Origin of the sequence: Thalassovita sp. (assembly GCF_034670005.1) — a bacterium.
Classification (GTDB): Bacteria; Pseudomonadota; Alphaproteobacteria; order Rhodobacterales; family Rhodobacteraceae; genus Thalassobius.
On sequence record NZ_JAXMOH010000005.1, the window covers coordinates 1 to 55,478 of the forward strand.

Annotated in this window: 57 protein-coding genes; 26 read left to right on the top strand and 31 right to left on the bottom strand. The window is 60.3% G+C overall.

Features of this window, described 5'->3' with window-relative positions; translation table 11 throughout:
- Window positions 1–664: 664 nt before the first annotated feature.
- From VOI23_RS10660 to hemE, 3 genes are all read right to left on the bottom strand, one after another.
- The gene (locus VOI23_RS10660; RefSeq protein ID WP_323784773.1) at window positions 665–2,356 is read right to left on the bottom strand and encodes an ATP-binding protein; all 1,692 of its coding nucleotides are present in this window, start codon (window positions 2,354–2,356) and stop codon (window positions 665–667) included.
- A gap of 520 nt (window positions 2,357–2,876) precedes the next feature.
- Entirely contained in the window at window positions 2,877–3,194 is a 318-nt protein-coding gene (locus tag VOI23_RS10665) for an Arm DNA-binding domain-containing protein (protein WP_323784999.1), read from the bottom strand.
- Between the two features lie 686 nt (window positions 3,195–3,880).
- Window positions 3,881–4,927, bottom strand: a complete 1,047-nt coding sequence (gene hemE, locus VOI23_RS10670) for a uroporphyrinogen decarboxylase (protein WP_323784774.1) — start codon at window positions 4,925–4,927, stop codon at window positions 3,881–3,883.
- 131 nt (window positions 4,928–5,058) lie between these two features.
- On the opposite strand from hemE, the gene hemC reads away from it, so the two are divergent.
- Complete coding sequence (gene hemC, locus VOI23_RS10675; protein WP_323784775.1) at window positions 5,059–6,015, top strand: hydroxymethylbilane synthase; 957 nt, start codon at window positions 5,059–5,061, stop codon at window positions 6,013–6,015.
- Window positions 6,016–6,201: 186 nt separating this feature from the next.
- Here hemC and VOI23_RS10680 read toward each other — a convergent pair whose 3' ends face one another.
- The 8 genes from VOI23_RS10680 to VOI23_RS10715 all read right to left on the bottom strand — a co-directional run bounded on the left by VOI23_RS10680 (window position 6,202) and on the right by VOI23_RS10715 (window position 14,561).
- A complete protein-coding gene (locus VOI23_RS10680; protein ID WP_323784777.1) occupies window positions 6,202–7,494 on the bottom strand; it encodes a flavin-dependent oxidoreductase in 1,293 nt (430 codons plus the stop codon).
- A 75-nt stretch (window positions 7,495–7,569) separates the two neighbouring features.
- Window positions 7,570–8,970 (bottom strand): FAD-binding oxidoreductase, encoded by a 1,401-nt coding sequence (locus VOI23_RS10685; protein ID WP_323784778.1) that lies wholly within the window; start codon window positions 8,968–8,970, stop codon window positions 7,570–7,572.
- Window positions 8,971–9,031: 61 nt separating this feature from the next.
- Window positions 9,032–9,832: a 2-oxo-hept-4-ene-1,7-dioate hydratase gene (gene hpaH, locus VOI23_RS10690; protein WP_323784779.1), complete on the bottom strand. Its 801-nt coding sequence runs from the start codon at window positions 9,830–9,832 to the stop codon at window positions 9,032–9,034.
- Window positions 9,829–10,686 (bottom strand): fumarylacetoacetate hydrolase family protein, encoded by an 858-nt coding sequence (locus VOI23_RS10695; protein ID WP_323784780.1) that lies wholly within the window; start codon window positions 10,684–10,686, stop codon window positions 9,829–9,831. The genes hpaH and VOI23_RS10695 overlap by 4 nt, the downstream gene beginning before the upstream one ends.
- Window positions 10,687–10,754: 68 nt before the next feature.
- Window positions 10,755–11,735 (bottom strand): 3,4-dihydroxyphenylacetate 2,3-dioxygenase, encoded by a 981-nt coding sequence (gene hpaD / locus VOI23_RS10700; RefSeq protein ID WP_323784781.1) that lies wholly within the window; start codon window positions 11,733–11,735, stop codon window positions 10,755–10,757.
- Between the two features lie 22 nt (window positions 11,736–11,757).
- A complete protein-coding gene (gene hpaD / locus VOI23_RS10705) occupies window positions 11,758–12,609 on the bottom strand; it encodes a 3,4-dihydroxyphenylacetate 2,3-dioxygenase (protein ID WP_323784782.1) in 852 nt (283 codons plus the stop codon).
- A 53-nt stretch (window positions 12,610–12,662) separates the two neighbouring features.
- Window positions 12,663–14,174 (bottom strand): 5-carboxymethyl-2-hydroxymuconate semialdehyde dehydrogenase, encoded by a 1,512-nt coding sequence (gene hpaE, locus VOI23_RS10710; RefSeq protein WP_323784783.1) that lies wholly within the window; start codon window positions 14,172–14,174, stop codon window positions 12,663–12,665.
- Window positions 14,175–14,177: 3 nt separating this feature from the next.
- Window positions 14,178–14,561, bottom strand: coding sequence for a 5-carboxymethyl-2-hydroxymuconate isomerase (locus tag VOI23_RS10715; RefSeq protein ID WP_323784784.1), 384 nt, complete (start codon window positions 14,559–14,561; stop codon window positions 14,178–14,180).
- 104 nt (window positions 14,562–14,665) lie between these two features.
- Here VOI23_RS10715 and hpaR point away from each other — a divergent pair, with 104 nt between their 5' ends.
- Window positions 14,666–15,115, top strand: coding sequence for a homoprotocatechuate degradation operon regulator HpaR (hpaR, locus tag VOI23_RS10720; protein ID WP_323784786.1), 450 nt, complete (start codon window positions 14,666–14,668; stop codon window positions 15,113–15,115).
- A 54-nt stretch (window positions 15,116–15,169) separates the two neighbouring features.
- Here the strand turns inward: hpaR and VOI23_RS10725 are convergent, their stop codons facing one another.
- The 3 genes from VOI23_RS10725 to ubiA all read right to left on the bottom strand — a co-directional run bounded on the left by VOI23_RS10725 (window position 15,170) and on the right by ubiA (window position 18,532).
- Complete coding sequence (locus VOI23_RS10725; protein WP_323784787.1) at window positions 15,170–15,496, bottom strand: hypothetical protein; 327 nt, start codon at window positions 15,494–15,496, stop codon at window positions 15,170–15,172.
- Window positions 15,489–17,498 (bottom strand): OmpA family protein, encoded by a 2,010-nt coding sequence (locus tag VOI23_RS10730; RefSeq protein ID WP_323784788.1) that lies wholly within the window; start codon window positions 17,496–17,498, stop codon window positions 15,489–15,491. The genes VOI23_RS10725 and VOI23_RS10730 overlap by 8 nt, the downstream gene beginning before the upstream one ends.
- A gap of 62 nt (window positions 17,499–17,560) precedes the next feature.
- Entirely contained in the window at window positions 17,561–18,532 is a 972-nt protein-coding gene (gene ubiA, locus VOI23_RS10735; RefSeq protein WP_323784789.1) for a 4-hydroxybenzoate octaprenyltransferase, read from the bottom strand.
- Between the two features lie 12 nt (window positions 18,533–18,544).
- Here ubiA and VOI23_RS10740 point away from each other — a divergent pair, with 12 nt between their 5' ends.
- From VOI23_RS10740 to VOI23_RS10760, 5 genes are all read left to right on the top strand, one after another.
- On the top strand, window positions 18,545–19,267 hold the full coding sequence (locus VOI23_RS10740) for a 16S rRNA (uracil(1498)-N(3))-methyltransferase (protein ID WP_323784790.1): 723 nt from the start codon (window positions 18,545–18,547) through the stop codon (window positions 19,265–19,267).
- Window positions 19,264–20,124: a GNAT family N-acetyltransferase gene (locus VOI23_RS10745; protein ID WP_323784791.1), complete on the top strand. Its 861-nt coding sequence runs from the start codon at window positions 19,264–19,266 to the stop codon at window positions 20,122–20,124. Before VOI23_RS10740 ends, VOI23_RS10745 begins: the two co-directional genes overlap by 4 nt.
- Entirely contained in the window at window positions 20,121–20,636 is a 516-nt protein-coding gene (locus tag VOI23_RS10750; RefSeq protein ID WP_323784792.1) for a hypothetical protein, read from the top strand. Before VOI23_RS10745 ends, VOI23_RS10750 begins: the two co-directional genes overlap by 4 nt.
- A 60-nt stretch (window positions 20,637–20,696) precedes the next feature.
- Entirely contained in the window at window positions 20,697–22,070 is a 1,374-nt protein-coding gene (locus VOI23_RS10755; protein WP_323784793.1) for a glutamate--cysteine ligase, read from the top strand.
- Between the two features lie 116 nt (window positions 22,071–22,186).
- A complete protein-coding gene (locus VOI23_RS10760) occupies window positions 22,187–22,531 on the top strand; it encodes a hypothetical protein (RefSeq protein ID WP_323784795.1) in 345 nt (114 codons plus the stop codon).
- Between the two features lie 88 nt (window positions 22,532–22,619).
- Here the strand turns inward: VOI23_RS10760 and plsY are convergent, their stop codons facing one another.
- The 5 genes from plsY to VOI23_RS10785 all read right to left on the bottom strand — a co-directional run bounded on the left by plsY (window position 22,620) and on the right by VOI23_RS10785 (window position 26,609).
- Window positions 22,620–23,225 carry a glycerol-3-phosphate 1-O-acyltransferase PlsY gene (plsY, locus tag VOI23_RS10765; protein ID WP_323784796.1) on the bottom strand — a complete coding sequence of 202 codons (606 nt, stop codon included), beginning with the start codon at window positions 23,223–23,225 and terminating at the stop codon, window positions 22,620–22,622.
- Window positions 23,225–24,505, bottom strand: a complete 1,281-nt coding sequence (gene pyrC / locus VOI23_RS10770; protein WP_323784797.1) for a dihydroorotase — start codon at window positions 24,503–24,505, stop codon at window positions 23,225–23,227. The genes plsY and pyrC overlap by 1 nt, the downstream gene beginning before the upstream one ends.
- A 147-nt stretch (window positions 24,506–24,652) precedes the next feature.
- Window positions 24,653–25,093 carry a hypothetical protein gene (locus VOI23_RS10775; protein WP_323784798.1) on the bottom strand — a complete coding sequence of 147 codons (441 nt, stop codon included), beginning with the start codon at window positions 25,091–25,093 and terminating at the stop codon, window positions 24,653–24,655.
- A complete protein-coding gene (locus VOI23_RS10780) occupies window positions 25,090–25,656 on the bottom strand; it encodes a hypothetical protein (protein ID WP_323784801.1) in 567 nt (188 codons plus the stop codon). Before VOI23_RS10780 ends, VOI23_RS10775 begins: the two co-directional genes overlap by 4 nt.
- Window positions 25,653–26,609, bottom strand: a complete 957-nt coding sequence (locus VOI23_RS10785; protein WP_323784802.1) for an aspartate carbamoyltransferase catalytic subunit — start codon at window positions 26,607–26,609, stop codon at window positions 25,653–25,655. Before VOI23_RS10785 ends, VOI23_RS10780 begins: the two co-directional genes overlap by 4 nt.
- A 167-nt stretch (window positions 26,610–26,776) precedes the next feature.
- Here VOI23_RS10785 and VOI23_RS10790 point away from each other — a divergent pair, with 167 nt between their 5' ends.
- From VOI23_RS10790 to VOI23_RS10810, 5 genes are all read left to right on the top strand, one after another.
- A complete protein-coding gene (locus tag VOI23_RS10790) occupies window positions 26,777–27,562 on the top strand; it encodes a uracil-DNA glycosylase (protein WP_323785001.1) in 786 nt (261 codons plus the stop codon).
- Window positions 27,562–28,182: a LysE family translocator gene (locus tag VOI23_RS10795; RefSeq protein ID WP_323785003.1), complete on the top strand. Its 621-nt coding sequence runs from the start codon at window positions 27,562–27,564 to the stop codon at window positions 28,180–28,182. Before VOI23_RS10790 ends, VOI23_RS10795 begins: the two co-directional genes overlap by 1 nt.
- Before the next feature lie 5 nt (window positions 28,183–28,187).
- Complete coding sequence (moaB, locus tag VOI23_RS10800) at window positions 28,188–28,730, top strand: molybdenum cofactor biosynthesis protein B (RefSeq protein ID WP_323784803.1); 543 nt, start codon at window positions 28,188–28,190, stop codon at window positions 28,728–28,730.
- Between the two features lie 99 nt (window positions 28,731–28,829).
- On the top strand, window positions 28,830–30,287 hold the full coding sequence (locus VOI23_RS10805) for an efflux RND transporter periplasmic adaptor subunit (RefSeq protein ID WP_323784804.1): 1,458 nt from the start codon (window positions 28,830–28,832) through the stop codon (window positions 30,285–30,287).
- Between the two features lie 3 nt (window positions 30,288–30,290).
- Entirely contained in the window at window positions 30,291–33,686 is a 3,396-nt protein-coding gene (locus VOI23_RS10810) for an efflux RND transporter permease subunit (protein ID WP_323784805.1), read from the top strand.
- A 9-nt stretch (window positions 33,687–33,695) separates the two neighbouring features.
- Here VOI23_RS10810 and VOI23_RS10815 read toward each other — a convergent pair whose 3' ends face one another.
- Complete coding sequence (locus VOI23_RS10815) at window positions 33,696–34,517, bottom strand: protein-disulfide reductase DsbD domain-containing protein (protein WP_323784806.1); 822 nt, start codon at window positions 34,515–34,517, stop codon at window positions 33,696–33,698.
- A 153-nt stretch (window positions 34,518–34,670) separates the two neighbouring features.
- Between VOI23_RS10815 and VOI23_RS10820 the strand changes: the two genes are divergently transcribed.
- Window positions 34,671–35,225 (top strand): YqgE/AlgH family protein, encoded by a 555-nt coding sequence (locus VOI23_RS10820; RefSeq protein ID WP_323785004.1) that lies wholly within the window; start codon window positions 34,671–34,673, stop codon window positions 35,223–35,225.
- A gap of 214 nt (window positions 35,226–35,439) precedes the next feature.
- Here the strand turns inward: VOI23_RS10820 and VOI23_RS10825 are convergent, their stop codons facing one another.
- A complete protein-coding gene (locus tag VOI23_RS10825) occupies window positions 35,440–36,387 on the bottom strand; it encodes an L-threonylcarbamoyladenylate synthase (protein WP_323785005.1) in 948 nt (315 codons plus the stop codon).
- Window positions 36,388–36,507: 120 nt separating this feature from the next.
- Here VOI23_RS10825 and VOI23_RS10830 point away from each other — a divergent pair, with 120 nt between their 5' ends.
- The 5 genes from VOI23_RS10830 (at window position 36,508) to VOI23_RS10850 (ending at window position 40,592) form a co-directional block, all read left to right on the top strand.
- Window positions 36,508–38,202 carry an acyl-CoA dehydrogenase gene (locus tag VOI23_RS10830; protein ID WP_323784808.1) on the top strand — a complete coding sequence of 565 codons (1,695 nt, stop codon included), beginning with the start codon at window positions 36,508–36,510 and terminating at the stop codon, window positions 38,200–38,202.
- Window positions 38,199–39,242 carry an MBL fold metallo-hydrolase gene (locus VOI23_RS10835; protein ID WP_323784810.1) on the top strand — a complete coding sequence of 348 codons (1,044 nt, stop codon included), beginning with the start codon at window positions 38,199–38,201 and terminating at the stop codon, window positions 39,240–39,242. The genes VOI23_RS10830 and VOI23_RS10835 overlap by 4 nt, the downstream gene beginning before the upstream one ends.
- Before the next feature lie 3 nt (window positions 39,243–39,245).
- The gene (locus tag VOI23_RS10840; RefSeq protein ID WP_323784811.1) at window positions 39,246–39,701 is read left to right on the top strand and encodes a DUF6173 family protein; all 456 of its coding nucleotides are present in this window, start codon (window positions 39,246–39,248) and stop codon (window positions 39,699–39,701) included.
- An 89-nt stretch (window positions 39,702–39,790) separates the two neighbouring features.
- Window positions 39,791–39,925, top strand: coding sequence for an aa3-type cytochrome c oxidase subunit IV (locus VOI23_RS10845; protein ID WP_323784812.1), 135 nt, complete (start codon window positions 39,791–39,793; stop codon window positions 39,923–39,925).
- A 43-nt stretch (window positions 39,926–39,968) separates the two neighbouring features.
- Window positions 39,969–40,592, top strand: a complete 624-nt coding sequence (locus VOI23_RS10850) for a hypothetical protein (RefSeq protein WP_323784813.1) — start codon at window positions 39,969–39,971, stop codon at window positions 40,590–40,592.
- A gap of 3 nt (window positions 40,593–40,595) precedes the next feature.
- On the opposite strand, the gene VOI23_RS10855 is transcribed toward VOI23_RS10850, so the two are convergent.
- The 5 genes from VOI23_RS10855 to VOI23_RS10875 all read right to left on the bottom strand — a co-directional run bounded on the left by VOI23_RS10855 (window position 40,596) and on the right by VOI23_RS10875 (window position 43,808).
- On the bottom strand, window positions 40,596–40,928 hold the full coding sequence (locus VOI23_RS10855) for an AzlD domain-containing protein (protein WP_323784814.1): 333 nt from the start codon (window positions 40,926–40,928) through the stop codon (window positions 40,596–40,598).
- Window positions 40,928–41,644 (bottom strand): AzlC family ABC transporter permease, encoded by a 717-nt coding sequence (locus VOI23_RS10860; RefSeq protein WP_323784815.1) that lies wholly within the window; start codon window positions 41,642–41,644, stop codon window positions 40,928–40,930. Before VOI23_RS10860 ends, VOI23_RS10855 begins: the two co-directional genes overlap by 1 nt.
- Before the next feature lie 99 nt (window positions 41,645–41,743).
- Window positions 41,744–42,766, bottom strand: coding sequence for a hypothetical protein (locus VOI23_RS10865; RefSeq protein WP_323784816.1), 1,023 nt, complete (start codon window positions 42,764–42,766; stop codon window positions 41,744–41,746).
- Between the two features lie 30 nt (window positions 42,767–42,796).
- Window positions 42,797–43,267 (bottom strand): transcription elongation factor GreA, encoded by a 471-nt coding sequence (greA, locus tag VOI23_RS10870; protein ID WP_323784817.1) that lies wholly within the window; start codon window positions 43,265–43,267, stop codon window positions 42,797–42,799.
- A gap of 157 nt (window positions 43,268–43,424) precedes the next feature.
- Window positions 43,425–43,808 carry a VOC family protein gene (locus VOI23_RS10875; protein ID WP_323784818.1) on the bottom strand — a complete coding sequence of 128 codons (384 nt, stop codon included), beginning with the start codon at window positions 43,806–43,808 and terminating at the stop codon, window positions 43,425–43,427.
- 77 nt (window positions 43,809–43,885) lie between these two features.
- On the opposite strand from VOI23_RS10875, the gene soxR reads away from it, so the two are divergent.
- The 4 genes from soxR to VOI23_RS10895 all read left to right on the top strand — a co-directional run bounded on the left by soxR (window position 43,886) and on the right by VOI23_RS10895 (window position 48,942).
- The gene (gene soxR, locus VOI23_RS10880) at window positions 43,886–44,371 is read left to right on the top strand and encodes a redox-sensitive transcriptional activator SoxR (protein ID WP_416376523.1); all 486 of its coding nucleotides are present in this window, start codon (window positions 43,886–43,888) and stop codon (window positions 44,369–44,371) included.
- Window positions 44,372–44,474: 103 nt separating this feature from the next.
- Window positions 44,475–46,121 (top strand): electron transfer flavoprotein-ubiquinone oxidoreductase, encoded by a 1,647-nt coding sequence (locus tag VOI23_RS10885; protein WP_323784819.1) that lies wholly within the window; start codon window positions 44,475–44,477, stop codon window positions 46,119–46,121.
- 282 nt (window positions 46,122–46,403) lie between these two features.
- On the top strand, window positions 46,404–48,137 hold the full coding sequence (locus VOI23_RS10890) for a tetratricopeptide repeat protein (protein WP_323784820.1): 1,734 nt from the start codon (window positions 46,404–46,406) through the stop codon (window positions 48,135–48,137).
- Window positions 48,124–48,942, top strand: a complete 819-nt coding sequence (locus VOI23_RS10895) for a 4-(cytidine 5'-diphospho)-2-C-methyl-D-erythritol kinase (protein ID WP_323784821.1) — start codon at window positions 48,124–48,126, stop codon at window positions 48,940–48,942. Before VOI23_RS10890 ends, VOI23_RS10895 begins: the two co-directional genes overlap by 14 nt.
- On the opposite strand, the gene VOI23_RS10900 is transcribed toward VOI23_RS10895, so the two are convergent.
- Window positions 48,935–49,936 carry a polyprenyl synthetase family protein gene (locus VOI23_RS10900; RefSeq protein WP_323784822.1) on the bottom strand — a complete coding sequence of 334 codons (1,002 nt, stop codon included), beginning with the start codon at window positions 49,934–49,936 and terminating at the stop codon, window positions 48,935–48,937. The genes VOI23_RS10895 and VOI23_RS10900 overlap by 8 nt on opposite strands.
- 53 nt (window positions 49,937–49,989) lie before the next feature.
- Here VOI23_RS10900 and VOI23_RS10905 point away from each other — a divergent pair, with 53 nt between their 5' ends.
- The 3 genes from VOI23_RS10905 to VOI23_RS10915 all read left to right on the top strand — a co-directional run bounded on the left by VOI23_RS10905 (window position 49,990) and on the right by VOI23_RS10915 (window position 51,232).
- Complete coding sequence (locus tag VOI23_RS10905; protein WP_323784823.1) at window positions 49,990–50,205, top strand: DUF2007 domain-containing protein; 216 nt, start codon at window positions 49,990–49,992, stop codon at window positions 50,203–50,205.
- Window positions 50,198–50,950, top strand: coding sequence for a tRNA1(Val) (adenine(37)-N6)-methyltransferase (locus VOI23_RS10910; protein ID WP_323784824.1), 753 nt, complete (start codon window positions 50,198–50,200; stop codon window positions 50,948–50,950). Before VOI23_RS10905 ends, VOI23_RS10910 begins: the two co-directional genes overlap by 8 nt.
- A 108-nt stretch (window positions 50,951–51,058) precedes the next feature.
- The gene (locus tag VOI23_RS10915) at window positions 51,059–51,232 is read left to right on the top strand and encodes a YdcH family protein (RefSeq protein WP_323784825.1); all 174 of its coding nucleotides are present in this window, start codon (window positions 51,059–51,061) and stop codon (window positions 51,230–51,232) included.
- Here VOI23_RS10915 and VOI23_RS10920 read toward each other — a convergent pair whose 3' ends face one another.
- Together VOI23_RS10920 and VOI23_RS10925 are read right to left on the bottom strand one after the other, a co-directional pair.
- Complete coding sequence (locus VOI23_RS10920; RefSeq protein ID WP_323784826.1) at window positions 51,233–52,096, bottom strand: DMT family transporter; 864 nt, start codon at window positions 52,094–52,096, stop codon at window positions 51,233–51,235.
- Complete coding sequence (locus tag VOI23_RS10925) at window positions 52,093–53,040, bottom strand: transcriptional regulator GcvA (RefSeq protein WP_323784827.1); 948 nt, start codon at window positions 53,038–53,040, stop codon at window positions 52,093–52,095. The genes VOI23_RS10920 and VOI23_RS10925 overlap by 4 nt, the downstream gene beginning before the upstream one ends.
- A 108-nt stretch (window positions 53,041–53,148) precedes the next feature.
- On the opposite strand from VOI23_RS10925, the gene VOI23_RS10930 reads away from it, so the two are divergent.
- Window positions 53,149–53,301 (top strand): hypothetical protein, encoded by a 153-nt coding sequence (locus VOI23_RS10930; RefSeq protein WP_323784828.1) that lies wholly within the window; start codon window positions 53,149–53,151, stop codon window positions 53,299–53,301.
- A gap of 74 nt (window positions 53,302–53,375) precedes the next feature.
- Here VOI23_RS10930 and phbB read toward each other — a convergent pair whose 3' ends face one another.
- The gene (gene phbB, locus VOI23_RS10935; protein WP_323784829.1) at window positions 53,376–54,098 is read right to left on the bottom strand and encodes an acetoacetyl-CoA reductase; all 723 of its coding nucleotides are present in this window, start codon (window positions 54,096–54,098) and stop codon (window positions 53,376–53,378) included.
- A gap of 185 nt (window positions 54,099–54,283) precedes the next feature.
- On the bottom strand, window positions 54,284–55,459 hold the full coding sequence (locus tag VOI23_RS10940) for an acetyl-CoA C-acetyltransferase (RefSeq protein ID WP_323784830.1): 1,176 nt from the start codon (window positions 55,457–55,459) through the stop codon (window positions 54,284–54,286).
- Window positions 55,460–55,478: the final 19 nt, after the last annotated feature.

Sequence of the window (55,478 nt, forward strand, 5' to 3'; positions counted from 1 at the left end):
TCGGAAAAGAGGGCTGCAGATGCGTCAGATGCGCCTCGGTCAGCCAGAAGAGATCAGACATGTCACCGCTCGTTTTTCGAACGATGAATCACGCCACCCGGAGGAAATCAATGGGTCCTGACCCTAGGATCAGCTCCCCTTGCGCATAGCCGACATTCATGCTCCGCGCTGCATTTGACACTTCGGGCTCCTAGCGGACTTGCGGCAATGCAGCACCATGATCCTTCACCCGGGTAAGGATGATGCAGCCGCGCGTGACTGCTGCCAGCCCGAAGCGGACAAGGGTATTCTGAAGGTCGGGCGGAGAGCGGTCCTTCACCGCTACTTCTTGACCTTCCCCCAGATCGTGACGGGGGTGGAAAAGGCTAACGGTTTCATCTAGGGGATAGGCTTCCTACCACCCCAGCCATTCACTCGCAGAGCTCGTGAAGTCCTTCTTTCCTTGGGGATTGCCCTCTGGGGCAGTTGACGAATGCCCCAAGCGATGCCCCATACTGGCACCCAACGACAGGTCATTATTCACCCTGCCAACTTGCATCTTGTTGCTGCCCTCTGATCCACAACCGAGAACAGCCGCAAGCAGCTCCCAGATGAATACTGGATCACGAAGACCTCATTTTGTCGCTTACCTGCCCACAGCAACTGAGAGCCGCGCCTGCGAGGGTTACTTGTTTCCGACAGACCACCTCGTTATCTGTTCGTTAAGATCAGAAATACTGAATGGTTTGATCAGAACCCCATCCATACCGGTATCCAAACAGCGATCAATATCGGCTTGCATGGCACTGGCCGTGACGGCAACGATCGGCACTTGAGCTTTTGATCTGTCACTGAGAGACCTGACCTTCTTGGTTAGTTCATACCCGTCCAATATCGGCATTTGGCAATCGGTGAATATCATGTCGAAATCACCGTTTTCATAAAGCTTGATAGCTTCGATGCCGTCAGAAGCGATCTCGTGGTCAATCTCCAGCTTGTCCAGGCAAACTTTGAACAGCCCGCGATTGATCTGGTTGTCTTCGGCGACCAGTATCCGGATTTTCTCAGAGCTATTCCTTGTTTCTCGTTGATCCTCGGACTTTGGTTGTTGATCCACGGGGATTGTACGATCTGCCTCAGGTAGAGGTACTGCAAACCAAAAAGTTGAGCCGACTCCCTCGGCGCTGGAAACTCCAATTTCCCCACCCATGGCTTCAATGATTTTTTTGCAAATCGGCAACCCCAATCCAGTGCCACCAAACTCTACATGAACCGACGTATCCGCTTGGACAAATCGCTCAAAGATTTGATTTTTCCTATTACCGGGAATTCCCACGCCTGTATCTGATATCTCGAAACGAACAACATTCGTATCCGCTTGAACATCCGGGCGCTTCAGAAGGATGCCAACCGATCCTTCGTTGGTAAATTTGATTGCGTTGCCGAGGAGGTTCAATAAAACCTGCTGCAATCTGGGCCCATCTCCGACAGCAAATTCGGGCAAATTCGGGTCGATTTCCTTTTTAAGAGCCACGCCCTTTTGATCAGCGACAGACGCCATTATTGACAACGAGTTGTCGATGATGGTGTCGATCGAGAACGGTTCCGGCTTGATATCTAGCTTCCCAGCCTCAATTTTGGAAAAATCCAATACATCATCGACAAGAGAAGTCAGACTCTGACACGCATTCTGGATGTTATTGAGATACTCCCTTTGCGTCGCGGACAAATCAGTCTCTGATAGAAGCTCGGAGTAGCCCACAAGACCAGTGAGCGGTGTGCGCAACTCATGAGTCACTGACGAAACAAATTCGGTCTTGGCCTTGCTTTCACTTTTGGCTTTCTGATGCGCCCTGCTATGAGCGTCTGCAGTCCAACTTAGCTCAATCTCGTCATCAACGATCTTAGCGAAATTATACATAATCTCTCTGTCACGATCACTCCAATCCCGCTTGTCAGCCGAGTGTACACAGAGCGAACCTATGACCCTGCCTTTGAGGTGGATAGGAACGCCAAGATAAGATGCGATGCCGGTTTCGACAATTGCCAGATGATGTGCGAAACGCGAATCTTTGGGGCCATTACCGATGGCAAGAGGCCTTCCTCCTTTGGCCACAAGCGCGCAAAGAGAATGACTCAATGGTGTTTCGCAGGCGCCGGACGGGTCGTCCAGCAAACTGGCCGCACTTTTGAAGAACTGTCGCTCTTCATCAATTATGGTGACCGTGCACTCATCCGTATCCAAGATGTTCCGGATCATTTTTGTAAGACGATCGAAGCGCGCCTCTCGCTCTTCATCGAACAGGCCGATCCGACGAAGAGTTTCCAAGTGTCCCTCGCCGCCAATTTCATAGCTTTCTAGAGCAACTTCACCCAAAATATAGCGTTCCTTATTACATATCGACGGCCGGTCAAAGGTGGCTGCCTTAATTAAAACCCGATCCTCGTACGGTATGGATGTCGTCAACCTGGCTCAGGTGCCCGAACGGCTCATACGCCTACGGGTTTAGTGCATGACCTTCCTTTGGTCCATCTGAACGCTGATTTCTGAGGTTGAACCGCCCCGATGCCGAGCAACAGGGCATTTATTTAGTTGTCTGGTTCGGTGCCAATGAGAAGGTGGCGGGCGTAAAAAAGGCATAGCATTTCCAGCGCAGCGGAACTCAAAGACAAGTTGGAGAGCGGGCTTCCTGACGAACTAAAGGGCTTGATCGACGTCTTTATGCTGTATGTTTCCAAGAAAACCAAGGTGAACAAGCCTCCGGGGAATGTCGAACGTATACATTCTTGGCCAATTACACCAAAGTCAACTTGGGGCTGTTCGCTCCAGTTTGCAAACTCCGCTTCCTGCGCATAGCCGACCTTGATGCGCAGCGCAGCATGTGGGCTTAGGTCTGCTAGGGCTTGAATGGCCGCTTTAGCCAGTCTGGCACGGAACCTTCGCAGACGCAGCTAAGGTCCGGTTGGCGTTCTTCGACTGGATCAATACCGGAGCTGATCTTGCGTTTCATCTCCAACGCCTTCTTGCGCGCTTCGGCGAGGGATACTTCCGGGTAAGGTCCGAGGCCGATATGTCGGCGGTTGCGTCCAACCGTGCCCCGGAATATCCATGATCTGGCGCCGGTCTCGGTGATGTTTAGGCTCAGGCCCGGAGGGATTCCACCGACTGCGTGGCGGCCTGGTTCCGTCAATCTTTTAACTTGGATTGCCTTCAGCTCTTTGGCCTATTTCGGCAGTTAATGCCACCATCCTTGCCACCAATGATTTCGGCATTGATTGCATTAACCTGCAAGCGCGTGCAAGCGGGTATCTCCGTAATTTGCTAAAAAATAAGAGATAATTTCTACTTTCTGCAGGCGTCTGCACTGTGCAGCAAGTCATCAATGGCGGTTCCTCGGTCCGCCAAATTCCCCAAAAGTGACCGGAAATTTTGTCGATTGGCAGATTGTACCATCAGAAATACGCTATCTTGCACTTGCTTGGTTTCATCGGGACGCCGGTTGGATTAGGCGCTACGTCGTCTCATCGGGAGCGCCCCTGATCTCCGACCTATGAACCTTGATAGCTTTATCTTTCAGGCGGGCCGAAAAATTCGGCATTCGCTGGATTTGCACAGCGCATTTGGGCCTGTCGCGACCTGGCGCGGCGGCTGGCACTGGACATGTTGCGCCTGCCGCCGAAGAGAAGTGTGCGACGCGTAAAGCCGCTCTGGTGGCCGATCTCGCATGATCCACTTGCGTCGCTTCGTACACCGCCATCGACGGCAGCACCGCGCCGAACTGCGCCGCAAATGTAGCGCTAGAATGGGGCTGAAAACAGACCCTGGAATGTCAGCTCGCGCGGTTTTCAACGTTGGAACGACCGCCCATGCACTGTGCCACAGGAGGGGGCAGGCGGCGCTTTAGCGGCCGCGCACCGTATCGACCATCAGTTGCACATTGTCGGGATCGGCATCCGGCGTGATCCCGTGGCCCAGATTGAAGATATGCGGACCCTTCGAGAACGCCTTCACGATGCGGCGGGTCTCATTGATCAGGTCCTGCCCGCCGGAAACCATGTGGCGCGACGCCAGGTTGCCCTGCACGCAGCCATCGACCTGTACGTGTTCGGCCGCCCATTCGGCGGTCACGCTGTCGTCGACAGCGACGCAATCGGCTCCGGTCGCCTTGGCAAACCCGATATACTTATCGCCCGCTTCGCGCGGGAAGGCGATGACCGGGATACCCGGGTGGCGGGCCTTCAGTTCGGCGATGATCTTTTTCGCCGGTTCCAGCGCGTAACGGTCGAAATCCTCGCCCTTCAGCGATCCGGCCCAGCTGTCGAATAGCTTGACCACCTCGGCCCCGGCCTCGATCTGTTTCGACAGGTATTCGATCGTGCCGTCCGTCAGCAGGTCGAGGATGCCTTCGAACACGGCGCGGTTTTCCGCCTTCAGCGCATGCGCCGGGCCCTGATCCTTGGTACCGCGCCCGGCGATCATGTAGGTCGCCACGGTCCACGGTGCACCGGCGAAGCCGATCAGCGTGGTTTCCTTGGGCAACTCGCGCGACAGGATGCGGACGGTTTCATAGACCGGGTTCAGAACCTCGTGGATCGCGTCCTTGTCCTTCAGCGCGGCCAACTCGCTTTCGGTCGTGGTGGTGGACAGGCGCGGACCTTCGCCGGTGACGAACCACAGATCGGCACCCAAAGCCTGCGGCAACAGCAAGATGTCGGCAAACAGGATCGCCGCGTCGAAACCATAACGGCGGATCGGCTGCAATGTCACCTCGGCCGCCAGATCGCTATTGTAGCATAGCGATAGGAAATCCCCGGCCTGCGCCCGGGTGGCGCGGTATTCGGGCAGGTAACGGCCCGCCTGGCGCATCATCCAGATCGGCGGGGTGGGCAGGGTTTCGCCCGCAAGGGCACGCAGGATCAGTTTCTGCTCAGATTTTTGCTCGGGCATCGGGTTTCCTTTCGCTTACCCGGGTTCGTCCCCTTCCCACGCGGGGATGTCAAGCTTTCAGGCCACATATGGCCCAAAGGCCGCAGCAGAGGGGCTTGTCGCTGGCGAAAACGCCGTCTAAGCCTTGGCGCATGACATTGACTTTGCCCAGCCCCGCCTCACCGCTGAAAATCGGCACCCGTGGTTCCCCGCTTGCGCTTGCGCAGGCCCATGAAACGCGCAAGCGCCTTTCCACCGCTTTCGACCTGCCGGAACAGGCGTTCGAAATCGTGGTGATCAAGACCACCGGCGACAACCGCGCGCTGATCGCGGCGGACAAGCCGTTGAAGGAAATCGGCGGCAAGGGGTTGTTTACCAAGGAAATCGAAGAGGCGATGATCACGGGCGCCATCGATATCGCGGTGCATTCGATGAAGGACATGCCGGTGGAACAGCCCGAGGGGCTGCTGCTGGATTGCTACCTGCCGCGCGAAGACGTGCGTGATGCCTTCGTGTCGCTGAAATACGAGACGCTGCAGGATCTGCCCGAGGGCGCGCTGCTCGGCTCGTCGTCGCTGCGCCGCCGGGCGCAATTGCTGCACCGTTTCCCGCATCTGAAAGTGGCCGAATTCCGCGGCAATGTGCAGACCCGGATGCAGAAGCTGCAAGACGGCGTGGCCGACGCGACCTTCCTCGCCATGGCCGGGCTGAACCGGTTGGGTATGGCGGAGGTGGCGCGATCGGGCATCGACCCCGATTATATGCTGCCGGCGGTGGCGCAGGGGGCAATCGGGATCGAACGGCGCGCTGACGATACCCGCGCAGCCAACATGCTGGCGGCAATCCATGACGGCGAAACCGGCCAGCGGTTGGCGGCGGAACGGGCGTTTCTGGAGGCGCTGGACGGGTCATGCGAAACCCCGATTGCCGGGCTGGCGGAACTTGAAGGTGGGACTCTGCGTCTGCGCGGCGAGGTGCTGCGCCCCGACGGGTCCGAGGTGATCGCCGAGGACCGCAGCTGCCCCATCGAGGACGGCGCCGAACTGGGCCGCCAGATGGCCAAGGACATGCTGGCCAAGGCGGGGCCGGATTTCTTCAGCTGGCGGTGAATTTCATCTGCAAGGCCGATCATTCATGAGAATTTAGCCCGGATCAGCGGCGCGTTCCGCGCCACCGGACAGCGCCCGGGGGCCGGGCGCTTCGCCAACGTTTGCGCGATGAATGACCTTTGGATTTGACGGGGCGATAAATTGGCGACCTCACTCGCGCTCGGTCGCTGCCCGGTGCCATGAACGTCAGGCGCCGCTTTCCACCTTTGCCCCTTCCGGGATCGTGCGCTCGGCGCTGTTCAGCTTCTCGATGGCAAACCCGGCGGCGGCCTTGTACTTGGCCATGAACTCGGCGCGTTCCGCGGCCGGGATCACCTTGTCGATATCGTCGAATTCGCCGCCGCAGCGGTCGTTGACCATGTTCAGCAATCCGAACGGCCCCGCGCCCCGGTTGCGCAGGATTAGTTCCGACACCGGGCCGCAGAGTTTGTCATTATAGGCTTCCAGCGCCGCAGCCGTCACCCCGTGTTCCAGCATCGCCACACCCAGTTCACGCGCGTCGATCACCGCCTGGCTGGCCCCGTTCGACCCGGTGGGATACATCGCGTGGGCCGCATCGCCCATCAAAGCCACCGCGCCATCGCGCCAGCTCGATACAGGATCGCGGTCGATCATCGGGTTTTCATAAACCACCTCGGCGCCGCGCAGCAGGTCCGGCACGTTCAGCCAATCATATTCCCAGCCGTCGAAATGATGGGTGAAATCAGACAGTTCCACCTGGCGGAACCAGCCGGTGGTTTCATGCGCCGACGGATCGTCATAGGTCACTTCTGCGATCCAGTTAACCTGCGCCAGTCCGGTTTCGGGATCCGGATGTGAAATCGGATAGATCACCATCCGGTGCTTATGCGTGCCCAAGCCGACGAAGGACGATCCAGTCCTGATCGGTTTTGTCATTGTGGTACCACGCCACATCACAGCGCCGCCCCAGTGAATGGGGGGCTGATCGGGATGCATCTGCGCGCGCACCGCCGAATGAATGCCGTCGGCACCGATCAGGATCGTGCCGGTTTCGCGCGTTTCCGACCCGTCGGCCTGTTCGATGATCGCGGTGACACTTCCATCAGCGTTGTTTTCATAGCCAGTGACACGCTGGCCCAACCGCACCGCGTCCTTGCCCGCCCGTTCGATGAATTTACGGTAAAGCAACATGTGGAACTTGCCGCGATGCACCGCGTATTGTGGCCAGTTGTAGCCCGCCAACTCGCCGCGCGGTTCGGCATAGATGTCATTGCCGTTCAGCCCGACCAGCGCCCATTCCTTCGCCGGGACGCCGACCTGGTCCAGATCATCAGCCCCGATTCCAAGATCGTAAAGTTCGCGTACAGCGTTGGGCTGAATGTTGATCCCCACGCCCAGCGGTCGCAATTCCTTCACCGCCTCGAACACCACGCAAGCCACGCCGATCTGTTGCAGCGTCAGCGCCAGTGAAAGTCCGCCAATGCCGCCACCGGCAATCATCACAACGGGTTGCGACATCTGTTTTCCTCCAAGGTCAAACCTTGGCGGTTTGTAACAAGACATAACTATCTGCGGAAGGCCAAAACCGCCCCGTCAGGGTAGAACCTTGCCGGGGTTCAGAATGCCGTTGGGATCGAGCGCCGCCTTGATCGCCTTCATTGCCTGTAAAGCCACCGGGTTCTTGCGCCGCCGCATCGAGGGCAGTTTCGACGTGCCGATCCCATGTTCAGCCGAAAAGCTGCCGCCCAGATCCAGCACCACATCCTCAACCGCTTCCATGATCGCGTCATGCGTTTCGGGGTCCTGGCTGGCGGGCCAGACGGTGTAATGCACGTTGCCGTCGCCCAGATGCGACACGATGATCGGTTCGGCACCGGGATCGACCTGCGGCAATACGGTTTCCATCCGGGTCAGGAACGTGGCGACCATGTCCACTGGAACAGCGATGTCGTTGACCACGACGGGGCGGCGCGACATGGCAATCTCGGCGGCGGCTTCGCGCCGTTCCCACATTTCCCGTCGCTGCGCTTCGTTCTGTGCCACTACGGCGTCCAGCAGCATGCCTTCTTCGAACATGCTGGACAGCACCTCTTCGAGGTAAGCGGCAATCGGAATTTGCCCGTCGGAGCCAGGAGTGCAATCGCGCGGCGCGGTGGCACCGACTTCGACCAGGATATTGACCTCTTGCGGCTCTTCAAAGGGTTCACGGGCCTCCGGTTTGATCTGGCAATAGACCTCGACATGCTTGCGCGGCATGTATTCGAACGCCTCTACCGCGCCGCCTGTTGCCTGCTGCAGCCGGTTCAGTAGCACCAGTGCATCGGGCAGGGCGGGCACGGCGACCATCGCGGTGGCATAGGCACGCGGCTTCGGATGCAGTTTCAGCACCGCAGCAGTGATGATGCCCAGCGTCCCCTCGGCCCCGATCAGCAGGTGCTTCAGGTTATAACCGGAATTGTCCTTGTGCAGTTCGCTCATGATATCCATGACCTCGCCGGTGGGCAGCACCGCCTCGATCCCCAGAACAAGGTCGCGGGTATTGCCATAACGCAGCACGTTCGATCCGCCCGCGTTGGTCGACAGGCAGCCGCCGATCATCGCCGATCCCTTGGCGCCGAAGGTCAGCGGGAAGATCATCTGTTGCGCCTCGGCGGCGTCATGCAGGGTGGACAGGATCACCCCGGCCTCGACGATAGCAATGCGCGCTTCGGGGCGGATTTCGCGGATATTGTTCATCCGGTCGAGCGACAGCATCACTGCGCCCTCGGCCTTGGTGCCGCCCGACAGCCCGGTATTGCCCGATACGGGCACGATGGCGGTGCCGGTCCGGTTGGCCCATTTAACGATCTGCGACACCTCGGCCGTATTGGCCGGGCGCACCACCGCAAGCGGGTTGAATTGATAGGTTCCGGTCCAGTCCTGCGACCAAGCGGTCAGATCATCCCCGGTCAGTGCGTAAGCGTCGCCGACAATCGCGCGCAGTTCTTCGATCATCCTCATCCTCCCTCAAGGTCTTGCCAGATGACGCATAATCGCGGGCAATGACAAGGGGGCTTCAGGCGAAGCTTATCGCCACCTGCCCAAACCCACCGAAATCGGCCTCGATCACGCTGCCCGACGGCGCCTCCACAGGGCGGACGAAGCTGCCCGACAGGATCACCTGACCGGCTTCGATCCGCTGGCCGTATTGGTCCATCCGTCTTGCTAGCCAGACGATGCCTTCGACCGGATCGTTCAGCACGCCCGCACCCAGCCCGGTTTCCTCGACCTCGCCATCACGGCTGACAATGGCACCGACCCACCGCAGATCGAACGCGTCCACGGCGTGGTGGTCGCGGCCCAGAACCAGCCCGGCATTGGCGGCATTGTCGGAAATGGTGTCGGTGATGATCCGGCTCCGCCCGCTGTCCGGATCGGTGCGCAGGATGCGGGTGTCGAGGATTTCCAGCGACGGCACCACGTAATCGGTCGCCGCGATCACGTCGTCGCGCGTCACGCCGGCCCCGGCCAAAGGCGATTTCATCACAAAGGCGATCTCGGCCTCTATGCGCGGCTGGATGAAGCGGCCCGCAGGCACCTCGCCTCCGGTTTCGAACAGCATGTCGTCCATCAACACGCCGCTGTCTGGGATATCGATATTCAGCGCTTGCTGCATCGCCTTGGAGGTCAGCCCGATCTTCCAGCCGATCACCTTGCGTCCCGCCGCCCGGCGAGCCTCGACCAACGCGGCCTGAACCGCATAGGCATCATCCATCGTCATGCCCGGATATCGCAGCGACAGAAGCCCGATCTGCTTGCCCGTTTGTTCCGCCTGCCACAAAGCGGCGGCGGCCTGTCTGTGTTCCTCCGGCCTCACGCCTCGTCCTCCACCGTATTGCGCAAGGTTCCGATGCCGGTCGCCTCCACTTCGACCACGTCGCCGGGTTTCAGATACCGCGGCGGATCGAAGCGCGCTCCGGCGCCGGTGGGGGTGCCGGTGACGATGATGTCGCCGGGCACCAGCGTGGTGAAGGTGCTGATATAGGCGATTTCCTCGCGGATAGGGAACATCATGCGCGACAATACATCGTCCTGCCGCAATTCGCCATTCACCCGTGTCTGAATCCGCGCCTCGTCCAGCTGCGCGGCATCGGTGAAGGGCACCAGCCACGGCCCGATCGCGCCGGACTTGTCCCAGTTCTTGCCCTGCGTGACGTTGAACTTGGCGTGCCGCACCCAGTCGCGGATCGTACCTTCGTTGCACAGTGTCAGCGCAGCGATGTGGTCATAGGCATCTTCCGCCTTGATCCGCCGCCCGCCGTTGCCGATCACGATCGCGACCTCGCCCTCGTAATCCAGCGTGTGGTTTTCCGGTGGCCGGATCAGCGGGCACTCGTGGCCGGTGAAACTGCGCGGAAACCGCGGGAACAAGGACATGTGTGCGGGCTGCACTGTCCCATCTTTGTATTCAGCATTGCGGTCGGGAAAATTCACCCCGACGCAGATGATCTTTTCGGGCGCCGGCACCGGGATGTCGTAGTGGAAAGTCCCGTTCGGATGGGTCACAGCGCGGTCCTGCACCGCCGCGCCCAGCCGCTCCAAACCGCCCGCCGCGATCACCTCGCGCAATGTCGGCCAGTCAGGGAAATCGGGGGACAGGGCAATGAACCCGTCCTCGACCACCGCACCGTAATATTGCTGACCCTTGGCCTGAACCGTTGCGAATTTCATCTCGATCCCCTGTTTTCTTCTTGGCAAAAGTACTCCCGCCGGAGGCGTCCTGCCCCCGCCACAGGCGCTTACGGCGCGATGATGGGCTGCGCCTTCATCTTCGATGCCCGAACCTTGACGTCCGCGAAGGTGCTGCCATGCTCGAACCAGCTTTTCGGCGCCGGCGCACCCCAAAGGGTCTGCCGCTGCGGGTCCGTCAGGTCCCATTTGATCGGCTCCAGGTCCGGGTCCACGGTCTGGTAATCGGAACAATAGATTTCGATCCGGTGCCCGTCGGGGTCGAGGATATAGAGGAAGAAGGCGTTGGAAATCCCGTGGCGCCCGGGCCCCCGCTCGATATTAGACAGGTATCCGGTGGTGCTCATCAGGTCGAGCAGGTCGATGATGTTCAAGGGCGTCGGCACCCAGAAGGCGGTGTGGTGCAGCCGCGGACCCTTCCCGTTGGTAAAGGCAATGTCGTGGATGCCGCCCTTGCGATGCATCCAGGCGGCCCACAGGTTCCCGCTTTCCTCGTCCTCGGTGTATTCGGTGACGCGGAAGCCCATTTCGTTATAGAAGGCGACGCTTTCGTCGACATCTGGGCTGAAGCAGTTGAAATGGTCGATGCGCAGCGGCTTCACACCGTGATAAAGCGCATATTTCTGGTGGATCGGTTCCAACCGGTCCATCTTGAAATAGAACTCCATCGGCGCGCCGAACAGATCCGTCGTCCGTAAAGTGCGCCCTTGATAGGGTCGCTCGACCCAGTCCACCGGCAATCCCTTGGCCGCGAACCAGTCGTGGGCTTTGTCCAGATCGTCTTCGGAATAAAGTTTGTAGGACAAGTAATTTACTTCCGGCACGTCACCCTTGCGCAGCACCATGCAGTGATGGCCGCGTTCCTCCATCGCGCGCAGGTAAATCACGGTATCTTCCTCGTCGGTGACCTGCAGGCCCAGCGTGTCGACATAGAACGCCCGGGACGCTGCCAGATCGGTGACCATCAGTTCGACATGGCTCAGCCGGACGATATTGAAAGCCGGATAGAGGTTCGGGGCGGGAATGGGCATGTCTGCTCTCCTTGGGGCCCGGTTAGACCGGGAAGATCACGTTTGTCTGGCCGGTGCCGGAGCTGGGGAAATAGTCGGTCACCACTTCGCATTTGCCGTCATATTTGTCCCAGCCAAGCGCGCCGTAAAGCATCGCGGTGTCGTGCATCGACCCTTCGCCGCAGCAGAACTGCGCGTAATCGCCCAGCATCTTCAGGAATGTCGCATGATCGCCGCGCTGCCACATCTCCAGCGCGTGCAGGTCCATCTGCCGGTTGAATTCGGAACTGATGGTGAAGGTGCCGTTATTGGCCGCGTAATCCTTGTTGGCCCAGATTTTATGGGACAGGCTGCCGCTGGCGACCAGCAGCACCTTGCTGTCGCTGGCTTCTACTGCGGCGCGGATCGCTTCGCCAACGATGCGGCTTTCGTCATGCCCATGCACGGTGCACCACGCGGCGACCGACACCACCTTCATGTCGTGTTCGCGGCTCATGAAGCGCATCGGCACCAGCGTGCCGTATTCCAGCTCCAGACTGTCGAGATGATGCGACAGGGTAAAAGCGCCCATCTCGCTGGCCGCCTTGGCGATGGCGTCACCCAGTTCGGGATTACCGTCATAGCCATAGGGCAGGTCCTGGATGAATTGCGGGAATTCGTTCGATGTGAACAGGCCCTCGAACCTTTTGTTGGCGTTGATGTGAAAGCCCGCGTTGATCACCCAATGGGTGTCGCAGATCACCACTGTGTCGACGCCAAGCGCCTTGGCGCGCCGGGCGATTTCACGATGCCCGTCGATGGCGGCCTGCCGCTTGCCCTTGATCGGACCCTCCTGTTCCGACATCAGCATGGTCGGAACATGGGTCATCTTGGCGGCAAGAACGATTTCTCCCATTTGTCTTCCTCCTCCTCGAAGAAACTTTTCACGCGTTTCCTTGGGGTGCCTGATCAGGCACCCAGCCGGGGAATGTGATGCTGGCCGGTGGCCAGGCCGATGTGTTTTTGTTCCATGTAGAATTCAAACGACCAATCGCCGCCGTCGCGGCCTATGCCGCTGGCCTTGACGCCGCCGAAGGGGGTGGGCAGGTGGCGAACGTTTTCACTGTTAACCCAGATCATTCCCGCTTCAAGGCTGTTGGTGAAGCGCAATGCGCGGGTCAGGTCGTTGGTCCAGACATATCCGGTCAGGCCATATTCAACGCCATTTGCAATTTCCAGCGCCTGTTCTTCGGTCTCGAACTGGATCGCGGTCAGGACCGGGCCAAAGATTTCCTCCTGCGCGATGCGCATGTCGCTTTTTGCCTGCGTGAACAACGTCGGGCGCACGTAATAGCCCGGCTGATCCAGCGCTTCGCCGCCCGCCGCGACGGTGGCGCCGTCGGACTTGGCGATGTCGAAATAGGAACAGACCTTGGCGAAATGGGTCTGGTGAATCAGCGGTCCGATCTCGGTCTCAGGGTCCAGTGGGTGTCCGACCTTGATCCGGTTGACCCGCTCGATCAACTTGGTGGCGAACTCCTCGGCGATGCTCGATTGCACCAGCAGCCGCGAGGACGACGTGCAGCGTTCGCCGTTCAGCGAATAGATCATGAAGATCGCCGCATCCAAAGCGCGGTCCAGATCGGCATCATCGAACACAATCACGGGGTTCTTGCCGCCCAGTTCGAAATGCACCCGCTTCAGCGTGTCGGCGCCTTGTTTCATGATCATCGAACCGGTCTTGGATTCCCCGACAAAGGCGATGGCCTTGATGTCGGGATGTTCGGTCAGCGCTTTACCTGCGTCTTCGCCGAAGCCATTGACGAGGTTCCACACACCCGGCGGCAGACCGGCCTCTTCGGCGATTTCCATCAGGATGCGGGCGGTGACAGGGCTGAATTCGGCCGGTTTGTGAACCACCGTGCACCCGGCGGCCAGCGCCGGAGCGATTTTCCAGGTCGACAGCATGAAGGGCGTGTTCCACGGGGTGATCACACCGATCGGGCCGATCGGCACCCGCGTCGTGATGTTCATCAAGGTCGGCGAAACCATGTGCTGACCATCGCGCGCGGTCAGCGCGCGTTCGGCGAAGAAACGGAAATTTTCCGCCCCGCGCAGCGCCGCCTTGGACATGAAACGCAGCGCCTGACCGGTGTCCCAGCATTCGCAGAACGCGATCTCCTCGGCCCGTTTGACAATGCCATCGGCAATCTTGTTCAGGATTTTCTTGCGTTCGGTCGCGGCCATATCGCGCCACGCCGGGAAAGCGGCCTTGGCGGCCTGTGCCGCGGCGTCGATATCGGCAGCATCGGATTTCGCCACGCTACAGATCAATGTTTCATCCACCGGCGAATGGTTTTTGAAGGTTGCGCCGCTTTGCGCGGGCAGGTCTTGGCCAGCGATCCGGTTCAGCACACCGGTTTCGCGGAAACGGGCCAGATAGCTGTTCAGTTTGTCGATATTGGCTTGCAGATCGGACATGGGTCAGCCTTTCAGATGATCGCGTATGGAGCCGGTTTTGGGCGCGAGATCGGCGTCGATGTCGCGCATTTCCAGCGACAGCGCGACAGAGCGGGACGCCATCAGCGGTTTCAGATATGTTTCGATGGCGGTGAAAATGTCTGCGGTGGCACGTTTGCGCGCCTCCAGCGTGCGACCCGCACGCAACCGTATGGAAATGTCGATATAGCCGTGATCGGGATTGCCATCGGCGATGCTGACATGATCAGCGCGAAAGGCACGGACCCTTATCCCGGCCATAGGAAACACGCCGGTGTCTATCGCCGCACGCCGGATCAGGTCGCACAGGGCGGGCCAATCCACCGCCGGTTCCAGATTGGCGGAATAGTCGATTGCGAAATGTGCCATGCTTCCTCCCCTCAATATTATTAACATGTTAAATATAAAAGGAGACCTGCGTCAACCCTCCATCTTGCTCATTTGAAAAAACGAAGGCAAACAACGGTATGGGTATGAACCAGCCAAGACCAACCGAAACGAATCGATCCCTGCCGATTGCCTTGCTGCGCGCGCGGGAAAAGGTCATGGGGCCAATCCGGAATATGTTATCCAATGCCGGTGTCACCGAACAGCAATGGCGGGTGCTGCGGGTGCTGGACGAAATGGGCACGCTGGACCCGACAGAAATCGCCGACCGGTCCTGCCTGTTGCTGCCATCGCTGACCCGAATTCTTCAGACGTTGCAAAGCAAGCAATTGATTCTGCGCGAACCGCACCCTACGGACCGGCGCAAACAGCAAATTTCGATTTCCAAAGCGGGGCGGCAGCTTATCCTGGACAATATGGAAGAAAGCCAGCAACTGACGACCTGGCTTGAGGATGAGTTCGGGCAGGACAAGCTGAATGCGCTACTGGATCTGCTGAACGAACTGGATCAGATGGAACGGCATACGCCGTCCTGACCGCCAAACCCCTGGGGAAAAATCATATCCCGGCGACCGCAATCGCGGGCCGGGTCAGCCCGCGTTCTGTTTTTCGATATAGGCGCGCAGCTCTTCGGCTTCGTGCCGGGCTTCGCGCAGACCGTCCATCGTGGCGGTCAGTTCCGCCTCGGTCTGGGCCAGCTGATTTGTCAGCTCGGCTTCGCGTTGCTGCATATAGGTGATCGCCTGGTCGCGGGTTTCTTCGGCTTCGTGCAGTTCCTGCGCCATGCGTTCCAATTCGCCGATATCGGATTTGGATACACGGGTGAATTTGTGGATCAGCCAATAGGCGAACCAGCCCATGCAGAAGGCCACGAACAAAATGATTGCCGTGGCAATGATGAACTCGGTTCTATTCATTCTGGGTTCCTTCTTCGGCTGTACCGGCCTCGTTCGCGGCATCGTCTTTGGGGTCGTCCGGCGCGTCGGTGGCGTCGTCGGATCCGCCCCCTGCGGTATCCGCAGCTTCGTTTTCAGCGGTATCGCCATCGTCTTGTTCGGCAGTCTCGCTGGCAATGGCTTCGAGCGTGGTTTCGGTTTCAACCACACTCGGTTTGGGGCGGATCAGTTTGAATTCGATCCGGCGGTTGGCGTCGCGGCCTTCTTCGGTTTCATTGCTGGCCACCGGCATGGATTCGCCATAGCCCTTTGCCGTGAATGTCGAGGTTAGAACCCGCCGTTCGCGTAGTGCGTTTAGCACCGCCTGCGCCCGTAGCTGGCTGAGCGCCTGGTTCATGCTTTCGCGGCCCTGGCTGTCGGTATGACCACTGACTTCCATGCGGATTTCGCCGCATTGCTTCAGAATTTCGGAAATGTCGTCCAGCACACCCTGAGCATCGGCATCGGGTGTGTCCGAACCCGGTTCGAAATTGATCTTGCGGGTCTTCAGAATCTCGCCGATCTCTGTTTCGCATTCCTCGGGCGTCGGGATCGACGCGACCGGATCAAGCTTTTCCAGATATTCGACGTGAATGTCGAATTGCGCATCTTCGCCCAGCTTAGCGACCAACAGGCGGGAAATTTCGGCGCTGGCATCCGGTTTGCCTGTCTTGCCGGAGATCGCGATAACGTCAGGTGTTACCGTCGCCACGCCGTGCGACAGGTGCGACAGCGCCTCAAGCCCGGCCAACACCCGCATCGGCCAATTGTCCGGCAATTTGTCATCCAGTCGGGCGGCAACATAGACCGAATCCGAGCCGAACCGTGCCTTGGCATAGCTGTCGGTGGCAGACCGGGCGAGCTCATCGCTTAGCCGGCCACGCAGTTGCACCAGCCCCTCGGGCGACAGGGTGGCGGTGAATTCAGGTGTTCCGCCGGTCTCGACGGTTTTTGGTTTAGGAAGCACCGGATGCAGCGCGAACAGGTCGGGCAGGGTATTTTCCAATTCACCCACCACCCGGTCGAACAGCGCTGGATTTGTGCCTTCCGGTGCGGCCAGAGTGATATCGGCATCTGCGAAAGTCACCGATCCGGCCCCTAATTCGGCGACGCCCGTAATCGCCATTTCGACCGCCTCTGCCCAATGTGGCGACGGCACGCCCAGACCGATGGTGCAGGCAGCCTCGCCCTGCAATCCGGCGGTTTTCGCGGCTGTCAGAATCCGTTTTTGCGCCTTTTCATCCTCAGCCGAACAGGCATCGAACCGGGCCGCCCCGTCTTCGATCACAAAGCGCAGAGTGAACGGGGTGATGACCGGGCGCGGCGCGGATATGTCCAGCGCCAGTTTCAGGTCGCGACCCGCGGTACGCGACAGATCGCGTTCCAGCGTACGTTTGTTGTCGGCGCTATCGGTCATCGCGCGCACGGTGATTGCGCCCGCTTCGACAGAAATCTTTGAACGCGGCAGTTTCCGTAGCGCCTTGAGGGCATAATCGACGCTATCATCCCAACTGTCAGGCATGTCGTAATCAGCGGTCTGCAGCAGGTCCGAAACCGTGGCGTTGCCAGCAATCGATTTGATACTGGCGACCAGTTTTTCGCGGTCCATGTCTGCCGGAACCAGACCGATCAGGGAAATGCCGCTATCATTGCGCAGAATTTCGATGGAAAATCGCGGCGGTTCAATCGAAGCGCTTTCGGCCACCGTCATTTCATCGATCACACGTGCCGCATCGACCACGCTGCCGGCGGTGGATATCGCATTGAACCGTTGCGCTTCGGACGGGGCCTGACCGGTCAGAAAGACCTGAAGCCCATCGGCATGAATCTCGGCCCAGACCAATCCATGATCATCCAGACTGTTGCGTATGGAAAGTTCGGAATTATCTTCGATCACGTCGGCCACGCTTTGCGCGACCACCAATCCTAAAACGGCGGCAATCGCGAAGGGTGCGGTGGTAAGAAAAAGCGAAGACAGGCGCATGGGACCCCAGCAGGTATTTTCAGCTTGTCCAGTTGTTTAGGCGTGCTTGACGCATTGTGCAATCACACGAAGGCGGCACCGGCGAAAAACAGCAAGGGGATCAGTCCGGCATCGCGGTTGGCGCGAAACAGTCGCAGGCAAATCGCGTGATCTTCGGTGTCCAGTTGACGCAATTGCCACACCATGTGGGCCCCAAATGCCCAAGGCCCCAGCAGCGCCAGCAATACGGCAAAGGGCGACCCGTCCCGCCCCGCCATCGCCAGCAGAACCGCCACCGACATCAAAACGACGCCAAGCACCAGAAACCGTTTCAGCCATTGCGGAGTATGGTCCGCAAACAGACGCGCGGTCGACTTCACTCCGATCAGCGCATCATCTTCCTTGTCCTGATGGGCATAGATCGTGTCATAGAACAGCGTCCAGGCGATGCCGCAAAGATACAGAACCACGGCGGCGGGGTGCAGCGATCCGCTATGCGCCACCCAAGCCAGCAAAGCGCCCCAGTTGAACGCGAGTCCCAAAAATACCTGTGGCCACCAGGTGAATCGTTTGGCGAAGGGATAGATGGCGACCGGCAGCAGCGAAATGATGCCCATCACGATGGCGGCCCGGTTGAAGGTCAACAGAATCGCAAGGGCGATCAAAGCCTGCAGCGCCATATAGGCGGCGGCCTGTTTCACGCTGACCTGGCCTGACGGGATCGGGCGCGACCGGGTGCGTTCGACGCTGCCATCAATGCCGCGGTCGGTGATATCGTTCCAGGTGCAACCCGCGCCTCGCATCAGCCAGGCCCCCAATCCGCAGGCGATGAAAATCCACAGATCGGCCAGCCGGGGTTGACCGTCATGCAGGATTGCCAGTGCCAGCCCCCACCAGCAGGGCAGCAACAACAGCCATGTCCCAATCGGCCGGTCGGCCCGTGACAGCCGCAGATAAGGCCGCGACCAGGCCGGGGCAGTGTGATCCACCCAATTGCCGCGCACGGCGTCGGAAACCTGGCCTGCGGACTCTGGCGTCTGGGGATTCTGCGGCATATGAATAGGTCCATGACAATGAAGATCCGCCTCTATGTAGATCATCCGCTGGGGCAGGGGCAAACCATTCCCCTGGACCGCGATCAGGCGCATTACCTATTCGGGGTGATGCGGCAGCAGATCGGTGCGCAGATTGCCCTGTTCAACGGGCGCGATGGCGAATGGCGCGCCGAGGTCACCGAGGCGGGCAAGCGCGGCGGCACCCTGGAATGCCGCGAGCAGACCAGGCCGTTGCAAATGCCGCCCGACCTGTGGTTGCTGTTCGCCCCGATCAAGAAGGCGCGTACCGATTTCATCGTCGAAAAGGCCGCCGAGATGGGGGCCGCCAGGATCATCCCGGTGCAGACCGATTTCACCAATTCCGAACGTATAAGGCAGGATCGGTTGCAGGCCCATGCGGTTGAAGCGGCGGAACAATGCGGCGGCACCTTCGTGCCCGAAGTGACTGACCTGCAGAAACTCGATCGTCTTCTGGCCGATTGGCCGAAGGACCGGAAACTGATGTTCTGTGACGAGGCCGAGGTTGGCGCGGGCAAGGCGCTGGGTGACGCGGGGAACGGACCTTGGGCGATTCTCATCGGTCCCGAGGGCGGCTTTTCCGAACCCGAGCGCAAGCGGCTGCACGGGCTGCCCTTTACCCATGTGGTCAGCCTCGGTCCCCGCATTCTGCGCGCCGACACCGCAGCGGTGGCGGCCTTGACCATGTGGCAGCAGGCGCTGGGAGACTGGCAATGATCAGGGCGGCGCGACCCGGCGAAGAGGCGGCGATTGATGCCTTTCTTACGGCCCATGCGGACAGTTCGATGTTCCTGCGCAGCAATCTGGCCGCACATGGGTTGGACGAAACGGAACATCCGCATGGGACGCGGTTTTACATTACCCCCGCAATTGGAGAGTTCAGCGCTATCTTCGGTCGGACCAATGACGGTTTTCTGATGTGTCAGGCACCACAGGCCGGACCCGAGACATGGCGCGGTTTCGCCGATATTCTGCAAGGGCAGGTGATACTGGGCATGACCGGTGTGGATGGGCAGGTGATGCAGGCGCTTGCGGCCCTCGAACTGCCGTCGGATGCTTTCAGGGTGAATCATTCTGAACCGCTTTACAGGCTGGATCTGGCGCTGGTCCAGGAGCCGCAAGAGGTCACATTGCGGGCACCGACACCGGATGATCTGAATGTGTTGGGCCTGTGGTATGCGCAATATATGCGCGATACAGGGCAGGCAGGCGAAACCGCCGCCGATATCCGCACCGCCATCACCCGCGCGGTCGAAGCGATCGCTGGCGGGCAGGTCCGGCTGCTGATCGAAGATGGCCAGCCGGTGGCGATGACCGGGATCAATGCCCGGGTAGGGGATATGGTGCAGCTGGGCGGCGTGTTTACCCCGCCGGACCGGCGCGGCAAGGGATATGCCCGCAACGCGGTGGCCGCGCAACTGGCGGAGGAACGCAAAACCGGCACCCGTGTGGCGGTCCTGTTTGCCAATAACGCCGCCGCCGCGCGCAGCTACGAAGCGATCGGTTTCAAAAAGGTTGGCACCTACCGGGTCGCGATCCTGAAACGGGCCTGCGAAATCGGAGTCGCAGCATGAGCTTTCTGCGTCCTGAAGCCGCCACCCAGTTGCGCCGTTGGCGCGAGGCGCTGGTCGCGCTGGCGCTGAGCCTGCTGGGGCTTTACTGGGCGCTGACTTCTTTCGGGCTTCTGCAATGGCTGGGATATTTCATTACGGCATTGGGCGCGCTCTGGGTGTTTCTGGCGGTTCGGCGGGCGCGCTTCCGTGTCGGCATGGGCGGGGCCGGGATCGTCGAGGTGGATGAGGGGCGGATCAGCTATTTCGGGCCGCTGGTCGGCGGATCTTTGGCGGTGCCTGGGTTGGTCGCGGTGCGACTGATCCGGCGCGACGATGGCGGGCTGGCGTGGTTTTTGCTGGCACAGGATACCACGCCGCTTAACATTCCCGTGAACGCCGATGGGGCGGAGGCGCTGTACGATGTCTTTGCCACCCTGCCGGGCCTGAATATGCAGGCGCTGTTGAAGGCGCTGAAGCATCCCCCTTCGGAAGATGTGTTGATCTGGCATTCCGAGATGCGCCGGTTGCATTGACTTTGCCGGGAATTGCCCTCAATTCTGCCGGACCTAAGGCAAGAAAGAGCGGAGCCAGACATGTCTATTCCCCAATCCGGCGGCGGGCCGATCGAACATCGCGACCAGCTGGCCGAATATCTTGCCTCGGGCTGTAAACCCGACGCCGATGACTGGCGCATCGGTACCGAGCACGAGAAATTCGGCTATTGCAAGGATGCGCAGAAGCCAATCCCCTATGACGGCGAACGCTCGATCCGGGCCGTTCTGGAAGGTCTGCGCGACCGCTATGGCTGGAACGAGGTGCTTGAAAGCGGCTACCTGATCGGGCTGGAAAAGGATGGCGCCAACGTGTCGCTGGAACCGGGCGGAGCGTTGGAACTGTCGGGGGCGCCGCTGGAAACCATCCACCAGACCTGCGACGAGGTGAACACCCACCTGCGTGAGGTCAAGGACATCGCCGACGAGATCGGCGTCGGTTTCATCGGGCTGGGCGCCGCGCCGGTCTGGACTCACGATCAGATGCCGCTGATGCCCAAGGGGCGCTACAAGCTGATGGACGCCTATATGGACAGGGTCGGCACCTCCGGCACCACGATGATGCGGCGTACCTGCACGGTGCAGGTGAACCTCGATTTCGGGTCCGAGGCCGACATGGTGCAGAAATTTCGCGTCGCACTGGCATTGCAGCCGGTGGCCACCGCGCTGTTTGCCAATTCGCCCTTCTTCGAGGGCAAGCCCAACGGCATGAAAAGCTATCGTTCCTGGGTCTGGCAGCATCTGGATCCGGCGCGCACCGGGATGCTGCCATTCGTCTTCGAGGATGGGTTCGGATTCGATCGCTATGTCGACTATGCCTTGGATGTGCCGATGTACTTCGTCTACCGCGACGGTAAATATATCGACGCGCTGGGTCAGTCGTTCCGTGATTTCATGAAGGGTGAACTGCCCGCGATGCCGGGGCAAACCCCGACCCTCAGCGACTGGGCAGATCATCTGACCACGATCTTCCCCGAAGCGCGGATCAAGCAATACATGGAAATGCGCGGCGCCGACGGCGGTCCGTGGCGGCGCATATGTGCGTTGCCGGCGTTCTGGACCGGGTTGATGTATGATCAATCCTCGCTCGACGCGGCCTGGGACCTGGTGAAATACTGGGATACTGAAACCCGCGAAGCCTGGCGCGTCGAGGCCGGTGTGCGCGGATTGCAGGCGATCGTCGGCGGTCGTCGGATGATCGACTTGGCGGCCGAGGTGTTGGATATTTCGCGCGCCGGTCTGAAGGCGCGGGCACGCCCGGGACTGGGCGGTATGGTGCAGGATGAACGCCATTTCCTGCACGCGCTGGAAGACAGTGTCGAAACCGGCAAGACCCCGGCGGACGAATTGCTGGAACATTATCACGGCGACTGGAATGGCGATCTGAGCCGGATTTACGCCGAATATTCGTACTGATTGGCCGGGCGACAGGGCGAAATCTGATTCTGATTTCTCCTTTGCGTTTTTTGATCCAAAGAACGCCTCGCCTTCTGGCGATGTGGTAATATGGCCTTTTCAGGGGGATTCTTGAGATGATGTTTCAAAAAACACGCCGGATTTTCATGGCCAGCCTTGCTGCTAGCCTGATCGCCGGCACGGCTTTCGCGCAGTCGGTTGAAGGAATGTATCGCGCAGAGGGGCGTAATCCCGATGGATCGACCTATACAGGCACCGTGATGGTGACAGACCGTGACGGATCGGTGCAGTTCAATTGGCAGGTTGGGAATTCGGCCTATGTGGGCACGGGCACGCGCAATGGCGATGTGATCTGGGTCGATTGGGGCAGCCAATACCCGGTGGTCTATGTGCGGATGCCGAGCGGTGAATTGCACGGCACTTGGCAGAATGGCACGGCGCTGGAACGGTTGATCCCCTGATTCCACCCCAGCCGGGCTTAAGCGGGGCGTTGCGCCCAACGCAGATTTCCCCGGGTTTCCCCGGGATATTTCTGAAACGAAGAAGCTTTTACTTCTGGCCGATCTTGGGTTCTGTCCCGGCGCGCAGCCGGACGATATTGGCACGGTGGGTCCACATGATCAGCAGGGTCAGCGCCGCGCCCAGAACCATAATCGTGCCATAGCCAAGCCCGAGCATCCAGATCGTGCTGAGTGCGGCGGCCACCAGCGCGGCAAAGGAAGAGGTCCGGGTGACCAGAGCGGTGACCGCCCATGTCGCGCAGCAGGCCAGCCCGACCGGCCATGCCAGTGCCAGCAGCAGGCCGAGGAACGTCGCTACGCCCTTGCCGCCCCTGAAGCCGAGCCAGACCGGGAAGCAATGACCGATAAAGGCGGCAAGGCCTGCCAGTTGTGCGGCGTCTTCGGCGGCCAGCGCACGCGCCAGCAACACCGCCGCCGCCCCCTTGCCACCATCCAGCAGCAGAGTGAGAAACGCGGCCCGCTTGTTGCCGGTGCGCAGCACATTGGTGGCCCCGATATTGCCCGATCCGATCTGGCGCAGATTTCCCAGACCCATCAGCCGGGCCATCAACAGGCCAAACGGGATCGACCCGAGCCCATAGCCGATCAGGGCCCAGAGCAGTAAAATCGAATAGGGGGAGGTCAGGTCAGCCATCAGTTTGCTCCAAACACCGCGTTGCCGCCGACATAGGTCGCCAACACCTTGCCCTGCATCCGTTGACCGTCAAACGGGGTGTTCTTGGATTTCGAGTGCAGTGTGAAACGGTCGAGGATGAACGGCGCGTCGGGGTCGAACAACACCAGATCGGCCGGCGCACCGGTGGCGAGCCGTCCGCCAGGCAGACCGAACCGTTTCGCCGGGTTGAGCGCCATCGCACGGAACAGTTGCGGCAGCGTCAGGTCGCCGGAATGGTATAGCCGCAACGCCGCCGGCAGCAGGGTTTCCAACCCGACCGCGCCGCTGGCGGCTTCCTCATAGGGCAGCCGTTTGCTTTCTTCGTCCTGTGGGGTATGAAACGAACTGATCGTGTCGATCAGCCCGTGGCGCAGCGCCTCGACGATGGCGAGCCGGTCGTCTTCGGACCTGAGCGGCGGCTTTACCTTGAAGAAGGTGCGGTAATCAGCGACGTCGAATTCATTCAGCGTCAAGTGATGGATCGAGGTGCCGGCGGTCACGTCCAGCCCGTTCTTCTTGGCCCGTTCCAGCGCGGGCAGGGCGCGGGCGGTGGTGATCTGGTCGAAATGATATTTCGCCTGCGTCATTTCCAGCAGCGCAATATCGCGGTCGATGCCCATCCGTTCGGCCATGGATGACACCGCCGGAAGACCCCGCAGCGATGCGAATTTACCGCTGGTGACCGCCGCGCCCAGTGAAAGGCCCGGATCCTGCGGATGGCCCATGACCAGAGCATCCAGACTGCGGGCATAGCTGAGCGCGCGCGACAGTACCTTGTTGTCGCTGACGACATGATCGCAATCGGTAAAGGCGACCGCCCCGGCATCGAGCAAAAATCCGATCTCGGTCATTTCGCGGCCCTGTCGGCCCTTGGTTAGCGCCGCCATCGGTACCACGTTGACCGGCGCGGCTTCATTGGCGCGGCGGGTGACGAATTCCAATGTTTCCGGGCTGTCGATGGCCGGAGCGGTGTCGGGGCGCGTGACCATCGTGGTGACGCCGCCGGCCGCAGCCGCCTGACCGGCAGATTTGAAGCTTTCCTTATGGCGTTCGCCAGGTTCGCAGACCTTTACCCCGATATCGACGATGCCGGGGGCCAGGTATTTGCCGCGCCCGTCGATCACCTGTGCGCCTTCGGGCACGGACAGTTCGGCACCATGACCGGCGATCATGCCGTCTTTGACCAGCAGCGAACCATGAGTGACGGCACCGGCTTCAGGGTCGATCAAGTGGACATCGGTGAACAGCAACGTTGTCATGGCGGGCTTCCTTGGGCGGCGGTGGGATGGGTATAGCCGGAGTTGGCCGGAAAGGGGAGGGGAATCATGCTGTTGCCGCCTGCTGGTAGCCACATTGACTGTCGCGCATCAGGCGATAAATCTCGGCTCCGTGGGCGTGCTGGCCGGTCAACTCCAGCCCCCGATTTGGGCCCGTTCAATCCGGGCGATGGTGTCGTCGCGGTTGGCTTGGAATTTCAGCATATGCTTGTCGCCTGAATGGGTGATCAGCTGCACCGCGCTGCCCTGCGTACGGATATGCTTGATTTCGGCCAACCGCAGATTGCGTCCCTGCGGCCCCAAAAGCCGGGTTTCGGTCAGGTCCCAGCGGGCCTTCAATTCGTCCGAAGCCAGGTAAAAGGCCCGCACCGCAACGGCAGCCAGCCCCCCTACCGCGCCGGTCCAGACATCCGGGTTGCCGATCGCCCAGAGGATCGTCATTCCCAGCGCCATTGCGCCGGCCGCCATCCAAGCGTGATCGCGCCAATAGGCCCCCCGGTCTGGCAGGAAACTGTGAAGGACGGATTCGCCGTCGTTCAGAGGTGTCGTCGGTATCATTTCCGGGATCATCCAAACGCCCCTTTCAGGCCCGCGATTATCGCCGCAATGGCCAGCGCAACGATCAGGATCGCCCCCCAGAACCAGCGCGGCAGCGCTGGGGGCGGACCGGCTGCCATTTCGCCCCCCGAGCCAAAGGCGGCCCGGCTGCGCAGCGGGGTGAATTCCAGTTCCGGCGGCTGTTCGTCCCAGGCTCCGATCAGCCGGACATGCGCGGCCGGGGCCAGCGTCACATGCTGGTTGTGAAAGGCCCGCGAATAAAGAATCATCACTGTGCCGTCCAGCGCCTCGATCCGGGTGCGGTCGTGGTCCAGAGCGGCTTCGGGCAAGCCATTGGCTTTGATCAGATAGTTGAACAGGCCAAACCCCGACAGATCCTCGACAGGGAATATCTCGATCCGGGTGGCATCAACCGCCGCAACGCCCAGAAGGTCGGCCAGCCGTCCTGCTGCCAGCCCCGGTTCTGCGACCTGCAGGATTTTCTGCAACCGGTCCCTTTCGACCTGATCCACGTCGAGGGAAAACAACCGCAGCCCCTTGCCTTCATCGGGCCGGACCTGCACCGGGTCGATCACACCATCACCTCTTTCCCGGCCCGCGCGGTGCGCAGGTTGCGCGCCAGCAGGTCCATCGCGGCCATCCGCACCGCCACGCCCATTTCCACCTGTTCCTGAATCACTGACCGGTTGATGTCGTCTGCGATGGTGCCGTCGATTTCGACGCCTCGGTTCATCGGCCCGGGATGCATCACGATGGCGTCGGGTTTCGCCACGGCCAGCTTTTCCGCATCAAGCCCGTAGCGGTGGTAATATTCGCGCTCGGACGGGATGAAACCGCCATCCATCCGTTCCTTCTGCAGCCGCAGCATCATCACCACATCGACGTCCTTCAGACCCTCTTTCATGTCGTGATAAACCTCGACCCCGAATTGATCGATTTGCGCCGGCATCAATGTGGGCGGACCGACCAGACGCACCCGGTTTTCCATCTTGCCCAGCAGGATCAGGTTCGACCGTGCCACACGGGAATGGGCGATGTCGCCGCAAATGGCGATGTTCAACCGGTGCAGCCGCCCCTTTGCACGCCGGATTGTCAGCGCGTCCAACAGCGCTTGGGTGGGGTGTTCATGGCGTCCGTCACCGGCGTTCAGCACAGCGCAATTCACCTTCTGCGCCAAAAGGTCCACTGCCCCCGAATGCGGATGGCGGACGACCAGAAGGTCGGGATGCATCGCGTTCAGTGTCAGCGCGGTATCTATCAGCGTCTCGCCCTTCTTGATCGAAGACGCCTGCATCGCCATGTTCATCACATCCGCGCCCAGCCGCTTGCCCGCCAGTTCGAAACTGGCCTGGGTGCGGGTGGAGTTCTCAAAAAACATGTTGATCTGGGTGAGGCCTGCCAGAGCGTCGGAATGTTTCATCTCGCGCCGGTTCAGATCAACATATTGATCTGCCAGATCCAGCACTGCGGTGATTTCTGACGGATGCAAGGGCTCGATCCCCAGAAGATGCTTCTGCGTGAATGTCATCGATCCCTCCATGGCGGCATTGCACCGCTTATAAAAACCCGCCTCTCCCCCCGCAAGCCTTCGCGTTTCATCTTGGCGAAAATACCCCTTGGGTGAATGCGCGCCCCGCGCGCAGAGGGGACAGCGCCCCCTTCCCCCCGCCCGCCGCAGGCGATAGCGTGGCGGCTATGGAATCGGCATTGGATTATGACACCGCCAAGGCGCTGCTGGAATGGCAGGTCGAACTGGGCGCGGACGAAGCGCTGAGCGAAGCGCCGGTGAATCGGTACGCGCTCGATGCAGAGCGGCCAAAATCCAGGGCGCAGTCAAAGGCGCCGCCCACCGCAGCGGCCAAACCGGCCGAAATCGACGCGGTTCAGGCCGCCCGGGCGGCCGCAAACGCGGCGCAGGATCTGGCAGGGTTGCGTGCCGCATTGCAGGAATTCGAACATTGCGATCTCAAGCGCGGCGCGAAGCAGATGGTCTTTGCCGATGGCAACCCGGCAGCGCGGGTGATGATCATCGGCGAAGCACCGGGGCGCGACGAAGATCGCATCGGCCAGCCTTTCGTTGGTGCGGCAGGGCACTTGTTGGACCGGATGCTGGCCGCGATCGGTCTTGACCGGAAATCAGATGATGCGGCCAGCGCAGTCTACATCACCAATGTTCTGCCGTGGCGACCGCCGCAGAATCGCGACCCGAAACCGGATGAAATAGCTTTGCTGTTGCCATTCCTGACCCGCCATGTGGCATTGGCCGGTCCCGATATCGTGATCCTGATGGGAAATATCAGCTGCGAGGCCGGGCTGGGCAAACGTGGCATCACACGGCTGCGCGGGCACTGGGCCGAAGCCTTTGGCAGGCCCGCTTTGCCGATGTTCCATCCTGCCTACCTATTGCGCACCCCACAGGCCAAACGCGAAGCATGGGCCGACCTGTTGGAACTGAAGGCCCGGCTGGAGCGCAAATCGTGATCGTTGATCCACTGACCCTGTTGGCCTTCATTCCCGCCGCGCTGGCGCTGAACCTGACCCCGGGGGCGGATATGCTGTTTTGCTTGGGGCAGGGGGTGCGATCGGGACCCAAAGCCGCCGTAGCCGCCAGCGCTGGCATTTCCGCCGGGGCCTTTATTCATGCCGCCGCCGCAGGGCTGGGGCTGGGGGCCCTGATCGCGGCACTGCCTTGGGCGTTTGATGCGATCCGGTGGGTCGGCGTGGCCTATCTGCTTTGGTTGGCGCTGCAATCGCTGCGCGGCGGGACGCAAAGTGCCGGTGTGGTCGCCAGCCGGGCGGCGCGGGCGTTCGGCGACGGGCTGGCGGTGAACCTGACCAATGCCAAGGTTATCCTGTTCGTGCTGGCCTTCGTGCCGCAATTCGTCATCCCTGCGAACGGTAGCATTCTGGCGCAGTTCCTGATCTTTGGCATGGTCCTGTCGCTGGGTGGGTTTATTATCAACGCAGCCGTGGGGCTGTTCGCTGGTGGCATTGGTCGGCGCTTGACCGGCAGCCCGGTTTTTGCCCTTTGGCTGGGACGGATCAGCGCCGGTATCTTCGCCGGGTTAGCGCTGCGCCTGGCGCTTCTGCAAAAAGGATAAAAGCGATGTCGCCCATCGACGAAAGCAAAGAATTCATCCCCGTCCGCATCGCGGTTCTGACCGTGTCGGATAGCCGTGGCCTGGCCGAGGACCGGTCCGGCGACACGCTGGTCGGGCGGATCGAAGGCGCCGGCCATATCCTGGCCGACCGCAAAATTCTGCCCGACGAACGGGATCAGATCGCCGATCAACTGCGCGCGTGGATCGCAGACAAGGACGTCGATGTCATCCTGTCGACCGGCGGTACCGGATTGACCGGACGCGACGTGACCGTCGAGGCGCATCGCGACGTCTACGAAAAGGAAATCGAAGCCTTCGGCACGGTTTTCACCATCGTTTCGATGCAAAAGATCGGTACCAGCGCGGTCCAAAGCCGCGCCACCGGCGGCGTGGCGGGGGGCACCTATCTGTTCGCGTTGCCCGGCAGCACCGGCGCCTGCAAGGACGCCTGGGATGAAATCTTGCGCTACCAGCTGGATTACCGCCATCTGCCGTGTAATTTCGTCGAAATTTTTCCACGACTGGAAGAACATAAACGACGGAAATAACAATTCACTGCGTAAGATGCTTAATGTCTTGGTTTTACCGCCCGACCGACTAGGTTGTGCGGCGACAGGTCGGTTTGACCTTTGTGCAAGGAACTGAAGATGCGATTTCTGCGTCAAAGCATGATGGGGCTGTTCTTGTTCGCCCTCACGCTGGGATTGGTTTTCTATGCCGGATCGATGGTCCGTGATGCCATAGACGAGCGGTTGTCGCGTGACGCGCGTAAACCGCAGGTGCGCGAACGTGTGTTCAGCGTGGCGGTGGTGACGGCGGCCCCGCAAACGGTGACCCCGGTGTTGCAGGCGTTCGGTCAGATCGAAAGTCGCCGGTCATTGCAAATCCGTTCCGCCGTGCCGGGCACGGTGATCGAGCTGGCAGAGAATTTCGAAGAAGGCGGGGCGGTAACCGCAGGACAGATCCTGCTCAGGATTGATCCTGCCGATGCCGATGCGGCATTGCAACGGTCCGGGGCTGATTTGCTGGACGCCGAAGCGGAAATCCGCGATGCCGAACGCGGCCTGCAACTGGCGCGGGATGAATTGGCGGCGGCGCGGGAACAGGCAGATCTGCGTCAGCGCGCCTTTGAACGTCAAAAGGGACTGGCCGAACGCGGTGTGGTCACCGAAACAGCGGTGGAAACCGCCGAACTGGCCGCGTCTTCGGCGCGGCAATCGGTGGTGACAAGACGGCAAGCGCTGGCGCAGGCCGAAGCCCGGGTCGACAAGGCGAAAACGTCGCTGCAACGGGCGCGGATCGCCCGGGACGAAGCCCAGCGGCTGCGCGATGAAACCGAGGTGCGGGCCGAGTTTTCCGGCACGCTCAGCGATGTGTCGGCGGTCGCCGGTGGATTGATCGGCGGCAATGAAAAGCTGGCCGATCTGATTGATGGCGATGCGCTGGAAGTCGTTTTCCGCGTCTCGACCAGCCAATATGCCCGGCTGCTGGGCACGCAGGGCGCTTTGCTGCCTGCGCCGGTACGGGTGACGCTGGATGTCAGCGGCGTTGATCTGAGCAGCAGCGGCGTCCTTTCCCGGGCCAGCGCGGCGGTGGGCGAAGGTCAGACCGGGCGCTTGGTCTTCGCCTCGCTGGACAGCCCGCGCGGCATGAAACCGGGCGATTTCGTCACCGTTGCGGTCGAAGAACCCGAATTGCAAAACGTGGTACGGTTGCCCTCCAAGGCGCTGGCCGCCGATGGCACCGTCCTGGTGCTGGGCGAAGGCGACCGGCTGGAAACACTCCCGGTAACGCTGCTGCGGCGGCAGGGCGATGATATTCTGATCCGCGCCCCGGGGCTGGGCGGGCGGTCCGTGGTGCGCGAACGCACACCGCTGCTGGGGGCCGGGATCAAGGTGCGGCCGTTGCAACCTGAAGCGGCTAATCAGGTGGCTGAACCCGAAATGGTGGACCTGAACCCCGAAAAACGTGCCCGGCTGGTGGCCTTTGTCGAGGCCAACAAATTCATGCCCGACGATGTCAAAACCCGGATCCTGACCGCGCTGCAGGCACCGCAGGTTCCGGCGCAGATGGTACAGCGGCTCGAATCCCGGATGGGGGGCTAACCCGTGGTGCGCGCAATCCCGCAGGCGGCGGGTGGCATCCTGTCCTATTTCACCCGTCACCGCACGGCGGCCAACCTGTTGCTGGTGGTGCTGCTGGTTCTGGGCATGGCGGCGGTGCCCCGGATGCGGGCGCAATTCTTCCCCGATGTGGTCGTCGATGATGTCTCGGTTTCGGTCAAATGGGACGGGGCCGGGGCAGAAGATGTCGATACTGCCATCGTTCAGCTTCTGGAACCGGCACTACTGACGGTTGAGGGCGTCGAAAGCAGCGAAAGCGCCAGCCGCGAAGGCCGCGCCAACATCTCGCTGAGTTTCGAACCGGGCTGGGACATGAGCCGGGCCGCCGATGACGTGCAGGCGGCGGTGGACGCGGTAACCTCGCTGCCCGACGACGCCGAAGATCCCCAGGTCACGCGCGGGGCGTGGCGCGACCGGGTTACGGACGTTGTGATTACCGGCCCGGTGGAACCGCGCCAATTGGGGCTTTTTGCCGATGAATTCGTCGCCCGGCTGTTCAGTGTCGGGGTGACAAGGACCACCATTCGCGGCGTTGCCGCGTCCGAGACTTTGGTGGAAATCCCCTCGGTCAATCTGATCGCCCATGATATCACTATTCAACAAATCGCCGGAGCCATCGCCGAAGAAGTGGCCGCAGATCCGGCGGGCGACGTGACCGGGGCGAATGCCCGCGTCCGCACCGGCGTGGAAAAACGCAGCCCTGCTCAGATCGCGGCGATCGTGCTGCGCTCGAACGAAGACGGATCAACATTGACCGTGGGCGATGTGGCTCGGGTCGAAATTTTGGGCTCGGATCGCAGCCGTAGTTATTTTGTCGGTGAAAATCCCGGCGTTTCGGTCCGGATTGACCGGTCCGCCGCAGGTGACGCGATCAAGATTCAGCATCAGGTGGAACAGGTCGCCGAAGAACTGCAGGCGACCCTGCCCGAAGGCGTCAGTATCGATTTGATCCGCACCCGTGCCGAAGCGATCAGCGGGCGGTTGAATATCCTGCTCGATAACGGGCTGATGGGGCTGGGACTGGTGGTGGCGCTGCTGTTCCTGTTTCTCAATGCCAGAACCGCGTTTTGGGTGGCGGCGGGTATTCCGGTGTCGATGCTGTCGGCAATCGCGTTGATGTACATGTTCGGCCTGACCCTGAACATGATCAGCCTGTTTGCCCTGATCATTACGCTGGGCATCGTGGTGGATGATGCCATTGTGGTGGGCGAACATGCCGATGCGCGGTTGCGTAAATATGGCGAAGGTCCGCTGGGGGCCGCCGAAAACGCTGCCCGTAAAATGGCAATGCCGGTGTTTTCCGCGACGTTGACCACGATTATCGCCTTTTTTGGCCTGACCGCGATTAGCGGTCGGTTCGGTGATTTGATCGGGGATATCCCGTTTACGGTGATCGCTGTTCTGCTGGCGTCGCTGGTTGAATGCTTTCTGATCTTGCCCAACCACATGTCCCATGCGCTGGCCCATCAGCACAAAGACCACTGGTATGATTGGCCGTCGCGCATGGTCAATCGCGGGTTTCGCTGGCTGCGTGATCACCTGTTTCGGCCTCTGACCGCGCTGATCGTCCGGGCCCGGTACCCGGTTTTGGCCGGAACGCTGCTGATCCTGTCCAGTCAGATCGCCCTGTTTGCCAGTGGCGATGTCACATGGCGGTTTTTCAATGCGCCCGAACGCAGTTCGGTCACCGGTAATTTTGCCATGCTGCCGGGCGCGTCCCGTGACGATACGCTGGCGATGATGCGCGAAATGCAGCGCGCGGTGGACGAGGTCGGCACCCGCTACGAAGAAAAATACGGACGTAACCCGGTCGATTACGTGGTGGCAGAGATTGGTGGCAATTCCGGGCGACCGCTGCCCGGGGCCGATAACAAGGATGCCGACCTGTTGGGCGGGATCGCGATCGAACTGATCGATGCGGATCTGCGGCCCTATTCGGGTTTTGCCTTCGTGGCTGATTTGCAGGATGAGGTCCGCCAGCATCCGCTGGCCGAGGTGGTCAGCTTCCGGGGCTGGCGCTCGGGGCCCGGCGGCGATGCGCTGGATGTGCAATTCTTCGGGGCCGATGCGGCGGTGCTGAAACGGGCCAGCGAAGCGTTGCAAACGGCGCTGGTCCGCTATCCGGAGGTTTCGGCGGTCGAAGACAACCTGTCCTATGACAAGGAAGAGCTGATCCTTGATCTGACCCCGCAGGGGCAGGCGCTGGGTTTTACCATCGACAGTCTGGGCCGGGTTTTGCGTCACCGTTTGAACGGGCTGGAGGCCGCGACCTATCCCGATGGGCCGCGCAGTGCCTCGATCCGGGTCGAACTGCCTGCCGATGAACTGACTGCTGATTTTCTCGACCGGATGCAACTGCGCAGCAGTAGCGGCATTTACGTGCCGCTTTCGGATATTGTAACCGTGGTTTCGCGCAGCGGCTTTTCCACCGTGCGGCGCGAAAATGGTATCCGGCTTATTTCTGTCACCGGCGACATTTCCGAAGACGATCCGGTCCGCGCGGCCGAAATCACAACAGCGCTGGGCGACGAAATCCTGCCCGAGATTGCCAGCAATCTGCAGGTGGAATGGCGGCTGTCGGGCCTGTCCGAACAAGAAGACAGTTTTTTGCAGGATGCGCAGACCGGCCTGATCCTGTGCCTGACCGGCATTTATCTGGTGCTGGCGTGGGTATTTGCCAGCTGGACCCGGCCTTTGGTGGTGATGGCGATCATCCCCTTCGGTCTGGTGGGGGCGATTTGGGGTCACTACCTCTGGGATGTTCCGCTCTCTATGTTCTCTGTCGTCGGGCTGTTGGGGATGACCGGAATCATCATCAACGATTCCATCGTTCTGGTCACCACAATCGACGAATATGCCGAAGACCGGGGGCTGATCCCGTCAATCATCGACGGCACCGCAGATCGTCTGCGCCCGGTGATCCTGACCACCCTGACCACGGTTCTGGGGCTGGCACCGTTGCTTTACGAGTCCTCGCAACAGGCGCAATTCCTGCGCCCGACGGTGATCACGCTGGTCTATGGTCTGGGGTTTGGCATGTTGCTGGTACTGTTGGTGGTGCCGGCGCTGATCGCGGCGCAAAGCGATGTCCGGCGGCAAATCAATGCGCTGCGGCACGCAGTGCGGGTTGCCGGGCTGCGGCTGCCGGTCCTCGGGGCTGCGGCCGGTCTGTTGGCCTGGCTCGGACTAAGCCTGCTCTGGCCGATCTGGCAGGGTGCTGCGCATCCGGTTCTGACCCGGGCAGTCCCGGCACTGGAAAACCTGCCCCCGGTCGCTACCGGTCTGGGGCTGTTCCTGTCCGGTGCTGCGCTGTTGGTGCTGGTGGTGTATGCGGTGTCCGCCACGGTGCTGGCGCTGCGGCTGCGCCGCGCCCGCAGCTAACCGGGGGGCTCAGGGCGCGGGGCAGCCCTGAATGTCCACCGCCCTGTCGCTGCCCAGCACGGTGATACGAATCCCCGACCGGTCCAGCGCGAAGCCGCCACCTTCGACATGCATCATTTCGGTTTGAACATGCAGCATATCGCCCCGGCGCCGGGTTACTGCCTCGGCCACCCACACTTCGGGATTGGCGGTTTCCACCACCGCATATTCGGTGCCGCCGGTCGAGGGCAGCAGGAAATCGGCGCTCAGCGAAAGCCCGTCAGCGGTCACCGAGACAGAGCAGGTGATCCGGCCCAGCCCGGCATCGCGCCCGGCAACCGGACGATCCGCCAACGCGGCACTGATCTGCGGATCGCGCCGTGCCGATCCGGGGGGCAGCGCGGCATCGAACATCAATTCGGCCGGGACGCAGATATCCTTGCAAATTCCGATCTGGAGACGCCCGCGCAAGCTGATCGGTGCGTCCGGGCTCTCGGGCGTCAGGATGATCGGCAGAATCACATCGTCGCGATACCCGACAGACCGCATTCCGTTTTGCGAAAATACATGCGGTGTTGGCCATTCCGGCACCATGGCCGACAGGTTGCGCGATCCGTTCAGTTCGATCAGGGGCGGGATGCCGGCATCGCCGGGCGCACGCCAATAGGTTTTCCAGCCGGGCGGCAGGGTGATATGCAATCCGACCACCCGGGTGCCGTCGGCACGGTCCCATCCGGGCAAAACCTCCAGCTGCGCCAATGTGGGCACTGTACCCTCGGCAAGCGCGGATTGTGCGACAGGTATGGACAATGCGGTTATCGCGGCAAGGCTGAATAAAAAACGTCTGATCATTCTTCAGACATGGGACATAAAGCCGATTTTGCCAACTCACTTTCCGGCGAGCATAGAGTGAATTGCGGCGTGATGTGTTTTTTTATCAATGAGGTGCTGGACCGCGTCCCGGGCAGTACCTATCCTTATACTATCAGCATTCCGGAATATGACATGGATTTGACGGGACAATTATTGATCGCAATGCCGGGCATGGGCGATCCGCGCTTTGACCATGCGGTGGTCCTGATCTGCGCCCATTCCGATGATGGGGCGATGGGATTGATCGTCAACAAGCCGACCGAGGAGGTTGCGCTGAAGGACATGCTGGAACAGCTGTCGATTGACAGCGGCGCCAACACGCCCGAAATCGGTGTGCATTTCGGCGGGCCGGTCGAAACCGGTCGTGGCTTCGTGTTGCACAGCCTTGATTACGTCTCTTCGCTCAATACGTTGCGGGTGGCTGATTCATATGGTCTGACCGCGACGCTGGATGTGCTGGAAGAACTGGCCGAGGGGCGCGGGCCAGAGAAGGTGCTGCTGGCTCTGGGCTATGCGGGTTGGGGGCCGGGACAGCTGGAAAGCGAAATCGCACAGAATGGCTGGCTGACCTGCGCTGCGGCCAGCGAGTTGATCTTTGCCACAAAGGATGCGGCGAAATGGGACGCGGCCCTGCACAGTATCGGTGTCGACGCGCTGCTGCTTTCGGCCGACGCTGGCCGGGCCTGACCTGATTGAGCGCCCAAGGCGCGCGCAGGTTTGTCTCGTCTCCGGCCTTTGGCCTCCGTCTCGGGAATGCCTCTGGCGGGAGTATTTCGACCAAGATGAAATCACAAGGCTCTGTTTCTTCTTGGGTGAAATACTTCGGGGGTTTGGGGGCTGGCCCCCAATTCGCGCGTAGCGCCAGACCTGCCTGCGGATCACGCGCAGTCCTTTTAACAGATCAGCGTGGCGCGGCGGCGCGGCGCAACCGGTCATTGATGGCACGGCCCAGGCCGGTTTCGGGGATCGGCGAGACCGCGATGCCGTTCGGGTTCAGCGCATCGAGCGCATGCAGGTGGCCAAAAAGATTTGCCGCCGCTTCGGTCAAATCGCCGGTTGCGGACAGGTTCAGCGCGCAATCCACGGCTCCGAAACCCAGCAGGATTTCACCGTCTTTCAGTTCGGTCGCGTTCAGGCGGACGCTGGCGCCCGGCGCGTAATGCGAACGCAGCTGGCCCGGGGCGCTGATCGGGCCGTCCGGTGACGGGTGTTCCAGCGGCTGGCCCAGGACAGCCTCGATCTCTTCGCCCGGGACCCCGCCGGGGCGCAGCAATGTCGGGCGCCCGGTCAGGCCAACGATCGTCGATTCCACCCCGACCGGACAGGCGCCGCCGTCGACCACCGCGTCGATCTTGCCCGACAATCCGTCCAGAACGTGGCGTGCCTCGGTCGGGCTGATCCGGCCCGACGGATTGGCCGAAGGTGCCGCGACCGGTCCACCGAAACGCTGCAGCAGTCTGCGGGCCAGCGGGTGGGCCGGAACCCGCACGGCCAGGCTGGGTAAATCTGCGGTCACCAGTGGTGAAAGGCCGGCCTCTGGCCGCAATGGCAGGATCAGGGTCAGCGGGCCGGGCCAGAACGCATCGGCCAGCTTCTGGGCCATGTCCGGCCATGCAACGTAAAGTTGAGCGTCTTTGGCGTCGGCCAAGTGGACAATCAGCGGGTTGAAGCGTGGTCGCCCCTTGGCCTCGAAGATTCGGGCCACGGCCATGTCGTTGCGCGCGTCGGCAGCCAGCCCGTAAACCGTTTCGGTGGGCATTGCGACCAGCCCGCCTGCGGAAAGGATTTCTGCTGCGCGGGACAATCCGGCGGGGTCATCGCCAAGCAGTTCGGTTCGGGCGGTAATCATGGCCAATGACGCGGCGTTCCAATTGAGGTGATCGTGCGGTTCACTACTTTGCACGGGTAACACCAATCGAATACAGGCAGTGCGACCGGAAGCCAAGCCGCATGCCAGGAGGAGACACCAATGACCTATCGCGCCCAAGTTGAGGATATCCGTTTCATCTTCGACAATGTCGCCGACCTGGACCAGCTGCGCGGCACCGAAAAATTCGCCGAAGCCAGCGCGGATCTGACCGATGCGGTTCTCGAAGGGATGGGGAAGCTTTGCGAAGAAGTGATCTATCCGACGCTGCGCAATGGCGATCTGACACCGGCGGTGCTGGAAAATGGCGTGGTGCGGACCTCGCCCGGGTTCAAGAAAGCGTTCGAGGCAATCGCCGAGGGTGGTTGGGTCGCGGTGTCGGCACCCGAAGCACAAGGCGGCATGGGATTGCCGCTGTCCTTGACCACCGCCTTCAATGAAATGATGGCATCGGCGAACATGGCGCTGGGCCTGTGCCCGTTGCTGACGCAAGGCCAGTGCGAAGCGCTGGAACATCACGCCAGCGAAGAGATAAAATCGCTGTATCTGCCCAAGCTGATCAGCGGCGAATGGACCGGCACGATGAACCTGACCGAACCCGGGGCCGGGTCGGATGTCGGGGCGCTGAAGACCAAGGCCGAACCGAACGGCGACGGCACCTATGCGATCACCGGGCAGAAGATCTTCATCACCTGGGGTGATCACGATTTCGGCGGCAATGTCTGTCATCTGGTGCTGGCGCGGCTGCCCGATGGGGTGGCCGGGACCAAGGGGATCAGCCTGTTCATGGTGCCGAAATACATCCCCGACGCCGATGGCAATCCCGGCCCCGCCAACGACCTGAAGGTGGTCAGCCTGGAACATAAGATGGGTATTCATGGCAGCCCGACCGCTGTGATGCAGTTCGACGGTGCCAAGGGGTGGCTGGTCGGAGAACCTCATAACGGTATGGCCGCGATGTTCACCATGATGAACAATGCCCGTCTTGGGGTCGGCGCGCAGGGCGTCGGCGTGGCCGAGGCGGCCTATCAGCAGGCGCTGGACTATGCCAAGGAACGGCAGCAATTCGGCCCTATCGTCAATCACGCCGATGTGCGGCGGATGCTGCTGACGATGAAGGCCGACACGTTCGCGGCGCGCTCCATCGTGATGGCCTGCGCGATAGCTCTGGACATGGCGTCGGCCACCGGGACTGCCGACTGGCAGGCCCGCGCCGCGTTCCTGACCCCGATTGCCAAGGCCTTTGCCACCGACACCGGCATCGATGTCGCCGAACAGGGTGTTCAGGTGCATGGCGGCATGGGTTTCATCGAAGAAACCGGTGCGGCACAATTCAGCCGCGACGTACGGATCACGGCCATCTACGAGGGCACCAACGGCATTCAGGCAATGGACCTGGTCGGGCGCAAGATGATGGACGGGGGAGAAGCCGCCAATGTCCTGATCGACGAAATCGAGGCCCATGCGGAAATCGCCCGTTGCACGCTGCCGGAACTGGCCGAACCGGTCTGGCAGGCCTGTGAAAGCCTGCGCGAGGCTGTGGAATGGCTGGTGACGCAGACCGATATGAACACCCGTTTTGCAGGGTCGGTTCCCTTCACCCGCGCGTTCGCCCGGGTTCTGGGCGGCCATTATCACCTGAAAGCGGCGATGGTCGAAGGTGGAGAAGGGGCGCGGTCGAAGCTGGCGCGGTTCTACATTCGCCGGTTGCTGCCGGAACATGAATCACTGCTGGCGCATGCGATGGCCGGGGCGGATGACCTTTATGCCTTCAGCCTGGACGAGTTGGAGGCATGAGCCTCGATACCGCCGGCATACGTTACCCTTGGGCAGAAGCGCCCGAAAATGGCACCGCGATAGAGGTCGCAGACGGCATCCTGTGGATCAGGATGCCTCTGCCGATGACATTGAACCATGTGAATATCTATGCACTGGACGAAGGCGACAGCTGGACCCTGATAGATTGCGGTGTGTATTCGAAAACCTCTGTGGCGCTCTGGGAGCCTCTGCTGGCCGGGGCGCTGGGCGGCAAGCCGGTGGGAAGGGTAATCCTGACCCATCACCATCCCGATCATGTCGGAATGGCGGGGTGGTTCAAGGCCCGCTTCGGCGCCGAGATCGCCACCACCCGCACGGCGTTTCTGATGACCCGGATGCTGATCCTGGACGAACAGACCGAAGCCACGCCGGAATTGATCGCGTTCTGGAAAAGTGCCGGGATGGACCCCGAGATACTGGACAAACGACGGCAGGAACGCCCGTTCAATTTTTCCGATATCTGCCATCCGCTGCCTGTGGGCTATACCCGTATTCAGCAGGGCGATGTGATCCGCGCCGGTGGCCGCGATTGGGATATTCATATCGGTCATGGCCATGCGCCCGAACATCTGACGATGTGGAGTCGCGATGACGATCTGATCCTGTCGGGCGATCAGATCCTGCCGTCGATCAGCCCCAATATCGGGGTGCATCCGACCGAACCCGATGCCGATCCCTTGGGCGAATGGATGGAAAGCTGCGAACGGTTGCGGCTACTGGTGAATGAAAATCAATTGGTGCTGGGCGGTCACAAACTGCCCTTTACCGGCGCGCCGACGCGGATGCGTCAATTGCTGGATAATCACCATGGCGCATTGCGCCGGTTGCGCGATCACCTGCAGACACCCCGCACCGCTGCGGACTGTTTTCCGCCACTGTTCAAACGGAGAATCGATGGCGGCACCTACGGCCTGGCACTGGTCGAAGCGGTTGCGCATTTGAACCATCTGCATCAGACAGGAGAAGTCACGCGCGAACGGCGCGAAGACGAAGCCTGGTTATGGCAGATGAGGGGCTGAGCGATGGAAACCAAGATTTCGACGACGGCTGAGGCCCAGGAAATGTCTGCCTTGCCGCGCCGACACGAAGTCCATGCCGATCCCGCAACGCCCTGCAATACCGATGTGCCTGCCGAAGTAACCGACATCCCGCTGGAGGACAAAAGCCCGGCGGAATGGGCTTATGAGCGGCTGATCCTCTATATCCAGAATTTCGAACAGACGCTGGATAACGAACATGAAATCGCCATGGGCTTCGCCGGCGGCGATGCCGGGGTGCTACGGATCGAAGGTCTGGGCTTTTTCGATCCCGATATTGTTACCTTCTACGGCACTGACGATTTCGGCCTGAAAACTCAGCTGATTCAGCATGTCAGCCAGCTCAGCGTGATTCTGCGGGCGCTGCCGAAGGAACCCGAACAGGTTGAACCCAAGCGGATCGGCTTCCGTCTGGCTGCCGATCTGGCAAAAAGGGGATGATCCGGCACCTGCGACCGTTTTGTCGTGGTGACAGGGCCGGAAAAATCCGCTAATCAAGCTCGAAACAGCTACTATGAAGGAACGTGAAAATGGCTGAACACAAGCATGGCGAAATGGACATTCATGTTCAGGAAGAAACTTTTGCCGGTTTCGTGAATTTCGTCAAATGGTCGGTTGTTGCCATCATCGCCATCCTGATCTTCATGGCGCTGGTCAACAGCTAATTACCCGCCTCCCAAAACCGGAAGCGATGAGCAGGGGATTGTCATGCGTGGATTTATCCTGGCGCTTTGCGCTGTAACGGTTACGGCAGGGTGTGTCGTCAAGAAAGATCCGCCGGTTTCCGACGAGGTGTTGGCCAAATCGGTCTATCGCCATGACGGCCCGCCGGCGCTGACCCTCTATACGATGGTCAATAACAGCAACGGCGCGGGCGCGCATTCGTCGCTGATGATCAATGGCAGCCAGCGGGTGATCTTCGATCCCGCCGGTTCGTTCCGCAAGCACGGTATCGTGACCCGGAATGACGTGGTTTATAATGTCACCCCACAGCTCAAAGATGTCTATACCCGGTTCCATGCCCGTAAGACCTATCATGTTGTGGTGCAGCGGATGGAGGTTTCGCCCGAAACCGCGGAAAAGGCGCTGCAATTGGCGTTGAGCTATGGCGAAGTTCCTGATGCGATGTGTTCGCAAAGCACATCGACAATCCTGTCGCAGCTGCCTGAACTGAACATCAAACCGACATATTATCCCAACAAATTGTCCGAACAGTTCGGTCAGGTTCCCACGGTTAGCACGCAGCAGCTATACGAATATGACGACGAAGACCGGTTCAAGGCGCTTGAAGCCTATGATCCCGAACGCGTTCAGCAGCAAACCAAATCCTAGCCGCTATCCCAGCAGATAGAGCAGGGCATAAAGACTGGCTGCGCCGGACCCAATGGCGGCCAGCACGTTTTTAGTGGCATAGCCGACGCCAAGTGTGACCAGCGCGGCAACCAAACGGGGTAGATCGAAATTGCCACCTGTTCCGGTCGGCCAGATCACCAGCGGCGCGACCAGTCCGGGCAGCACCGCCACAGCCGTGTAACGTAGATGCCGCAGCAACCATTCCGGCATCACCCGGTCGCCAACCAGCCCGGTGAAGACAAAGCGCAATCCAAAACTGCCCAGACCCAGAAGAATGATCACCGTCCAGAGCGTGGTTCTGTCGATTCCTTCCATCACAGGTCCTCTTTCCGGCGATCCTGCCACAGTTCGACCTGCGCCCCGGTCATCATCGCGCCCAGACCGGCCACCAGAACCCCAAGGTTATAGGGCAGGAAACTGAACGCCAGCGACAGCAGCACAGAGGCCAGCGCGGCCGCCCGGTGGGCCGGCGTTTTCAGCGCCGGGGCGATAATGGCAAGGAACGTGATCGGGATGGCGAAATCCAGCGCCAGCCCCGATGGCATCGCAGAGCCGATCAGCGATCCGACGAGGGTAAATCCATACCACATTGGACAAATTGGCGTGACCGTCCCCATGAAGTAGGCGGTCTTCTGCGCTACGCTCCAGCTTGGGTTCTCTTCATAGGCCACGATGGAGCAGGCATAGCTTTGATCCACTGTGAAATAGGCTATCACGGCGCGTTTCCACAGCGGGGCCGCCCCGATATGCGGGGTCAGAGATGCCGAATACATCGCCATGCGCAGGTTTACCGCCAGAGCCGAGGCCAGAACGATCGCGGTCGGTGCGTGTTCTGACATCAGTTGCAGGGCGGTGAACTGGGCCGCCCCGGCGATCACCACGACGGAAAATGTCAGCGTTTCGAACACGCTCAGCCCGGCTTCGGTGGCGACAACGCCAAACAGCAGTCCGAACGGAGCGATGACCAGCAGGAAAGGCAGGCCATCGCGGAAACCTTGCCAGTAAGGCGTGCGGGGATGTGAAGATGGCATTGGCTATGACGCTTAATATGTGAAGAATGTCAGTCGTAACTGCGACTGGCCCGGGATGCAAACAGCAGAACGATTTTTTCGCTCAGTTATGTTTTTCGCTCAGTCAAAAATTCCGGCAACCCGACCCAACAACATGAAGGCGCGGGCGGTGCGGGTTTCAGACATTTCGGAAATCTCGGTATCCGACGCGGCCTGTTCGAAATCCTGAAACATCTTGTCAAAGCGGCGCAGGAAATGATGCGCCGCGTCGCGGAAAATCGGGTCCTGCTTCATCCGGCCTGCAGTCAGGGCCAGCGAACTGCGGTCGTGAATGCCGCCGATCTTGGCAATGGTGCGACCGCGTTCCCCGGCGGCGAACCGGCGCCAGATTTCCGGCCGTGCCAGATCTGCGCGCAGATCGTCCATATAGATGCCATCCTGGCTGAGCAGGGTCAAAACGTCCTGGCTGGCCTGGATCAGTTGTGCCGCCTGACGGTCCCTCAACGCCTTGCGCAGCGCGACGAACCCTTCTTCGTCCTCGGCGGTTTCGGGAAAATTCATGGCCCGCAGGAAATCGGCACGCGACAGCGGCGGACCGATTTCGTCGGCCGGGGTGCCCAGTGGCAGTGGCGCCTGATTCTCGGTGTCTTCGGTCGCTGCTGACTGAATGGTCGGGCGGATCGTACCCGGGCCACGATCACGGCTGCTGGTAAAGGTCGCCAACGCGGATTCCGTTTTGCGCTGCGCATCCGCTATTTCGTCCAGCTTGCGGGTCACAGCGGGTTCGTTGGCCAGATCGCGGCCCTGTGACTGTGCCACATAAGCCTGTCGAATGGCATCGATCGCGGCCTGTAGCCGGGCGCTTTCTTCGCGCATCACCCTGCTGGACCGTGCCGCCGTCGCGCCGACCCAGATCATCGCCACCGGCAAAAAGATCACCAGCAGGGTCATCAGGAACCGTAATCCGTCCGGGCCTTCGACCTCTATCGGGGTTTCAAGCGTCATGAAAAACCAGCCCGCAACAACCATCCAGACCACGCTGAGCAAGATCGCGACAAGCTCGATTGTCGTGACTTTTGCCCGGCTGGGCTTGTCATATAGGCCCAACGGCGTGGTCGGGCGGCCGTTTTGCTTGTCAGCCATGTTTGGGCACTCGCTACCCTGAAATCAGGATTAGATAAATTCGATCTTCAACACTTCGTAGGATCGGTCCCCACCGGGGGTGCGCACTTCGACGCTGTCGCCTTCTTCTTTGCCGATCAGGGCGCGGGCGAGGGGCGATTTGATGTTCAGCAGGCCCTTTTCGATATTGGCCTCATATTCACCAACGATCTGCCAGACCTTTTCTGCGTCGGTATCTTCATCGACCAGTGTCACTGTCGCGCCGAATTTGATCGCGCCTTTCAGCCCGGCGGGGTCAATCACGTCGGCCAGTGAAATCACGCCTTCCAGTTCCTTGATCCGGCCTTCGATGAAGCTCTGCTTTTCGCGGGCGGAATGGTATTCGGCATTCTCCGACAGGTCACCCAGCTCTCGCGCTTCGGCGATTGCCCGGATGATGGCCGGTCGTTCGACCGATTTCAGGTGCTTCAATTCCACCTCAAGTGCAGCGAACCCCGCGCGGGTCATCGGTAACTTTTCCATGGGCCCCTTTCCATGACAGAACGGCGGGCGCGGGACGCCCGCCGTTGATGTTTTTTAATTCGTGTTGAATTACCTGAACCAATGCATGGGCATAATGCAAGGGGGTGGCGCGGGTAGCCGTGCGAAATATCGCCAAATTCTCTGGCGGGGCCGGTCGTTACGCATAGCTGACCACCTCGAATTCGATCCCGTCGCCATCGAGGAAATAGAACCGCCGCCCCGGTTCGTAATCGGCGTGGTTGATCGGGGTGAAGCCGGCGGCCTTCACCCGTGCTTCGATCGCGTCGATGTCATCGACCACCACGCCGAGGTGATTCATCCCGCCTATGGTGCGGTACCGCGACGTGGCCGCCTTTTGCGGCGCGACCGGCGGGGCATAGACTGCGACATAGCTGTCATCCGATCCGACATGGATGGTATGGCCGTCGTCTATTGCGGTGCCCTGCCAGCGGATGTGCCAGCCGAAGACATCGCAAAGCCATTTTGCCGTGGCTTCGGGATCGGTGACTGTAAAATTGGCATGTTCCAGTTGAACGGTCATTGGGAAGTCCTTGTTGTTGATTTTCAATGTGGATGCAGGCTAATTTCTAAACCTAACTTTAGGTCAAGGATTTAGAATTGCCTGAAAACAGAAGCTTGCGGAAAAAGGCCGGGCTGCCCATCGGGGCATTGGCGGAACGCACCGGACTGGCCGTTTCGGCGATACGCTATTACGAATCGCAGGGACTAATTGCCGCCTGGCGCAATGCAGGCGGTCAGCGCCGGTTCGAACGGGCCGATATCAGGCGGCTGTCCTTTGTCATGATTGCGCAGAAATTCGACTTCTCCATCGCCGAAATCCGCGACCTGCTCAACGGTCTGCCCAACGGACGCGCCCCGACGCCCGCCGATTGGCGGCAGATTTCACGACAGTTCCGCCAAGCGCTGGATCAGCGCATAGCGACGCTGGAAAAGCTGCGCGACAATCTCGATGGCTGCATTGGGTGCGGCTGTCTGTCTTTGCCCAAATGCGCATTGTATAACGATCACGACCGCGCCCGAAACAAAGGGCAGGGGCCTCGTTATTTGCTGGGCGACAGCCCGGAAGTCAGCGATAATTACTAAGATCAGGCAGTTTTAACGCCTCGTCGCGATTGACGGACAATGCTGCAGCGCGGTAATCACGTTTGAAATTTAATTACGTGCCGGATCCAGAGGAGGACCATCCATGTCGGAAACCGAACGGGAAGCGATGGAATATGACGTAGTGATTGTCGGCGCAGGTCCGGCGGGCCTGTCAGCAGCGATCCGGTTGAAGCAGTTGGATGCAGACCTTGACGTGGTCGTACTGGAAAAAGGCTCCGAAGTCGGGGCGCATATCCTGTCGGGCGCGGTTCTGGACCCTTGCGGGCTCGATGCGCTGATCCCTGACTGGAAGGAAAAAGGCGCGCCGCTGAACGTGCCGGTGAAAGAAGATAATTTTTACATGCTGGGCGAAGCGGGTGAAATTCGGGTGCCGAATTTCCCGATGCCGCCGCTAATGAACAATCACGGAAATTACATCGTCTCGATGGCGAATGTGTGCCGCTGGATGGCCGAGCAGGCCGAAGAACTTGGCGTGGAAATCTTCCCCGGTATGGCCTGTTCCGAACTGGTTTATGGCGACAAGGGCACGATCAAGGGTGTCGTCGCGGGCGAATTCGGCAAGAACCCCGATGGCACCCAAGGACCGGGCTATGAGCCGGGGATGGAACTGCATGGCAAATACGTGTTCCTGTCCGAAGGCGTGCGTGGCAGCCTGACCAAGGAAGTGATCGAACGCTACGGTCTGTCCGACGGCAAAGAGCCGCAAAAATTTGGTCTGGGCATGAAGGAAATCTGGGAAATCGACCCGGCCAAGCACCGCGAAGGGACCGTGACCCACACGATGGGCTGGCCTTTGGGCAGCAATGCCGGTGGCGGGTCGTTTATCTATCACCTCGACAACAACCAAGTCTATGTCGGTTTCGTGGTGCACCTGAACTACAAGAACCCGCACCTGTTCCCCTACATGGAATTCCAGCGTTTCAAACATCACCCGATGGTGGCGGAGCTGCTGAAGGGCGGCAAGCGCGTCGCCTATGGCGCGCGGGCGATTTCCGAAGGCGGCTATCAGTCGATGCCGCAGATGGTGGCGCCCGGCGTGGCGCTGCTGGGCTGCTCGGTCGGCATGGTCAATGTGCCGCGGATCAAGGGCAACCACAACGCCATGCTGTCGGGCAAGGCCGCGGCGGAAGCTGCTCATAAGGCGATCAAGGCCGGGCGCTCAGCGGACGAATTGCACGATTACGAAGAAGAGGTTCGCAAGGGCGCGATAGGCAAGGATCTGAAAAAGGTCCGCAACGTCAAACCGCTATGGTCGAAATTTGGCCTGACCGCGTCGCTGGCGATTGGCGGGTTTGACATGTGGACCAACACGCTGGGGTTCTCTCTGCTCGGCACGCTGAAACACGGCAAGACCGATGCGGCCGCGACCGAACCGGCCTCGGTCCACAAGCCGATTGATTATCCGAAACCGGATGGCACGCTCAGCTTCGACCGTTTGACCAATGTCAGCTTCTCCTTCACCAATCACGAGGAAAGCCAGCCCTGCCATTTGCAGCTGAAGGACCCGATGGTTCCGATTTCCAACAATCTGCCCATGTATGACGAACCGGCGCAGCGCTATTGCCCGGCCGGGGTCTATGAAGTGGTGGAAAAGGACGGCAAACAGGAATTCGTGATCAATTTCCAGAACTGCGTCCACTGCAAGACCTGCGATATCAAGGACCCGGCCCAGAATATCAACTGGACCACCCCGCAGGGCGGCGACGGGCCGAATTATCCCAATATGTGATCCCTGCCAGAAGGGAGAAGAAAAGGACGCCGTTAGGCGTCCTTTTTTTGTGCGATGGCCGATCTGTGATGTAGGAGGATAGAGCCATTGTTTGATGTCGGATGCAGATGCCAAACGTATCTGTGAACCGCACTTAGAACCGTTCACGCTACCGAAAGGGCGATACTTACGATCTTCTGGCCTGACATTTCGGTGATTCCCCGCCCACCTTGCGGGGTTTCCCGCCCATCCTGATTGCCTTTGCCGCTGGGCGCGTTACTCTGTTTTGAACAGGATCAATAAATGCGGACCAAGGGTATGATGAAAAACTGGGTGACAAGTGCTGTTCTGACGATTGCCATCGGTGTCAGTGGGGTGTCCCCGGTACAGGCGCAGGGGCTGGCCGGGTCCTATCTGGCTGCCAGACAGGCCGGTATGACCGCTGATTACAAAACCGCCGCAGAATATTACGCCCGCGCTTTGGCCCGTGACCCGTCCAACCCGGCGCTTCTTGAATCGGCAGCGCAGGCGCAATTGTCGCTGGGGCGGCTGGATCGCGCCATTCCGATTGCCCGCAAGCTGGAAGAATTCGGCCCGGAAAGCCAGATCGCGCAAATGATCCTGATGGCCGACGATGCCGAACATGAACGGTACGACAAGCTCGACGCGCGCAGCAATCAGGAACGCAGTGTCGGTCCGCTGGTCGACGGGTTGGTTCAGGCTTGGGCGAAGATGGGCCAAGGCCAGGTTTCGGCGGCGCTGAAAATCTATGACGACGTTGCTGAAAAACGCGGATTGAAGGGGTTTGCCCTGTATCACAAGGCGCTGGCGCTGGCCTCGGTCGGTGATTTCGAATCCGCCGAAGCGATTTTTGCAGAAAACGCCGGCACCACTATACAGGTGACCCGTCGCGGCGCGATAGCGCATGTGGAAATGCTCAGCCAGCTGGATCGCGGCGAAGAGGCGGCGCAAATGATCATTGGCCTGTTTGGTTCTGATCTGGACCCGGTGCTGCGCGACATGCATGCCGCCTTGGTCAAGGGTGACAGCCTGCCTTTCACCATGGTCAGATCGCCCAAGGACGGCGTGGCCGAAGTGTTCTATTCGGTTGCTGCCGCGCTGAGCAATGAAACCGGGCAGGATTATACGCTGCTGTATTCCCGCGTTGCCGAATATCTGCGCCCCGATCATACCGATGCGATCCTGCTGAGCGCGTCCCTTCTGGACGATTTGCAACGCTATGATCTGGCCGTGGAAACCTATAAGAGGGTCAGCCGCGACAATCCCGCCTTTCATGCCGCCGAACTGGGCCGGGCAGAGGCGTTGCGCAAATCCGGACGTGTCGACGCTGCGGTCGAAGTTCTGGAACAACTGGCCAAGAGCCACGGCGATCAGGCCATCGTGAATGTCACGCTGGGTGATCTGATGCGGCAGCTTGACCGTTTCGAAGATGCCGTTGCGGCCTATGATGCCGCACTGGCGCTGCATGAAGGGACCGATCCCAGCCAATGGTTCATCTATTATGCCCGCGCGATCTGTTTCGAACGACTGGGCGAATGGGACCGGGCGGAAAAGGATTTCCGAACCGCGCTGGAACTGAACCCGGAACATCCGCAAGTGTTGAATTATCTGGGCTATTCGATGGTCGAACAACAGGTCAAGCTGGACGAGGCGCTGGACATGATCGAACGCGCCGTCGCGGCGCGACCCGACAGCGGCTATATCGTTGATTCGCTGGGCTGGGTTCTGTTCCGGCTGGGCCGCTATGAAGAAGCGGTGCCGCAAATGGAACGTGCCGCCGAACTGATGCCGGTCGATCCGGTGGTGAACGATCATCTGGGCGATGTGCTCTGGGCGGTGGGCCGCAAGCGCGAAGCGGAATTCCAATGGCGTAGGGCACTATCCTTCGTCGATTACGAAGATGCCGCGGGCGAAGTCGACCCCGACCGTATTCGCCAGAAACTTGAAATCGGCCTGGATGCGGTGTTGGCCGCCGAAGGTGCGGCCCCTTTGAAAGTGGCGAATGGCGATAAGTAAAGTCTTTGCCCCGGCAAAGGTGAACCTGACCCTGCATGTAACCGGGCAGCGATCGGATGGGTATCACCTGCTCGATTCTCTGGTAATGTTCGCCGATGTCGGCGACCGGTTAGAGCTTCGCTTGTCAGGCACCTCGTCGCTGACCGTTTCCGGCCCCAAAGCAAACGGTGTGCCGGCCGGCGCGCAAAACCTTGTGCTCCGGGCGGCCGGATTGATGGCGGTTGATGCGGAAATCGCGCTGGAAAAACATCTGCCCGCAGCGGCGGGAATTGGCGGCGGATCGTCCGATGCTGCGGCCGTCCTGTCCGCGATCCGTGATCTGACCGGGCGCAGCATCCCCGATCAGGGTCTGTCTCTGGGGGCCGATATTCCGGCCTGCCTGATCGGACAGGCCGCTGTCATGCGCGGGATCGGCGAAGACGTGAAGGTCTTGGACAACATGCCTCATCTGCCTGCTGTCCTTGTCAATCCGGGTGTGGCAGTGCCGACGGCGGCGGTTTTCCAAGGATTGGCACGCAAGGACAATCCGCCGATGGACCCGCTGCCGCCACAACTGAGCTTCGAGCCGCTGATCGATTGGCTGGCGCAGCAGCGCAACGATCTGCAAGCCCCGGCCATCGCGGCGCAGCCCGTTATCGGCGATGTGCTTCGGGCGATTGTCGCTACCGAAGGGTGCCGTTTGGCGCGGATGTCGGGATCGGGGGCGACCTGTTTCGGTCTCTATGAAACGGCCGAGGCCGCGACAAATGCCGCAACCGTGTTGCGCCACCCTGATTGGTGGGTTGAGGAATGCAGTCTCAGTTGATCCGCGCGACCACGTAGTCGGCCAGATCGATCAGCAACTGGCGCAGGCTGTGATCGGGCAGTTTCGCCATCGCCTGCTTGGCCTTTTCGGCCCAGTCCAGCGCGTCCTGACGGGTGTCATGCAGCGCGTCATGCTTGTTCAGCAGCGCCAGGGCATGATCCAGATCGCCGTCTTCCTGTTTGCCCTTCTCGATGGTCCGAGTCCAGAATGCGCGCTCTTCGGCATCTGCCTTGGCCACCGCCTTGATCACCGGCAGGGTCAGTTTGCGTTCGCGGAAATCGTCGCCCACATTCTTGCCTGTGGCTTTGCTGTCGCCCTGATAATCCAGCAGGTCGTCAACGATCTGGAACGCGATGCCCAACGCGTCGCCATATTCGTACAGCGCGTTGATTTCGGTTTCGTGTGCTTCGGCGATCACCCCGCCGACCTGCGTTGCGGCTGAAAACAGCGCCGCCGTCTTGCCGCGCACCACCTGAAGATAGATCGCCTCATTGGTGCGCAGATCCTGCGCCGCCGTCAGTTGCAGCACTTCTCCTTCGGCAATCGTGGCCGAAGCATTGGACAGGATATCGAGAACCCGCAGGTTGCCCGGTTCCACCATCAACTGAAACGCGCGCGAAAACAGGTAATCACCGACCAGAACGCTGGATTTATTATCCCAAAGCAGGTTGGCGGTGGGGCGGCCCCGGCGTTGGCCGCTTTCATCCACCACATCGTCATGCAGCAGGGTGGCGGTGTGGATGAATTCCACCGTTGCGGCCAGATGCACGTCGAACGGCCCTTGATACCCGCACAATTCAGCCGCGGCCAAGGTCAGCATCGGGCGCAGACGTTTGCCGCCTGCATCGACCAGATGTGCCGTCACCTCTGGGATGCGTGGTGCGTGCTCGGATGCCATCCGGTCATGAATCAGGACGTTCACGGCCTGCATCTTGGCTTCAAGATGCGCCGCCAGAAGCTCATGTGGTTTGCTGGATGCCTGGTGCAAGTTCATCACAACCTCGTACATGGCTCGACAAATCTGCCGCTATGCCCATATTTCCCATTATGAAACAGCTTCTCCGCACCACCGATCCGACGTCGATCGCTTTCGCCAAGGCCCTGCTTCAGGGCGAGGGTATAGACTGGTTTGAAATGGACGTAAATATGAGCGTTCTCGAAGGCAGCATCGGCATTTTGCCGCGTCGGCTGATGGTTCGGGATGAAGACCTGTCATTGGCCCAGGGCGTTTTGAGGGATAATGGAATCGCTTTGGATGGATGAACTGACCCATACTCAATTTCTGGATGGGCGTGTTTCGGCCTGGCAACCGGCGCGGGGGTATCGCGCCGGTGTCGATCCGGTTCTGTTGGCTGCGTCGATACCGGGTGAACCGGGGCAAAGCGCGCTGGAACTGGGTTGTGGGGTTGGGGTGGCGTCCTTGTGTCTGTTGGCGCGCGTGCCGGACATGCGAGCGACTGGGCTGGAGATTCAGCCCGCTTATGCCGCGCTGGCACGCCGCAATGCGACCGAAGCGTCTGCCGCTTTCGATGTGGTCCAGGCCGACCTGACCCAATTGCCAACCGATTTGCGCAACCGTCAATTTGACCATGTTTTCGCCAACCCACCCTATTTTCAGCGTGAAACGTCAGTCTCGGCGGCGGATCCCGGGCGGGATATCGCTTTGGGTGGTGAAACGCCGTTGGCCGATTGGGTCGAAGTTGCTGCCAAGCGGGTCAGGCCCAAAGGCTATGTCAGTTTTATTCAGCGCGTCGAACGTTTGCCTGAATTGCTCTGCGCGATGCAGGCGCGGCTGGGCAGTCTGCAGCTTTTACCACTGCTGCCGCGCCGGGGCAGGGAATCACAACTGTTCCTGATCCGGGGTCGAAAGGGGGGGCGGGCCGCCTTTCGCCTACACGCCGCTATCGTGATGCACGAAGGCGATACCCATACCAGCGATCAGGAAAGCTATACTTCCGATATTCAGGCAGTGCTGCGAGAGGGGGCAGCTTTGGCGTTTCCCAAATAATTTTGGTGGAGGGCAGGCATTTTTCCGCTTCTTGCTGCGTCGCGGCGTGACAGAACGAAAAAGTTGTGATGCACTTGTCATATTACTTTCACAGAGAGGAGACTGCCTATGCCCTTGAGTTCGCATATTGAAGAACTGAAGAAGAAACACCTCACCCTCTCGCAACAGGTCGAAGACGCGCAGCGCGCGCCGGGAATGCCTGATGCGGAAATCTCTGCGATGAAGAAACAGAAACTGCGACTTAAGGAAGAAATCGAACGGCTGAGTTCGGAATTGGTCTGATCAATTCGACAGGCTGGCGCGCGCAGCCAAGGCTGCGCCGCCGGTGATGAGCAAAGCTGCCAGTCCCAATGTCCAACTTGGGGCGGCGGCACCAAACACCACCAGCACCACTGTCGACAACAACGGTGCTGCATAGGACGAAACGCCAAGTAGCTGAATATCGCCGCGTTTCACCCCGATATCCCAGACATAAAACGCCAGGCCGACCGGCCCCAACCCCAAAGCCAGCGCCGATCCCCAGCCGACGACGCCCTGCGGCCAGACAGTAGTTTCCAGCGCCAGATGCAGCCCCGCCGACAGGATCGCGGTTGCGATGCAGAACACCGCGACAGATTCGGTCGGAGCAGCCCCGATGCGGCGCGACAATACCGAATAGCCCGACCAGGTGAATGCGCATGCCAAAGCCAGCAGATAGCCGGGCAGGGCGGCGGCATCAAAGCCCGCGCCGCCTCCGCCAATGATCAGCGCTGCGCCGAGAAATCCCAGTATTCCTCCCAGAAAATGCCCCGGCTTCAGCCTCTCGCCGGGCAGAAGCCCGGAAAACAGAACGATCAGAAGCGGCCAAAGATAGGCAATCAGCCCGGCCTGTGCCGGTGGTGCCAGACGCAGCGCGCTGAAATAAAGCGCGTGATAGCCGAACAGCCCCAGTGTGCCAAACCCGTACACCCTGAGCGGAACCGTTTTCAGCCGGTACAGGCTGCCGCTGGCAATCGTCCAGATCAGCCCCAACACCCCGCCAACGGTAAAGCAGATCGCATTCAGCAACAGCGGCGGCGCTGGCGCGGTGCCGACGGTAAACAGCGCCAGCAATGCCCATAAAAGCACGGCAATAAACCCGATCGCGGTGGCGTGCTTGCTTGTCATGCTGGGGGAATATCCTCGACCGGAATGATGCTGAAACCGTCCGAGATATGCGCAGTTTTTTCGATTTCGGCAAGGAACCAGTCACGGAAGGCGGCGATCTGGGGCCGGGTTTCCGCCCCGGGCAGGCAGACAAAGCGAAACCGCGCCTGGGTTTCGATGGCCACCTTGAACGGGGCAACCAGACGGCCCTCCAACAGGTCCTTGATGATCATCGGGCGGCGCCCCAGAGCCACACCGGCCCCCGTCGCTGCCGCGTCGATGGCGTGGTCGGCATTGGAAAAATGAGCACCGCGGCTGGGCGTAAATTTTATGCCCATCGCCCGGAACCATGTTGGCCAATCGCAGGGCGGGGTCAGAAACGCAATCGAATCGTCGAAAATCAGAGGGGCATCTTTCAGGCTTTCCGGTGTGCGATACTTTTCCGCCAATTCCGGTGACATCACCGGGGTTAGCCATTCCTTGCGCACTGGAACCGAATAGAGCCCGTCATCTGCGCCATAGCCAAAGCGGATGGCGACATCGACCGCATCCCGTTCCAGATCGACCATACGAAGCGAGGCGGCAAGGCGCAGTTCGATGTCCGGATGGGCCCGGGCGAAATCATACAGCCGTGGCGCCAGCCATTTCGCTGTCATGGCGGGTCCTGCGGTGACGGTCAGCGTCGTGTGATCCTGTAGCCGTCTGGTGGCGCGCCAAGCGGCGGTCAGGGCCTGAAACCCGTCAGATGCGCCGGGGGCCAGCGTTTTGCCCGCTTCGGTCAGTTTTACCGCCCGGTTCAAACGGACGAACAGCGGCGCCCCGAGATGCTGTTCCAGCGCTTTGATCTGAAAGGACAGCGCCGCAGGGGTCACATGCAATTCCTCTGCGGCCTTGGCAAAGGACATATGCCGCGCGGCGGATTCGAAGGCGCGCAGAGCTGTTAAAGGGGGTAATTGATCCGACATTTCACTTAAGTACAGCTTAATTGAAGGTGTGAAAAGTCTCGTTTGTGAGTCGTAACGGTGAGGTTCAGATTGTAAGCAGTTCAAAAACTCTTATCCATAGAGGCCGCCATGATCGAAACCGCTCAAAACACCCGTGTTGCAAACGCCTATGCCACTGCCCATGCCGAACGCGCCAAGGCGTTTGGCGCTTTGTTCGGATGGCTGTTTACACGTCCTTCCGTTCCGCTGGCCACAAACGGCCTTACGGAACCGTGCCGCTGACCATTCCCGGACTTACGGCATGAAAAAGGGCCGGTCGCTCGACCGGCCCTTGGTTTTTTTCAGATCGGCAGGGCTTAGACGAAGAACTGCCCGCCATTGGCCGAAATGGTCGATCCGTTGATGAAACCGGCATCGTCCGAGGCCAGAAAGACCACGCAACGTGCGATTTCTTCGGGTTCACCCAGACGGCCGGTCGGGATCTGAGCGATAATCGAATCGCGGACCTTTTCCGGCACCGCCATCACCATTTCGGTGGCGATATAGCCGGGGCAGATCGCATTGGCGGTGATGCCTGCGCGCGCGCCTTCTTGCGCCAGCGATTTCACGATGCCCAAATCGCCCGCCTTGGTCGCGGCATAGTTCACCTGAGCGAACTGACCCTTCTGACCGTTGATCGAGCTGATCACGATGACACGGCCGAATTTGCGTTCGCGCATGCCGGGCCAGATCGGGTGAACGGTGTTGAACACGCCGGTCAGGTTGGTGTCGATTACCTCGGACCACTGTTGCGGGGTCATTTTGTGGAACGGCGCGTCGCGGGTGATGCCGGCATTGGCAACGACCACGTCGATCGGGCCCAGATCGGCTTCGACCTTGGCGATGCCTGCCGTCGATTCCTCGTAATTGGCCACGTTCCACTTGTAGGTCTTGATCCCGGTTTCTTCGGTGAACTTGGCGGCGGCCTCATCGTTGCCGGCATAGGTTGCGGCAACATCATATCCTTCGGCCTTCAGCGCTTTGGAAATAGCTGCGCCGATGCCGCGTGATCCGCCGGTGACGAGTGCGATTCGAGCCATGGGTGTCCTCCAGTCTGGCAATACGTGTTGGTAACACTGTTACTTTGATGTGAAAGTTTGCGCAATATTATTACGCGTTGAAATTTGGTCTTTCGGCCACTTTTTTGCAGTTGCGGCATTATGTCTAAGAAAAAGGGGCACCAGATGGCGCCCCTTGATATGTCGTCGCATCTGGCAGCGCCTGCTTATGGGCGTTCCAGACACATGGCCACGCCCATGCCGCCACCGATGCAAAGCGTTGCGAGGCCTTTATTCGCCTCGCGCCGCTTCATTTCGAACAGCAGGGTGTTCAGGATACGACAGCCCGACGCGCCGATCGGGTGGCCGATGGCGATGGCGCCACCGTTCACGTTAACGATCGACGGGTCCCAGCCCATGTCCTTGTTCACCGCGCAGGCCTGAGCGGCGAAGGCTTCGTTGGCTTCGACCAGATCCAGATCGCCCGCGGCCCAGCCCGCCTTGTCCAGCGCCTTGCGCGACGCGGCAATCGGACCGACGCCCATGATCGACGGGTCTACCCCTGCAGTGGCGTAGGAGGCGATCCGCGCCAGCGGTTCCAGCCCGCGCTTTTCGGCCTCTTCGGCGCTCATCAGCAGCACGGCGGCGGCACCATCATTCAAACCGGATGCGTTCGCGGCGGTGACCGATCCATCCTTGGTGAAGGCGGGGCGCAGTTTCTGCATCGCTTCCATGGTGGCGCCGTAGCGGATGTATTCATCCTTATCGACCACGATGTCGCCCTTGCGGGTCTTGATGGTGAAGGCGATCACCTCGTCGTCGAATTTGCCAGCTTTCTGAGCCGCTTCGGCTTTGTGCTGCGACGCAACGGCGAATTCATCCTGCATGTCGCGGCTGATCTGCCACTGTTCAGCGACGTTTTCCGCCGTCTGACCCATATGGTAGCCGTTGAAGGCGTCCCACAATCCATCGCGGATCATCGAATCGATGTATTTCACATCGCCCATTTTCACCCCGGCGCGCAGATGCGCGACATGCGGGGAAAGCGACATGCTTTCCTGACCGCCGGCGGCGACGATTGCCGCATCGCCCAGCTGAATGTGCTGTGCGCCCAGAGCGACGGCACGCAGGCCCGAACCGCACACCTGGTTGATGCCCCATGCCGCGCTTTCGATCGGCAGTCCGGCATTGATATGCGCCTGACGGGCGGGGTTCTGACCCTGACCAGCGGTCAGAACCTGACCAAGGATCGTTTCGGACACGTCCGATTTGTCGATGCCAGCGCGGGCGACAATGGCTTCCAGAACAGCAGCGCCCAAATCATGGGCGGGTGTATTTGCAAAAGAGCCTGTGAACGAACCGACAGCCGTCCGGGCCGCGGAAACGATTACAACATTGGTCATAGTATCCTCCACCAATTTC

Bases quoted from the DNA above. Each gene is read 5' to 3' on its own strand.
- VOI23_RS10725 (WP_323784787.1), bottom strand. From the start codon at position 15,496: ATGAATAGAACCGAGTTCATCATTGCCACGGCAATCATTTTGTTCGTG.
- VOI23_RS10920 (WP_323784826.1), bottom strand. From the start codon at position 52,096: ATGACAAGCAAGCACGCCACCGCGATCGGGTTTATTGCCGTGCTTTTA.
- ubiA (WP_323784789.1), bottom strand. From the start codon at position 18,532: ATGCCGCAGAATCCCCAGACGCCAGAGTCCGCAGGCCAGGTTTCCGAC.
- VOI23_RS10785 (WP_323784802.1), bottom strand. From the start codon at position 26,609: ATGACATTCACGCAGAAGCATCTTCTGGGGATCGAGCCCTTGCATCCG.
- VOI23_RS10925 (WP_323784827.1), bottom strand. From the start codon at position 53,040: ATGTCGGATCAATTACCCCCTTTAACAGCTCTGCGCGCCTTCGAATCC.
- phbB (WP_323784829.1), bottom strand. From the start codon at position 54,098: ATGGCTCGAATCGCACTCGTCACCGGCGGATCACGCGGCATCGGCGCA.
- VOI23_RS10885 (WP_323784819.1), top strand. From the start codon at position 44,475: ATGTCGGAAACCGAACGGGAAGCGATGGAATATGACGTAGTGATTGTC.
- greA (WP_323784817.1), bottom strand. From the start codon at position 43,267: ATGGAAAAGTTACCGATGACCCGCGCGGGGTTCGCTGCACTTGAGGTG.
- VOI23_RS10850 (WP_323784813.1), top strand. From the start codon at position 39,969: ATGCGTGGATTTATCCTGGCGCTTTGCGCTGTAACGGTTACGGCAGGG.
- hpaD (WP_323784781.1), bottom strand. From the start codon at position 11,735: ATGCCCATTCCCGCCCCGAACCTCTATCCGGCTTTCAATATCGTCCGG.
- VOI23_RS10825 (WP_323785005.1), bottom strand. From the start codon at position 36,387: ATGATTACCGCCCGAACCGAACTGCTTGGCGATGACCCCGCCGGATTG.
- VOI23_RS10820 (WP_323785004.1), top strand. From the start codon at position 34,671: ATGGATTTGACGGGACAATTATTGATCGCAATGCCGGGCATGGGCGAT.
- VOI23_RS10845 (WP_323784812.1), top strand. From the start codon at position 39,791: ATGGCTGAACACAAGCATGGCGAAATGGACATTCATGTTCAGGAAGAA.
- VOI23_RS10910 (WP_323784824.1), top strand. From the start codon at position 50,198: ATGGATGAACTGACCCATACTCAATTTCTGGATGGGCGTGTTTCGGCC.
- VOI23_RS10865 (WP_323784816.1), bottom strand. From the start codon at position 42,766: ATGGCTGACAAGCAAAACGGCCGCCCGACCACGCCGTTGGGCCTATAT.
- VOI23_RS10740 (WP_323784790.1), top strand. From the start codon at position 18,545: ATGACAATGAAGATCCGCCTCTATGTAGATCATCCGCTGGGGCAGGGG.
- VOI23_RS10685 (WP_323784778.1), bottom strand. From the start codon at position 8,970: ATGATCGAAGAACTGCGCGCGATTGTCGGCGACGCTTACGCACTGACC.
- VOI23_RS10695 (WP_323784780.1), bottom strand. From the start codon at position 10,686: ATGAAATTCGCAACGGTTCAGGCCAAGGGTCAGCAATATTACGGTGCG.
- VOI23_RS10900 (WP_323784822.1), bottom strand. From the start codon at position 49,936: ATGAACTTGCACCAGGCATCCAGCAAACCACATGAGCTTCTGGCGGCG.
- hpaR (WP_323784786.1), top strand. From the start codon at position 14,666: ATGAACCAGCCAAGACCAACCGAAACGAATCGATCCCTGCCGATTGCC.
- VOI23_RS10855 (WP_323784814.1), bottom strand. From the start codon at position 40,928: ATGGAAGGAATCGACAGAACCACGCTCTGGACGGTGATCATTCTTCTG.
- hemE (WP_323784774.1), bottom strand. From the start codon at position 4,927: ATGCCCGAGCAAAAATCTGAGCAGAAACTGATCCTGCGTGCCCTTGCG.
- VOI23_RS10890 (WP_323784820.1), top strand. From the start codon at position 46,404: ATGCGGACCAAGGGTATGATGAAAAACTGGGTGACAAGTGCTGTTCTG.
- hpaE (WP_323784783.1), bottom strand. From the start codon at position 14,174: ATGTCCGATCTGCAAGCCAATATCGACAAACTGAACAGCTATCTGGCC.
- VOI23_RS10715 (WP_323784784.1), bottom strand. From the start codon at position 14,561: ATGGCACATTTCGCAATCGACTATTCCGCCAATCTGGAACCGGCGGTG.
- VOI23_RS10680 (WP_323784777.1), bottom strand. From the start codon at position 7,494: ATGTCGCAACCCGTTGTGATGATTGCCGGTGGCGGCATTGGCGGACTT.
- VOI23_RS10830 (WP_323784808.1), top strand. From the start codon at position 36,508: ATGACCTATCGCGCCCAAGTTGAGGATATCCGTTTCATCTTCGACAAT.
- hpaD (WP_323784782.1), bottom strand. From the start codon at position 12,609: ATGGGAGAAATCGTTCTTGCCGCCAAGATGACCCATGTTCCGACCATG.
- VOI23_RS10755 (WP_323784793.1), top strand. From the start codon at position 20,697: ATGTCTATTCCCCAATCCGGCGGCGGGCCGATCGAACATCGCGACCAG.
- VOI23_RS10730 (WP_323784788.1), bottom strand. From the start codon at position 17,498: ATGCGCCTGTCTTCGCTTTTTCTTACCACCGCACCCTTCGCGATTGCC.
- VOI23_RS10805 (WP_323784804.1), top strand. From the start codon at position 28,830: ATGCGATTTCTGCGTCAAAGCATGATGGGGCTGTTCTTGTTCGCCCTC.
- moaB (WP_323784803.1), top strand. From the start codon at position 28,188: ATGTCGCCCATCGACGAAAGCAAAGAATTCATCCCCGTCCGCATCGCG.
- VOI23_RS10875 (WP_323784818.1), bottom strand. From the start codon at position 43,808: ATGACCGTTCAACTGGAACATGCCAATTTTACAGTCACCGATCCCGAA.
- pyrC (WP_323784797.1), bottom strand. From the start codon at position 24,505: ATGACAACGTTGCTGTTCACCGATGTCCACTTGATCGACCCTGAAGCC.
- hemC (WP_323784775.1), top strand. From the start codon at position 5,059: ATGACATTGACTTTGCCCAGCCCCGCCTCACCGCTGAAAATCGGCACC.
- VOI23_RS10745 (WP_323784791.1), top strand. From the start codon at position 19,264: ATGATCAGGGCGGCGCGACCCGGCGAAGAGGCGGCGATTGATGCCTTT.
- VOI23_RS10840 (WP_323784811.1), top strand. From the start codon at position 39,246: ATGGAAACCAAGATTTCGACGACGGCTGAGGCCCAGGAAATGTCTGCC.
- VOI23_RS10930 (WP_323784828.1), top strand. From the start codon at position 53,149: ATGATCGAAACCGCTCAAAACACCCGTGTTGCAAACGCCTATGCCACT.
- VOI23_RS10790 (WP_323785001.1), top strand. From the start codon at position 26,777: ATGGAATCGGCATTGGATTATGACACCGCCAAGGCGCTGCTGGAATGG.
- plsY (WP_323784796.1), bottom strand. From the start codon at position 23,225: ATGGCTGACCTGACCTCCCCCTATTCGATTTTACTGCTCTGGGCCCTG.
- VOI23_RS10775 (WP_323784798.1), bottom strand. From the start codon at position 25,093: ATGATCCCGGAAATGATACCGACGACACCTCTGAACGACGGCGAATCC.
- VOI23_RS10860 (WP_323784815.1), bottom strand. From the start codon at position 41,644: ATGCCATCTTCACATCCCCGCACGCCTTACTGGCAAGGTTTCCGCGAT.
- VOI23_RS10915 (WP_323784825.1), top strand. From the start codon at position 51,059: ATGCCCTTGAGTTCGCATATTGAAGAACTGAAGAAGAAACACCTCACC.
- VOI23_RS10750 (WP_323784792.1), top strand. From the start codon at position 20,121: ATGAGCTTTCTGCGTCCTGAAGCCGCCACCCAGTTGCGCCGTTGGCGC.
- VOI23_RS10940 (WP_323784830.1), bottom strand. From the start codon at position 55,459: ATGACCAATGTTGTAATCGTTTCCGCGGCCCGGACGGCTGTCGGTTCG.
- VOI23_RS10895 (WP_323784821.1), top strand. From the start codon at position 48,124: ATGGCGATAAGTAAAGTCTTTGCCCCGGCAAAGGTGAACCTGACCCTG.
- VOI23_RS10835 (WP_323784810.1), top strand. From the start codon at position 38,199: ATGAGCCTCGATACCGCCGGCATACGTTACCCTTGGGCAGAAGCGCCC.
- VOI23_RS10760 (WP_323784795.1), top strand. From the start codon at position 22,187: ATGATGTTTCAAAAAACACGCCGGATTTTCATGGCCAGCCTTGCTGCT.
- VOI23_RS10815 (WP_323784806.1), bottom strand. From the start codon at position 34,517: ATGATCAGACGTTTTTTATTCAGCCTTGCCGCGATAACCGCATTGTCC.
- VOI23_RS10905 (WP_323784823.1), top strand. From the start codon at position 49,990: ATGAAACAGCTTCTCCGCACCACCGATCCGACGTCGATCGCTTTCGCC.